Source organism: Latilactobacillus sp. (assembly GCF_033176295.1).
In the GTDB taxonomy this organism is placed as follows: Bacteria; Bacillota; Bacilli; order Lactobacillales; family Lactobacillaceae; genus Latilactobacillus; species Latilactobacillus sakei.
The window spans coordinates 1-57,671 of record NZ_JAMQEX010000011.1 but is presented as its reverse complement, the minus strand read 5'-3'; the positions used below and the strand labels follow the sequence as shown (position 1 = coordinate 57,671).

General features: G+C 40.9%; 52 protein-coding genes and 1 pseudogene. 17 read left to right on the top strand and 36 right to left on the bottom strand.

Translation table 11 applies throughout. The annotated features are described in order from the left end of the window. Nucleotides 1–9: 9 nt before the first annotated feature. Complete coding sequence (locus NDN60_RS06700) at nucleotides 10–1,287, bottom strand: hypothetical protein (protein WP_099947189.1); 1,278 nt, start codon at nucleotides 1,285–1,287, stop codon at nucleotides 10–12. Between the two features lie 107 nt (nucleotides 1,288–1,394). Between NDN60_RS06700 and NDN60_RS06695 the strand changes: the two genes are divergently transcribed. Both NDN60_RS06695 and NDN60_RS06690 read left to right on the top strand, forming a co-directional pair. Continuing rightward, nucleotides 1,395–2,165 (top strand): KAP family P-loop NTPase fold protein, encoded by a 771-nt coding sequence (locus tag NDN60_RS06695; protein ID WP_112261004.1) that lies wholly within the window; start codon nucleotides 1,395–1,397, stop codon nucleotides 2,163–2,165. Then, nucleotides 2,048–3,154, top strand: coding sequence for a P-loop NTPase fold protein (locus NDN60_RS06690; RefSeq protein ID WP_099947187.1), 1,107 nt, complete (start codon nucleotides 2,048–2,050; stop codon nucleotides 3,152–3,154). Before NDN60_RS06695 ends, NDN60_RS06690 begins: the two co-directional genes overlap by 118 nt. Before the next feature lie 663 nt (nucleotides 3,155–3,817). Here NDN60_RS06690 and NDN60_RS06685 read toward each other — a convergent pair. From NDN60_RS06685 to crcB, 6 genes are all read right to left on the bottom strand, one after another. Beyond that, the gene (locus NDN60_RS06685) at nucleotides 3,818–4,372 is read right to left on the bottom strand and encodes a hypothetical protein (RefSeq protein WP_099947186.1); all 555 of its coding nucleotides are present in this window, start codon (nucleotides 4,370–4,372) and stop codon (nucleotides 3,818–3,820) included. A gap of 127 nt (nucleotides 4,373–4,499) precedes the next feature. Further along, the gene (gene guaA / locus NDN60_RS06680) at nucleotides 4,500–6,038 is read right to left on the bottom strand and encodes a glutamine-hydrolyzing GMP synthase (RefSeq protein ID WP_172952568.1); all 1,539 of its coding nucleotides are present in this window, start codon (nucleotides 6,036–6,038) and stop codon (nucleotides 4,500–4,502) included. 181 nt (nucleotides 6,039–6,219) lie between these two features. Next, entirely contained in the window at nucleotides 6,220–7,149 is a 930-nt protein-coding gene (gene coaA / locus NDN60_RS06675) for a type I pantothenate kinase (protein ID WP_099947592.1), read from the bottom strand. Between the two features lie 107 nt (nucleotides 7,150–7,256). Next, entirely contained in the window at nucleotides 7,257–9,548 is a 2,292-nt protein-coding gene (helD, locus tag NDN60_RS06670; protein ID WP_011373848.1) for an RNA polymerase recycling motor HelD, read from the bottom strand. Nucleotides 9,549–9,641: 93 nt separating this feature from the next. Further along, nucleotides 9,642–9,989: a fluoride efflux transporter FluC gene (locus tag NDN60_RS06665; protein ID WP_056948605.1), complete on the bottom strand. Its 348-nt coding sequence runs from the start codon at nucleotides 9,987–9,989 to the stop codon at nucleotides 9,642–9,644. Continuing rightward, entirely contained in the window at nucleotides 9,986–10,393 is a 408-nt protein-coding gene (crcB, locus tag NDN60_RS06660) for a fluoride efflux transporter CrcB (RefSeq protein ID WP_011373846.1), read from the bottom strand. The genes NDN60_RS06665 and crcB overlap by 4 nt, the downstream gene beginning before the upstream one ends. Nucleotides 10,394–10,529: 136 nt before the next feature. Between crcB and NDN60_RS06655 the strand changes: the two genes are divergently transcribed. Both NDN60_RS06655 and NDN60_RS06650 read left to right on the top strand, forming a co-directional pair. Next, nucleotides 10,530–12,368, top strand: a complete 1,839-nt coding sequence (locus NDN60_RS06655) for a cation:proton antiporter family protein (RefSeq protein ID WP_056948603.1) — start codon at nucleotides 10,530–10,532, stop codon at nucleotides 12,366–12,368. A gap of 73 nt (nucleotides 12,369–12,441) precedes the next feature. Further along, complete coding sequence (locus NDN60_RS06650) at nucleotides 12,442–13,344, top strand: proline-specific peptidase family protein (RefSeq protein WP_011373844.1); 903 nt, start codon at nucleotides 12,442–12,444, stop codon at nucleotides 13,342–13,344. A gap of 365 nt (nucleotides 13,345–13,709) precedes the next feature. Here NDN60_RS06650 and NDN60_RS06645 read toward each other — a convergent pair whose 3' ends face one another. Further along, nucleotides 13,710–14,168, bottom strand: a complete 459-nt coding sequence (locus NDN60_RS06645; protein WP_099947184.1) for a MarR family winged helix-turn-helix transcriptional regulator — start codon at nucleotides 14,166–14,168, stop codon at nucleotides 13,710–13,712. 215 nt (nucleotides 14,169–14,383) lie between these two features. Here NDN60_RS06645 and NDN60_RS06640 point away from each other — a divergent pair, with 215 nt between their 5' ends. Then, nucleotides 14,384–15,040: a histidine phosphatase family protein gene (locus NDN60_RS06640; RefSeq protein ID WP_011373842.1), complete on the top strand. Its 657-nt coding sequence runs from the start codon at nucleotides 14,384–14,386 to the stop codon at nucleotides 15,038–15,040. 50 nt (nucleotides 15,041–15,090) lie between these two features. Here the strand turns inward: NDN60_RS06640 and NDN60_RS06635 are convergent, their stop codons facing one another. The 4 genes from NDN60_RS06635 to NDN60_RS06620 all read right to left on the bottom strand — a co-directional run bounded on the left by NDN60_RS06635 (nucleotide 15,091) and on the right by NDN60_RS06620 (nucleotide 20,419). Next, nucleotides 15,091–16,116 carry a LacI family DNA-binding transcriptional regulator gene (locus NDN60_RS06635; protein WP_076632329.1) on the bottom strand — a complete coding sequence of 342 codons (1,026 nt, stop codon included), beginning with the start codon at nucleotides 16,114–16,116 and terminating at the stop codon, nucleotides 15,091–15,093. Nucleotides 16,117–16,227: 111 nt separating this feature from the next. Then, nucleotides 16,228–17,643, bottom strand: a complete 1,416-nt coding sequence (uxaC, locus tag NDN60_RS06630) for a glucuronate isomerase (protein ID WP_099947183.1) — start codon at nucleotides 17,641–17,643, stop codon at nucleotides 16,228–16,230. Between the two features lie 182 nt (nucleotides 17,644–17,825). Beyond that, nucleotides 17,826–19,646: an FtsX-like permease family protein gene (locus tag NDN60_RS06625; protein WP_056948599.1), complete on the bottom strand. Its 1,821-nt coding sequence runs from the start codon at nucleotides 19,644–19,646 to the stop codon at nucleotides 17,826–17,828. A 14-nt stretch (nucleotides 19,647–19,660) separates the two neighbouring features. Then, nucleotides 19,661–20,419 carry an ABC transporter ATP-binding protein gene (locus tag NDN60_RS06620; protein ID WP_025016148.1) on the bottom strand — a complete coding sequence of 253 codons (759 nt, stop codon included), beginning with the start codon at nucleotides 20,417–20,419 and terminating at the stop codon, nucleotides 19,661–19,663. 216 nt (nucleotides 20,420–20,635) lie between these two features. On the opposite strand from NDN60_RS06620, the gene NDN60_RS06615 reads away from it, so the two are divergent. Then, on the top strand, nucleotides 20,636–22,072 hold the full coding sequence (locus NDN60_RS06615) for an APC family permease (protein ID WP_076632325.1): 1,437 nt from the start codon (nucleotides 20,636–20,638) through the stop codon (nucleotides 22,070–22,072). Between the two features lie 50 nt (nucleotides 22,073–22,122). Here NDN60_RS06615 and NDN60_RS06610 read toward each other — a convergent pair whose 3' ends face one another. After that, entirely contained in the window at nucleotides 22,123–23,397 is a 1,275-nt protein-coding gene (locus tag NDN60_RS06610; RefSeq protein WP_229295532.1) for an APC family permease, read from the bottom strand. Nucleotides 23,398–23,533: 136 nt separating this feature from the next. Then, nucleotides 23,534–24,421 (bottom strand): ROK family protein, encoded by an 888-nt coding sequence (locus NDN60_RS06605; RefSeq protein WP_076632323.1) that lies wholly within the window; start codon nucleotides 24,419–24,421, stop codon nucleotides 23,534–23,536. 225 nt (nucleotides 24,422–24,646) lie between these two features. On the opposite strand from NDN60_RS06605, the gene NDN60_RS06600 reads away from it, so the two are divergent. After that, nucleotides 24,647–25,816, top strand: a complete 1,170-nt coding sequence (locus tag NDN60_RS06600) for an iron-containing alcohol dehydrogenase (protein ID WP_099947591.1) — start codon at nucleotides 24,647–24,649, stop codon at nucleotides 25,814–25,816. A gap of 314 nt (nucleotides 25,817–26,130) precedes the next feature. After that, the gene (hflX, locus tag NDN60_RS06595) at nucleotides 26,131–27,402 is read left to right on the top strand and encodes a GTPase HflX (RefSeq protein ID WP_016264397.1); all 1,272 of its coding nucleotides are present in this window, start codon (nucleotides 26,131–26,133) and stop codon (nucleotides 27,400–27,402) included. 145 nt (nucleotides 27,403–27,547) lie between these two features. On the opposite strand, the gene NDN60_RS06590 is transcribed toward hflX, so the two are convergent. The 9 genes from NDN60_RS06590 to NDN60_RS06550 form a co-directional block, all read right to left on the bottom strand. Next, on the bottom strand, nucleotides 27,548–27,895 hold the full coding sequence (locus NDN60_RS06590) for a hypothetical protein (protein ID WP_099947181.1): 348 nt from the start codon (nucleotides 27,893–27,895) through the stop codon (nucleotides 27,548–27,550). A 165-nt stretch (nucleotides 27,896–28,060) separates the two neighbouring features. After that, entirely contained in the window at nucleotides 28,061–31,330 is a 3,270-nt protein-coding gene (locus NDN60_RS06585) for a SpaA isopeptide-forming pilin-related protein (RefSeq protein WP_147658287.1), read from the bottom strand. Continuing rightward, nucleotides 31,281–31,502, bottom strand: coding sequence for a hypothetical protein (locus NDN60_RS06580; protein ID WP_128522126.1), 222 nt, complete (start codon nucleotides 31,500–31,502; stop codon nucleotides 31,281–31,283). Before NDN60_RS06580 ends, NDN60_RS06585 begins: the two co-directional genes overlap by 50 nt. Nucleotides 31,503–31,512: 10 nt before the next feature. Further along, nucleotides 31,513–32,274: a hypothetical protein gene (locus NDN60_RS06575; RefSeq protein WP_056948580.1), complete on the bottom strand. Its 762-nt coding sequence runs from the start codon at nucleotides 32,272–32,274 to the stop codon at nucleotides 31,513–31,515. Continuing rightward, nucleotides 32,271–32,681: a hypothetical protein gene (locus tag NDN60_RS06570; RefSeq protein ID WP_056948578.1), complete on the bottom strand. Its 411-nt coding sequence runs from the start codon at nucleotides 32,679–32,681 to the stop codon at nucleotides 32,271–32,273. The genes NDN60_RS06575 and NDN60_RS06570 overlap by 4 nt, the downstream gene beginning before the upstream one ends. A gap of 10 nt (nucleotides 32,682–32,691) precedes the next feature. Then, nucleotides 32,692–33,726 carry a helix-turn-helix domain-containing protein gene (locus NDN60_RS06565; RefSeq protein WP_082267821.1) on the bottom strand — a complete coding sequence of 345 codons (1,035 nt, stop codon included), beginning with the start codon at nucleotides 33,724–33,726 and terminating at the stop codon, nucleotides 32,692–32,694. Nucleotides 33,727–33,747: 21 nt separating this feature from the next. Next, nucleotides 33,748–34,566 (bottom strand): DUF6681 family protein, encoded by an 819-nt coding sequence (locus NDN60_RS06560; RefSeq protein WP_035147527.1) that lies wholly within the window; start codon nucleotides 34,564–34,566, stop codon nucleotides 33,748–33,750. A 35-nt stretch (nucleotides 34,567–34,601) separates the two neighbouring features. Further along, nucleotides 34,602–35,078, bottom strand: a complete 477-nt coding sequence (locus NDN60_RS06555; protein ID WP_056948575.1) for a hypothetical protein — start codon at nucleotides 35,076–35,078, stop codon at nucleotides 34,602–34,604. 18 nt (nucleotides 35,079–35,096) lie between these two features. Further along, the gene (locus NDN60_RS06550) at nucleotides 35,097–35,525 is read right to left on the bottom strand and encodes a Fur family transcriptional regulator (protein ID WP_016264389.1); all 429 of its coding nucleotides are present in this window, start codon (nucleotides 35,523–35,525) and stop codon (nucleotides 35,097–35,099) included. A 289-nt stretch (nucleotides 35,526–35,814) separates the two neighbouring features. On the opposite strand from NDN60_RS06550, the gene NDN60_RS06545 reads away from it, so the two are divergent. Continuing rightward, the gene (locus tag NDN60_RS06545) at nucleotides 35,815–36,003 is read left to right on the top strand and encodes a hypothetical protein (protein WP_056948573.1); all 189 of its coding nucleotides are present in this window, start codon (nucleotides 35,815–35,817) and stop codon (nucleotides 36,001–36,003) included. A gap of 60 nt (nucleotides 36,004–36,063) precedes the next feature. Here NDN60_RS06545 and NDN60_RS06540 read toward each other — a convergent pair whose 3' ends face one another. From NDN60_RS06540 to NDN60_RS06530, 3 genes are all read right to left on the bottom strand, one after another. Further along, nucleotides 36,064–36,624 carry a guanylate kinase gene (locus tag NDN60_RS06540; protein ID WP_011373820.1) on the bottom strand — a complete coding sequence of 187 codons (561 nt, stop codon included), beginning with the start codon at nucleotides 36,622–36,624 and terminating at the stop codon, nucleotides 36,064–36,066. A 95-nt stretch (nucleotides 36,625–36,719) separates the two neighbouring features. After that, nucleotides 36,720–37,994 carry a C40 family peptidase gene (locus NDN60_RS06535; protein ID WP_056948571.1) on the bottom strand — a complete coding sequence of 425 codons (1,275 nt, stop codon included), beginning with the start codon at nucleotides 37,992–37,994 and terminating at the stop codon, nucleotides 36,720–36,722. A 111-nt stretch (nucleotides 37,995–38,105) separates the two neighbouring features. Then, a complete protein-coding gene (locus tag NDN60_RS06530) occupies nucleotides 38,106–38,318 on the bottom strand; it encodes a hypothetical protein (RefSeq protein WP_372786907.1) in 213 nt (70 codons plus the stop codon). A gap of 102 nt (nucleotides 38,319–38,420) precedes the next feature. Here NDN60_RS06530 and NDN60_RS06525 point away from each other — a divergent pair, with 102 nt between their 5' ends. The 3 genes from NDN60_RS06525 (at nucleotide 38,421) to NDN60_RS06515 (ending at nucleotide 40,191) form a co-directional block, all read left to right on the top strand. Beyond that, a complete protein-coding gene (locus NDN60_RS06525; protein ID WP_011373817.1) occupies nucleotides 38,421–38,915 on the top strand; it encodes a thiol peroxidase in 495 nt (164 codons plus the stop codon). A 171-nt stretch (nucleotides 38,916–39,086) separates the two neighbouring features. Beyond that, a complete protein-coding gene (locus NDN60_RS06520; protein ID WP_099947589.1) occupies nucleotides 39,087–39,569 on the top strand; it encodes a MarR family winged helix-turn-helix transcriptional regulator in 483 nt (160 codons plus the stop codon). Between the two features lie 25 nt (nucleotides 39,570–39,594). Continuing rightward, nucleotides 39,595–40,191: a VanZ family protein gene (locus NDN60_RS06515; protein ID WP_011373815.1), complete on the top strand. Its 597-nt coding sequence runs from the start codon at nucleotides 39,595–39,597 to the stop codon at nucleotides 40,189–40,191. Between the two features lie 44 nt (nucleotides 40,192–40,235). Here the strand turns inward: NDN60_RS06515 and NDN60_RS06510 are convergent, their stop codons facing one another. The 4 genes from NDN60_RS06510 to NDN60_RS06495 are packed head-to-tail and all read right to left on the bottom strand — an operon-like array spanning nucleotide 40,236 to nucleotide 44,051. Next, the gene (locus tag NDN60_RS06510) at nucleotides 40,236–41,387 is read right to left on the bottom strand and encodes a serine hydrolase domain-containing protein (RefSeq protein WP_011373814.1); all 1,152 of its coding nucleotides are present in this window, start codon (nucleotides 41,385–41,387) and stop codon (nucleotides 40,236–40,238) included. Continuing rightward, nucleotides 41,368–42,075: a 2,3-bisphosphoglycerate-dependent phosphoglycerate mutase gene (locus tag NDN60_RS06505; protein ID WP_056948569.1), complete on the bottom strand. Its 708-nt coding sequence runs from the start codon at nucleotides 42,073–42,075 to the stop codon at nucleotides 41,368–41,370. Before NDN60_RS06505 ends, NDN60_RS06510 begins: the two co-directional genes overlap by 20 nt. Before the next feature lie 9 nt (nucleotides 42,076–42,084). After that, nucleotides 42,085–42,789 carry an aspartate/glutamate racemase family protein gene (locus NDN60_RS06500; protein ID WP_016264381.1) on the bottom strand — a complete coding sequence of 235 codons (705 nt, stop codon included), beginning with the start codon at nucleotides 42,787–42,789 and terminating at the stop codon, nucleotides 42,085–42,087. 8 nt (nucleotides 42,790–42,797) lie between these two features. Then, nucleotides 42,798–44,051 (bottom strand): carboxylate--amine ligase, encoded by a 1,254-nt coding sequence (locus tag NDN60_RS06495; RefSeq protein WP_056948568.1) that lies wholly within the window; start codon nucleotides 44,049–44,051, stop codon nucleotides 42,798–42,800. Nucleotides 44,052–44,235: 184 nt separating this feature from the next. Here NDN60_RS06495 and NDN60_RS06490 point away from each other — a divergent pair, with 184 nt between their 5' ends. Together NDN60_RS06490 and lepB are read left to right on the top strand one after the other, a co-directional pair. Further along, the gene (locus NDN60_RS06490; RefSeq protein ID WP_011373810.1) at nucleotides 44,236–44,379 is read left to right on the top strand and encodes a hypothetical protein; all 144 of its coding nucleotides are present in this window, start codon (nucleotides 44,236–44,238) and stop codon (nucleotides 44,377–44,379) included. An 84-nt stretch (nucleotides 44,380–44,463) separates the two neighbouring features. Then, nucleotides 44,464–45,075 carry a signal peptidase I gene (gene lepB / locus NDN60_RS06485; RefSeq protein WP_011373809.1) on the top strand — a complete coding sequence of 204 codons (612 nt, stop codon included), beginning with the start codon at nucleotides 44,464–44,466 and terminating at the stop codon, nucleotides 45,073–45,075. Nucleotides 45,076–45,350: 275 nt separating this feature from the next. On the opposite strand, the gene NDN60_RS06480 is transcribed toward lepB, so the two are convergent. Continuing rightward, complete coding sequence (locus tag NDN60_RS06480; protein ID WP_016264379.1) at nucleotides 45,351–46,880, bottom strand: YfcC family protein; 1,530 nt, start codon at nucleotides 46,878–46,880, stop codon at nucleotides 45,351–45,353. A gap of 194 nt (nucleotides 46,881–47,074) precedes the next feature. Between NDN60_RS06480 and NDN60_RS06475 the strand changes: the two genes are divergently transcribed. Beyond that, nucleotides 47,075–48,298, top strand: coding sequence for an MFS transporter (locus NDN60_RS06475; protein WP_056948566.1), 1,224 nt, complete (start codon nucleotides 47,075–47,077; stop codon nucleotides 48,296–48,298). A gap of 217 nt (nucleotides 48,299–48,515) precedes the next feature. On the opposite strand, the gene NDN60_RS06470 is transcribed toward NDN60_RS06475, so the two are convergent. From NDN60_RS06470 to NDN60_RS06460, 3 genes and pseudogenes are all read right to left on the bottom strand, one after another. Further along, a complete protein-coding gene (locus NDN60_RS06470; protein WP_035147113.1) occupies nucleotides 48,516–49,352 on the bottom strand; it encodes a YitT family protein in 837 nt (278 codons plus the stop codon). Between the two features lie 83 nt (nucleotides 49,353–49,435). Beyond that, a complete protein-coding gene (locus NDN60_RS06465; RefSeq protein WP_099947588.1) occupies nucleotides 49,436–49,978 on the bottom strand; it encodes a DUF1697 domain-containing protein in 543 nt (180 codons plus the stop codon). Between the two features lie 33 nt (nucleotides 49,979–50,011). Next, nucleotides 50,012–51,675: pseudogene (locus tag NDN60_RS06460) on the bottom strand (aryl-sulfate sulfotransferase). A gap of 178 nt (nucleotides 51,676–51,853) precedes the next feature. Here NDN60_RS06460 and NDN60_RS06455 point away from each other — a divergent pair. Beyond that, complete coding sequence (locus NDN60_RS06455) at nucleotides 51,854–52,780, top strand: DMT family transporter (RefSeq protein WP_011373802.1); 927 nt, start codon at nucleotides 51,854–51,856, stop codon at nucleotides 52,778–52,780. Between the two features lie 440 nt (nucleotides 52,781–53,220). Here the strand turns inward: NDN60_RS06455 and NDN60_RS06450 are convergent, their stop codons facing one another. Together NDN60_RS06450 and NDN60_RS06445 are read right to left on the bottom strand one after the other, a co-directional pair. Next, a complete protein-coding gene (locus tag NDN60_RS06450; protein ID WP_011373801.1) occupies nucleotides 53,221–55,005 on the bottom strand; it encodes an adenine deaminase C-terminal domain-containing protein in 1,785 nt (594 codons plus the stop codon). Nucleotides 55,006–55,014: 9 nt separating this feature from the next. Further along, nucleotides 55,015–56,358, bottom strand: coding sequence for an NCS2 family permease (locus NDN60_RS06445; RefSeq protein ID WP_011373800.1), 1,344 nt, complete (start codon nucleotides 56,356–56,358; stop codon nucleotides 55,015–55,017). A gap of 169 nt (nucleotides 56,359–56,527) precedes the next feature. On the opposite strand from NDN60_RS06445, the gene add reads away from it, so the two are divergent. Beyond that, nucleotides 56,528–57,553: an adenosine deaminase gene (gene add / locus NDN60_RS06440; protein ID WP_099947587.1), complete on the top strand. Its 1,026-nt coding sequence runs from the start codon at nucleotides 56,528–56,530 to the stop codon at nucleotides 57,551–57,553. Nucleotides 57,554–57,671 lie beyond the last annotated feature (118 nt).

Genomic DNA, 57,671 nt, shown 5'->3' with positions numbered 1-57,671 from the left:
CTTTATATCCTAATTATTCTTTTTTACATCAAGTACTATTAATTTAGCAAGTATTTGCTGATATAGCTTCTTAAATACTATTAAATACGGAACTAATTCTGCTTCTGATACAAATCTATCTGCCTTATCCCCATGAATAAAATAATCCCGACTATCTCTCATTCTTGTTATTAATTCATCCACCGTTAAATTTGGAATCTCCTGTTGTACAATCTCCGATGAATTATCAAGTAACGCTAGAAAACGCTGTAATTTTTTGTGAGCATTACCAATTGTTTTCCCATTCTTATATTTCGTTTGATTATAATAAGTTTCTATCCCTGAAACCAACGTTATAATAGCAGTGGCAATCGGAATTTTGAACTGATCTACTAATAGAAAAGAGTTTACTAAGTTTTGCAGTTTTTCATCCTCTAAATATTGTTTAAGAATAGTATTAAAATTACTTGAAATACTTGCGTACGGTATTCCTATATCACTAATTATCTCTTTACTTTCTTCCGGTAAGTAGGACTGCTCTATAAACCAATTCTCTCTTTCATCACTTTGAATTAATTCATCTCCGTTAATTCTATTTAAAATAATTCGCGATATTCCAATTCTCTTATTAATAATTATCTGAAACATATTTCTCAGAGCTACTGCAATTTGATAAATATACTGTCGATTCTGTGATTCTTCAAAAAGCAGGCACATTGTTAAGTTCACTGTTTTAATTATAGAATGAATTTCCTGTTTTTGGTTGCCTTCTCCACGTACCAAAATTTTTAATTTTTTCTCTTGAAATATTAGATCATTATATTCAATTGAATTAACTTTTGAGAGATCTTGATTCGGATTATAAACTCTAAACCATGAAAATATATGATCCATATATAACTTAGCCTGATAAACTTCATCGGTTAGCATAAACTGAGAGACCATTTCAAAATCAGTTATTAACCATTTTGTTGTTTCTTCAGAAAAATGATTGTATGCAAAATGCATTTTCGAGTCAACATTAAAAAATTTTCTTAAAATAAACAATCGTGATCCATCCCAGGATGTGGCATACCAATTATTAGTATCTCCATTTGAGATTACCTTATCATTGTTATTATAAGTAATACCATTATTATGTTGATACATCTTTTTTTCTGGTGCATCTGCTAAATCTAAATACGTTGCCCCATGGGATCGCGTCAATTGTCCAGCAATTCTCTTATTAGGATCAACTCCTTTAATACCACTCTCTGTATTCATTAATTCATAACCAACAAATACAGGAAATGAAAAATCATCACGCATTGTAAATTCTACAAAACTTTTATCTTCCAGGATAATAACCTCCTACACCTTATTTATTTTACATCCTATACTAGTAACAATAACTTTATTACTTGAAAGGAATAACTATGAGTAAATATACTTCAGATCAACCAATTACCGAACCCACAAACGATGAATTTAATAGAGCTGTATTTGCTACAGACTTTATTAAAATTATTTCTAACTTTAAAGATACTGAGAGTTATGTTATTGGACTATATGGCAAGTGGGGATCAGGTAAAACTTCCACTATTAATTTAATTTTAAAACAATTAGCTTCTAAAAACGACATATATTCTATTTCTATCAATGCTTGGGCTTTAGGGGGTGATCATGAAATAATTTTATGGGATATTCTCAATCAAATTTCAACGAAACTTACTGATAAAAAGGCAAAAACAAAACGGGCACGTTTTGGTCATTTATTAAAAAAAGTATCAAAAGCCGAACTCCCTTTTGATCTAAGCTCTGAAATTCCGTTAGACAGCAGTACTAAAAACAATATGAATTCTAGCTCTGGTAAAATACTCAATACAGTAAGTTATTTAGGGCAAATACTATCCTCAAGTGATAACATCAGTTTAGCCCGTAATCGAATTGAAAGTTATATTAAAAATAAAAAAATAATTGTATTTATCGATGATTTAGATAGACTACCTGGTAAACAAATAATAAATATTCTTCGATCAATAAATACTATAGCTGGATGTAAGCTGATTACGGTGGAATCAGCTATGTATTGCCAATTGATATTCAATATGTATCCTCTGCAGTTGAAGAACAACTTCCATTCGGGCAAAGCGGTTCGGAATATATTGAAAAGATTATTCAACTTCCTATTGATCTTCCAACACTAACACAAGAAAAAATCGATCACGTTCTGTTTGATAAGATAAATATATTATTAATTGAACATAAAATCACTTTATCTGAAGATGAAATACAACGGTTTCAACGTCTATATTTTGAATTAAATAAATATATCAAATCACCTCGAGATATTAATAAAATCATTAATGTTCTAAGATTTAGAATGCCCATTTCCAATACAGAAATCAATATAGTTGACCTAATAATACTAGAAATAATTAGACTTTTTGATAAACGTTTCTACGAAATTATCAAAACACATCGTGATTTACTCATCAATCATATCCACATTCCGTCAGTTAAATATCGTTTAGATAGCCATAACAAGAAAAGAACCATAGATGCTGATAAATTAGATATTAACTCTGATCAAAAGGAAATACTTCAACAACTGTTTCCTGCATTCGATGCACTTTACACAAACACTAACTTTAGTAATAAAGATACGCTCCGTAAATTAAAGCGTATAGCTGATGAAAATTATTTCGACCTCTTTTTTGCATCACTTGATAGTGAAATAAACGTTTCAAATAAACAAATCTTAGAAATTGTTCAATTATCTGATACTCCTGATAAACTAAATAAGGCACTGTTTAGTACAATAAATACAAATAACTTTGACTTTGCACTACGTCTAATTATAGATAATATTTCGCTAGTTAAAGATACGCTTACACTCTCAACCAACTTGTTAGATTTAGTGGATACTTTTCAAACTAAATATGATTCACCAGGTCTCCAACTTTCCCCGTTCTCTACCCTTCTTCTTAGAATTAACGATATCCTAAGAGGTTCTAATACAAAATTAGCAGACTACATCACCTTGTTAGATCATAACTACCATAAAAAGCGTATTGAAACCTTACCACTACTTATTCGTGAAGTTGATGTTTACTCCGAAAAAAAAGATAGTAAATATCATATTAATTTAACAGAGGACGAACTAGCTGAATATAAAAACATGCACTCGAAATAATTATCTCCCTTTCAGTAAATAATGAAATCACGGTTGCTTCTCATGATACTTCTAACTTCCTATACGCATACTGGGTAAAATATGGCGATAAAACCAATAGTGATAAATATATTAAAAGAAGAGTTAAAACTGCTACTGAAGTTCTAGATTTTATTTCCCAATTTTTAGGAAAAGTTACTACACTTGGTACATCCATCTCTCGTCGGACAGATTTAAATTCATCAACGTATGAATCTATAGATTCATACGTTGATGTGAGTTATTTATATCAAATACTTATATCGGATTCAACATATAACCAATTAATGAACATAAAGCAAAATACAGTTGACTATTTCGACGATATGATAGATGAAAATACGCTATCCGTAGTAGGTAATGAACAATCTGCGGAATTTCGTTTAATTATTGCAAAACAATTTATTTATCTCTATGAACAAAACACCAAATAAAAGCCCTCAAATCATATAAATACTAATTTAAGGGCTTTCCTATCTATTTTATTCTTCTTTCACCATACCTGATGTTATCATATTATCTGTGAAATCTGTTTTAAATAATTTTTATTCTGGGTTAGTTTGATAGTGATTTTGATACCACTGAATTTGATTCTGTAGATTGCTTACCGGTAGCATTCTTAAAAATTAAAGTACCTTTGTACAGTTAAACCAGCGGATTTTCATCCATCGCTGGTAAATATCTGCCTGCCAATCCGGCAATCAGCGTTAAGAAGCCAACGCTAATCAGACCAGCCAAGTGAATCAACTGGCTGGTGGTGTCCGACATTGCGACACTGCCACTGATTTGGGCAATCACGGTCGTCATGTCTTGTTGCCGCATTACGGCTAGGCCCATCAAGCCAATAATCAAGATAAATTGCATGAGGATACTACCGAGATACGTATTCCGATATTTAACGATTAAGGTTTGTGCGGGCGTTGTGACGCCGGTGTAATAAGCGCGGTGATTCAAAAGAATGCTGTTGGCACTGCCAAAGAAACTAATCAATAAGATGCCTAATAAAATTAGATGCGGCGTAATCATCAACCAAGCCCCCACCACAAAACCCAACAGTTGGACTTTTAAATCTGATAACTTCGAAAAGTGCCTTTGTACGCTCTTTCGAATAACTTGGGCTAAAATCATCCCCGCACCGTAAGTGACGTAGCCCCCTATCATCAAGGCCTGATTTTGAATCGCGACAAAAATATAGATCATTAAGATTAATTAGATGGTACCTTAATATTACGCCTGATTTCAAAGAACTGACGTTAAAAGACTAAATTGATTGCACAAAAAAACACCGTAAGTCGTTGAAACGACTTGCGGTGTTTTGATTAGGATTTTATTCCCATTCCACCGTTGATGGTGGCTTGCTCGTAATATCGTACACGATACGGTTGACGTGATCGACTTCGTTAACGATTCGCACAGAAACCTTTTGCAAGATATCCCATGGAATCCGTGAGAAATCGGCTGTCATGCCGTCGATTGAGTTAACAGCACGGATACCAACTGTGTAGTCGTATGTCCGGCCATCACCCATGACACCCACACTACGGATGCCTGGTAAGACTGTAAAGTATTGCCATACGGTTTTATCTAAACCAGCGAGTGCAAATTCTTCACGCAGAATTAAATCACTATCGCGGACAATCTTTAATTTGTCTTCAGTGACTTCACCGAGGACCCGAATCCCAAGGCCAGGACCTGGGAATGGTTGGCGCCATACGAGTTCATATGGCATGCCTAATTTTTCGCCAAGGTCACGAACTTCATCTTTAAATAATGTATTTAAAGGTTCAATTAAGCTAAATTGCATGTCTTCTGGTAAACCACCAACGTTATGATGTGATTTGATGGTTGTCGCAGTACTTGTACCACTTTCAATAATGTCAGTGTATAAAGTCCCTTGCGCTAAGAAGTCAATCCCGTTTAACTTAGTTGCTTCTTCGTCAAACACTTGGATAAATTCGTTACCAATAATCTTCCGTTTCTTTTCTGGATCAGAAACGCCAGCGAGTTTGCTCATGAAACGTTCTTTAGCGTCAACTTGGATGATGTTCAAGCCAAATTTTCCGCCAAGACTTTCCATAACTTGTTCAACTTCGCCTTTTCTAAGTAAGCCGTGATCAACAAAGATGCTGACCAATTGGTCGCCAATTGCGCGGTGTAATAACACCCCAACAACAGATGAATCAACGCCACCTGAAAGACCAAGAAGAACTTTCTTATCACCAACTTGTTCGCGAATCTTTTCGATTTGCATGTCGATGAAATCGTTCATTGTCCAGTTGTCTTGGGCCCCACAGACGCCAAATGCAAAGTTCTTCAAGATATCGTTCCCAAATTCAGTGTTTTGCACTTCAGTATGGAATTGAATCCCGTAAATATGTTTGTCGCGGTTTTCAATGGCTGTAAATGGTGTATTATCACTTTCAGCAACTGTCACGTAACCTTCTGGAATTGCAGTCACTTTATCACCATGACTCATCCACACTGTTTGTTTTTCAGGAAGACCTTTGAATAAGTCACTGTCTTTGTCAGTCACTGTAATTTCAGCCTTACCATATTCACGTTCTGTTGATGCTTCAACATTACCGCCATTTTTGAAACTGATCAACTGCATCCCGTAACAAATACCGAGAATTGGAATCCCTAATTCAAAAATTTCGGGGTCAACTGAAAAGGCACCATCATCGTAAACACTCATTGGGCCGCCAGAGAAAATAATTCCTTTAGGGGCGATCTTCTTGATTTCTGCTGCTGTTGTCGTGTTAGGCAACAATTCAGAGAAAATCCCGAATTCACGGATACGACGTGTAATCAATTGATTATACTGACTACCGTAATCTAAAACGATAATCTTATCGAAATCTTGCATGTCCTTTTGGGCCAAACAACTCACTCCTTTTTTATTAAAGCTGAGTAAAACTTAAATGGTCCTCGTTTCACTCAGCTCGATTAGTAACGCTAAAACTTTTTTATAATGTATCTATTCTACTGATTAATCATGAAAACGTCAATGGATGACAGCCATTCCTGTGAAAAAACTCATTCTATTATCAATATTTTCGTAGAAATACCTTATCAATCAGGTGATGTTTGGTTTTATGCAAAATTAAATCGGCGCGGTTTCTTGTTGGTAAAATATAGTCGTTCAAATTACGTAAATCGATGTCACGCCAGACACGCCGGGCCATCTTAAAGGCGCTGGCGCGATCACTAATCGCATAAGGATAATAATAGTTCGTTGGGTCATACTTTGCGAGATCTAATAAGAGGTCAAATCGTTCTAGGAACCACTTCTCAATTAAACTTGGATTGGCATCCACGTAAACTGAAAAGTCGAAGAAATCACTGACGTAAATTTGTTCAGTTGTCGGTAATTGTAAAACGTTGATCCCTTCGACGATTAAAATATCGGGGTCATCGATGATATCAAACTCATCCGGAATAATGTCGTAGATTTGATGCGAATACTTGGGCGCTTTAACCGGCGCCACGTTATTTTTCACAGCATTCAAGAAGCTGATCAACTGCGGCATATCATAACTTTCGGGGAACCCTTTTTTATCGAGAATCCCTTTTTGCTTCAATTCAGAGGTTGAATATAAAAAGCCATCGGTCGTAATCATTTGAACCGTCTTATCTGGATAGACCCGACTCAGTAATAGCTGTAATAGGCGTGCGGTGGTACTCTTACCGACCGCGACACTACCGGCGATACCAATAATGAACGGGGTTTTATGCGGTTTGATTTCTAAAAATTCAGACTGCTTAATTTGATTTTCTTGGAATTGTTCATACTTCATTTGTAATAAATGACGGAGTGGCACGTAAATGTCACTGACATCCGTTAACGAGATGCGGTCGTTTAAGCCGCTGACTTGCTGTAATTCATCGTCCGTAATGGCGGTGTATTTTTCGCCACGGCCGTGAAAATAACGCCATTCTTCTCGCGAGATTTCATAATAGTTCATCTCGTTTTTCATGCTTTAATCCTCCCAGGGCTTAACTAACTGCTAAACGGTTACATTTTACCATAATTAACACAAAAAAAGGCACTCACCAAGCAATTTGATGAGTCCCTCTAGTCGTATTATTTTGTTAATGTATATTTTTCTGGATCGACGTTATCAATCAGTGGTGAGAGTGCGTCAGTGGCTAACAAGGTCAAGCGATGCATTGCTCTTGAACAAATCGTGTAGAGCAATTGCCGTTGATCTTCATGATTGTAGTTGGCGGCACTGATTTGCCAGCCAATAATGGCATCGAATTCCAAACCTTTAGCTAAGAAACTTGGGACCACTAATGTCCCGGCTGCTAAACGTTGGTTTTCGGAACGAATCAAGGTGACTTTGGTTCCCGTTTCCTTGAGCATCTTCGTCAATTCTTGGGCTTGCACCAATGTCTTGGTAATAATCGCCGTCGATAATTCATCCGCTTCATTTGCGGCTAATTGGCGGTTAACATCAGCCACTAACTCAGCTTCTGATTGGCGCACAATCAAGTTTGGTTTATCGCCAACTCGGTTGAAGGCTTCGATGGCTTGGCCACCTTTTAATAAGCCCTTGGTAAAGTCGGTCACTTGTTGCGTTGACCGATATGAACGCGTTAATTGCACCACTTTTGTATTTTGGGCATCAAATAATTGTTGCACTTGTTGCAAGAGATTTGTGCTGTTACCCTTAGTGAAAATCGCTTGGTTCAAATCGCCCAATAATGTGAAGCGCGCCTTAGGGAAGTGGAGCTTCAAGAAGGCCAATTCATAAGGCGTGTAATCTTGAATTTCATCGATGAAGACAAAACGCATATCACGTTCACCTTTTTTACCCGTCATCAAATCGTAGAGGTGAAGATAAGGTGTGACATCTTGCAACGTCATCTGCTTAGCCTTCAATTGTGCGACAAAATGCGTGACGTGGTCTTGCCATTGCTCTTCTGTAATATCAAAATCGGCTAACTTCACAAGTTGTGGCACAACCCGTAAGAAGTGAATATATTGCGCCTGGATGCTTAAGAAGCGATTGCGTTGAATAGACCGGCGAACGGGTTTGAACGCTTCTAGCACGATCTGCTTAGCAATAAACTTGCTTTCAGCATCGCCCGTCTTGAAATCTTTACCAGACATCAATTCGCGAATTTCTTCATCACTCATATTCTCGGCTTGTTCAGTCACCCAGTCGGCCTTGGTTTCGTGATCAACCTTGTGGCTCAATGTCCGCAACAAACTTTCTTTAGTGGCATCTAATCGATTGCCGAGATGGTAGTTTTCATTAAACCGGTAATAAACCTCGCTGATGTGTTCCTTAGTAATTAAGACGCGGCCCTTGACCTTCATATCGCGGAAGCGCATGTCGGCTTTTTCAAGATGTGCAGCGTACTTTTTAACAGCCTTATAAAAGACGAGACTTTCTTTCAAGCGACTAATCCGGCCATCGGTTTCGTTAACTGGTGTTTCGAATTGATCAAAGAGGCTCTGGACCGCCATGTTTGGTAACCGGCGTGCCACATATTGGAAGTAAGTCATTTGAATCATATTTTGTTCGCCCAATTCAGGCAACACATCTGCGATGTAGTCGTTGAATAATTGGTTAGGCGAGAACATGATCACTTGGCTCGAATCTAAATTCCCCCGATAGCGATAGAGTAAAAACGCAATGCGTTGCAAGATAGCTGACGTTTTCCCTGAGCCAGCTGCCCCTTGAACGAATAACAAATCAGCATCGGTATTACGGATAATCTGATTTTGTTCACGTTGAATCGTCGTCACGATACTCTTCATCTGTGTATCAGATTTTTCACCTAACACTTCTAATAACATTTGATCGCCAATCGTTTCTTGCGTATCAAATAAGGCCTTAATTTGGCCATCTTCAATCAAAAATTGACGCTTAAGTGAGATATTCACATCTTGCGGACCGTCTGGTGTTTGGTACGTCACAGCGCCCGTCTTACCTTCATAGTAAATTGATGAAATTGGTGCCCGCCAATCATAAATTAAGAAATGATCGTCGGTATCTGTAAATGAGCCTAACCCGATATAAATTGATTCGGATTTAGGTTCACCCTTTTCTTGAAAATCAACACGGGCAAAGTATGGCGTCTTTTCCATCTTTTGCAAGGTTTCCAATTGCCGTGAAGATTGTTGCCACGAGTGATTGCGTTCTTGTAGCATTTGCCGCTGCTGTTCAATCGAAACGGCGGTTTCAGTCATCGCGGAATCGTTATTGAAGTTAAGGCGAACGTCGTTGAAGAAGTTCTCGTTAATTTCTTTTTCTTCCGATTTTGCGCGCTTAACAGCCCCTTCAAAATGGGTCTCAGCTTTTTTAATTAAACCAATAATTTCTGTTAATCGGCTTTGTTCCAATGATTTCTGTACGTCAGTCAAAGCAAATGCCTCCCTATTTTAAATAAATAGCCCTACCAGTTTAACACTTAATTCACATGAGTGCGAGTCAATCGGCCTACTGGCTATTGTCAGCTATAAACCAGCATAAAAGCCGGCTGCAGCCACCAAAAGCCCCAGGCCATAGGTCAAAAGCCAATAACCAAAGAAGATGTGATACCGGCGTCGGAACCACAATTGGCTCAACTCACTATTTAAGGTTGAAAAGGTCGTATACCCGCCAAGCACACCGACGCCTAAAAAGAGCGTCACCGGCTGACTTAATTGAGATGCGGTCAACCAGCCCAGACAAAAGCTCCCGGTTAGATTGATTAAAAAGGTCATCAGTGGGAATTCACTAGCGATGTGATTCCCAATTCGCGTCAATTGATACCGCAAAATGGCCCCCAGCGCTGCCCCCAAACCAACTAATAAAATAGTCATTGTGAGACCTCCTGTTCTTCAGGGTTGTGTGTCAATTTAACCGCCCAGTAATCCGCTAGTAAACTCAACAAGACGCCCCCGACCATGCTGATCCCGACATACCAAGCAAAGGCTGACCATTGTTGCTGATTTACCAATCGAATGGCATCAACACTAAAGCTCGAAAACGTTGTGAAAGCACCGAAAAAGCCAGTCCCAATTGCCAAGGCTAATTGGTCACTCAAATGTAAGCGTGCCACGATATAGCGCATCAAAAATGGTAGGCAAAACGCCCCAATTAAATTGACGCACAAAGTCCCATACGGAAACCCAGTTGGCTGATTCAATACCAATCCGATTAAATAACGCAAGATACCACCGAAAAAAGCAAAGCTGCCAACGGCTAAACTCTCTTTTATTTTCATAATCGTGACCTGACCTCTTCTTGTTTTTATTCCTTCCATACTAACCAAGTTTAGTCGAATTGTAAATTGACCTTTAATTTTTAAAGTATCTAGTGTATCCTCTTAAACAACTTTGTATTTCGAAAGGATTCAAGTCATGACTAACCTTGCACTTGTCATCGTTTTATTAGCGGCTTTAATGACGCCGCTTCTGATGGCTAAATTTAAAATGTCCTATCTGCCCACCGCCGTCGCCGAAATTATCGTCGGCATTATTTTAGGGACGAGTGGCTTCCATTTAATCGTCTCCACCCCGACTTTAACGGAACTCTCAACGCTGGGCGTGACCGTTTTGATTTTCTTAAGTGGGATGGAAATCGATTTTGACCTCTTTAAAAAACAACCCACACCAACTGATCCCCAACTAAAAGTCCAACCGAGTCCTGTCAGATTAGCGATTACCAGTTTTGCCTTTATCTTACTGATCTCATTTGGTTTAAGTGGCTTGCTCGCTTGGAGTGGCCTCTTTAAAGATATTGGTCTGGCAACCATCCTCTTTTCAACGATTGCCCTCGGTGTCGTAATTGCCGCGCTCAAGGAAAAGGAACTGCTTAGCCAACCACTCGGCCAAACGATTCTCTTGATTGCGGTGTTGGGCGAAATTATTCCGTTGGTCGCATTGACGGTTTATTCATCCCTCAATAACCCCGGTTCGAAAAGTCTCTGGCTCCTATCATTAATTTTCGTTGCTGCGATTTATTTGTTAGTCCGCTTCAAAGGCGTCTATCATTTCTTCGCCCGGATTGATAAATCCACCACGCAACTCGACATCCGTTTGGCTTTCTTCTTAATCATTACACTCGTGTCAATTGCTGAAGAAGTCGGCGCCGAAAGTATTTTAGGGGCCTTCTTAGCCGGAATGGTCATGAAATTATTACGGCCACGCGAAGAAACAACCGATAAGTTAACCTCCATCGGTTACGGCTTTTTCATCCCAATCTTTTTCATCATGACCGGTGCTAAGTTAAATTTACCAGCGCTCTTAGCAGACCGTAAATCGTTGTCGTTAATCCCCTTTTTCTTCATCGGTTTTATGCTCTCCAAAGCAGCTACCTACTGGGTTTTAAAACGGCGCTTTAAACAAACTAATGCGATTGCAGGTACTTTTTTAAGTGCGACAACAATTACGTTGGTCTTGCCCATTTTAACGGTGGGTCTAAACTTAAAAACCATTACCGAACAACAATCCGGGGCCTTCACCTTGGCTGCCATTTTAAGTTGTATCCTCGGTCCAATCCTATTCAATCGCTTCTATCAACCAACACCCGAAGATTTACCGCGCAAACGCGTTAAGTTTATCGGCGCCAACATTATGACGATTCCCATTACCCAACAACTATCAAACGGGCTTTATACCACGCAACTCTTCACTGATAACCAAGGTAATTACGAAATCTACCACAGCGCCGCTGATCTGACCTTACTACCGGATCTCAGCGAGGACAGCCTTGTGACATCCGGTGCTTTTGATGCTGATATTATCATTCTCGGTTATCTAAACCATGAACAAAATTATCGCCTCGCCCAACTAGCACTTGACGCTAAGGTTCCCCGGATTATCGCCCGGTTTGAAGCAAAGGATATCTTAGATGAAAAATACGATCAGCTCAAAGAACAAGGCGTTGAAGTCTTCAATACTTACGAAGCCAATATTAGCCTACTGCGGAGTTTAATTGAAACGCCATCGACACTTCAAATCATCGACAATACCGATGCCGGCCTCTTCGAAGTGACCGTTCAAAACCGACGCTTCACCGGCTTACAGATTTCCAACTTGCCATTTGTGGACCAAGTTACCATTAGCCGAATTTACCGCAATCAGGAACTGATTATGCCACACGGTGACACGCAAATTCACTTGAACGATCACTTGATTTTAACCGGTAACAAAAAAGCTGTACCAGCGATTAGACGGCAATTAGAAACCCGCAACTAATCCTTGTTAACACTCGCACATTTCCTTTAATAGGTTTATAATGAAACTATCATAATTAAAGGATGGTGCAGATATGAAACAAGGAACAACGATCCTCACATTGGATAATGGTTATCATTTGTGGACGAACACGCAAGGAACAGGCGATATTCACTTACTTTGCTTACACGGTGGCCCTGGTGGCAATCACGAATACTGGGAAAACTTCGGTAAGGAATTAGCTGATCTTGGTGTGCAAGTACACATGTACGACCAACTTGGTTCATTTTATTCTGATCAACCTGATTACTCAAAACCAGGCAATGACCAACTATTAACTTACGATTACTTCCTAGACGAAGTTGAAGAAGTCCGTCAAAAACTCGGCATCGATAACTTCTACTTAATCGGCCAATCATGGGGTGGCGCATTAGTTCAAATGTACGCTGCTAAATACGGCCAACACTTGAAGGGTGCCATTATCTCAAGTATGGTCGATGAAATCGACGAATATGTAACCAACATCAACAAAATTCGCGAAGACATCATGACGCCTGAACAATTAAAATTCATGCAAGACTGTGAAGCTAAGAACGATTACGATAACGACGAATACCAAGCACTTGTTGACAAGTTAAACGCTGGTTACGTTGATCGCAAACAACCATTAGCTATCTCACATTTAATCCCAACAATGGCAACAGACGTTTATGGCGTCTTCCAAGGCGACAACGAATTCGTTGTGACTGGTAAATTGAAGGACTGGCACTTCCGTGACCAACTCCACAAGATTACTGTCCCAACATTAATCACATTTGGCGAACACGAAACAATGCCAATCGCAACAGCTAAGATCATGGCTGAAAAGATTCCACATTCACGTTTGGTCACAACACCAAATGGTGGTCATCATCACATGATTGACAACGCCCCAGTATACTTCGACCACTTGAAGACATTCATCAAGGACGTAGAAAGTGGCAACTTCAAAGACTAGAGTGCTGACTGGCGTGCTTAGTAATTGAGCATTAATACAAAAATCCCATTAATCCGGTTTTAGGATTAATGGGATTTTTAGATTAAGCGGAAATTATTACGCCAGGAAGCACGTTTAGAGTGCTAACTCGAACGTTTTGGCTTTGAGGATTAACAGAAAAATGGTAATGATGGTGTTTTTCAACCATCATTATCATTTTTTAGTTAACCGGAAAAGGTAGTTCGAGAAGCACGTTTAAAGTGCGTTTGAAACGGATAGCTTCTGAGCATTAACACCCAAAAAAGCACCTAGGATTTGGTGATAATCCACAGCAGTCATTGCCTAGCGGATTTTCATCATAGCTTAGGTGCTTTTTACTTTTTAAATTAGGCTTGTTGCTGTGCTTTTTTTGAAAGGTAGTTATAAAAACAATCCGTACTTTTGAAAAGCGGCATTAGTTCCTGATTAATTTCGCCAATCATTTCTTTAAATAAAGCTTCAAAATCATCTTCCAGCTCTTCAGTTAACTGTTCACCTAATGGTGTTAGACAAATAAAAACTTTCCGTTGATCTTCAATATCGCTCCGCTTTTTAGTAATCAATTTCTTTTTATAGAGGACATTGACCTTGCGCGAAATCGCCGGACTCGTAATATCAAACATCCGGGACAGCTTTGTCACTTCAATACTAGGGATTCGCTTTAGTTCTCGCATAATCAAATATTGGTCGTAACTAAGATCATGGCTTACCGTAATATGATTAATTTTATGATAGATTTGACCAATTTTAAGGTACCATTCATTAAACTGATCTACACTGATTGCAGTGCTTACTTTGTTTGCCATTCAAAATCATCCCTTTTTATTAATGTTGTTAAAAATATACTTTTGTAAAATACAATATTAGTAATAAGTTATCATATATATTCCAACTTTTAAAGATATACGCTCATTCGTTAAATTAATAATCCTGATATTAGAGATAACTTTGTTTCATGTGAAAATGAAGCGCTATCTATGCTAGAATAGAATTAATTAAAGCTTTCGATGGAGGTCATTACATGAAACGCATTACACTCTACTTAGTTCGTCACGGACAAACTTTCTTCAACCGCTACAACCGGATGCAAGGCTGGTCCGATTCACCCCTTACCGAAAAAGGCATCGCAGACGCTGAACTAGCCGGCAAACAACTTTCAAAGGTTAACTTCGCCCAGGCTTACTCAAGTGATCGCAGTCGCGCGATGGATACGGCTAAGATTATTCTTAAAAAGAGTTTCTACCTCGACACACCCTATACAATCACCCCTCATTTCCGCGAAGAATTCTACGGTTACTATGAAGGTGAAGATTCAGCGAAAGCTTGGTACATGACTGGCGCTAGCCACGACGCTAAAACTTTCAAAGAAATCATTACGAAGTACTCACTCGATGCTTCAAAAGACTTCATGAAAGAAGCTGATCCTTTTAACGACGCTGAAAATGCGGCCGAATATTGGGCCCGCGTTGGTAAAGGCTTCAAACAAATCCGCTCAGAATGTTCAGATGGCGACAATGTCTTGATGGTCAGTCATGGCACAACCATTCGCAGTATCGTCGGTAAATTTGGCAATGGTCAATTTGACGTGACGGTCAGCCCAATGAACGGCAGTATCACAAAAGTGGTCCTCACTGATGAAGGCGTCACTGTTCAAAGTTATAATGAATTAACCCTTTAAAATATCAAAAGAAGCGCTGAAGACCAATTTGGTTTTCAGCGCTTCTTTTATTAGTGTTGATATAAATTAACGACTGATTGTCTGATGACCATTTCTGGATCAACAATTTTTTGTTCAACGTCTGATTGCTCGCCTTCAACAATCGCCATTAATTTAGCGACACCCATTTCGATGATTTGGGCAGTCGGTTTTTTAATTGTCGTCAATGACGGCGTAATAAATTTGGCATATGCCATATCATCAAACCCGATAAATGAGATATCGCGTGGAATCTGATAACCAAGTTCAACACAGGCGCTAATCGCACCAACCGCCATATCATCATTCTCACAAATAACACAGGACGGAATATTACCACTCGCCAGAATCTCCCGCATCAATTCATGGCCACTCTCTGGTCGGTAATCGCCGACTTTAATTAGTGTCGGGTCAACTGCAATGCCATTCGCCTCAACAGCTTGCATGAACCCATTAGTCCGCTGGACGGATGATTCGAACGAATCAACGCCCCGGATCAACGCTAGCTTACGGTGGCCCATTTGAATCGCATAATTAGTGGCCAACTCCCCACCTAATCGATCGCCAATCGCATAATTATTAATATCATTCCGCTCAATCACCCTGTTCAAAACAACTAACGGTAAACCCAGATTATGCACATATTCAATAAAATCATAATCAGATTTAGACTGACTAATAACGATAATCCCGTCGTAGTTATTAATTGAAATATACTGCCCTGCCATCGCTTTGGCGACACTATTAATCGAAAGCGAATAACTCTTGGGCAATACCGCTTGCGCTTGGGCCACAACATCCGTCATAAAGCTATTAGAAGTCCCTGTTTCAAGGTTGGTAAAGAAAATCCCAATCATATAAGACCGATTTGTCACTAGACTCTTCGCGTTAATATTAGGCACATAGCCGATCTCCTTGGCGATCGCTAAAATTTTCTCCTTCGTGGCTGGTTTTACCAGCTCACTATCATTCAGTGCTCGTGAAACCGTCATATGCGAGACGTTTGCAAGTTGTGCAATCGTTCGAATCGTGACGGTTGTCTTATCAGCCTTTTTCACGCCGCATGCTTCCTTTCTGTACGCTCTTAGAACATTGTACCAGAAATCATTGCGCACGCTGAATATAAAAAAGAAGCCGCGATAATTCATCGCAGGCTTCTTCCATTTATTTTAAAAAAAGTCGAAATAATCGTGCGCATTATTATAGGCAATATTTTGAACAACACGCCCTAATTCTGCAGCATCGTTTGGCACACGACCTTGTTCTACCAAGCGGCCATAGAAGCTACATAAAACACGTCTGAAGTATTCGTGGCGTGGATATGATAGGAAACTCCGGGAATCCGTCAACATCCCAACAAAGTGTGGTAGGAGGCTCTGTTGCGCGAAGACTTGTAACTGTTGGGTCATTCCTTCGGCGGTATCATTGAACCACCAGCCGGCACCCAATTGTAATTTTTGCGTTGTCCCACCTTGGAAACAGCCCATCATGGTTGCCAATTCTAACCAATCATTACTGTTTAGTGAGTAGAAAATTGACTTAGGCACGTCTTCAGTTTGTTGCATCTTCGTGTAGAGTGCGCTGATATGTTTAACAATGTCAGGTTGTGTCCCGACAGCATCATAACCCGTGTCAGGACCAATTTTAGCGAACATTGGGCGGTTTAAATCACGATCAGAATTGATATGGAATTGCATCGTCCAGTTGAATTGCGTATTGAGTTTCATCAATGCTTCTAACAACATCGTCAAATATTGGTTAATTTCGTGTTCACTGAGTGCAGCGTTATTAATCCCTTTAGCAACAATCGCATCCAATTCCGCTTGAGTCGCTTCTTCAAAATGGTAAGTCAATAGCGAATGATCCGATAAGCGCCCGCCCATTTCGTTGAAAAATTCGAACCGTTGCGTCAAAGCTGTTACAATCGTTGCAAAATCATGAATCTCAACCCCAGCTACTTTTCCAAGGGTCTTCAAGTAACCACCAAAACCGTCACGATCAATTTGCATCAATTGATCAGGGCGCATTGCTGGTAACGTCTTAAAGCCGTTGGCAGCTTCTTCCGGTTTTAATAACTGATGGTAGTGTAAGTCAGAAGCAGGATCATCAGTTGTGCAGACCACTTGTACATTTGAATTTTTTATCAATTGACGTGGTTTGAAGTCGTCTGTTTGTAAGAGTTGGTTAGCCTTTTCCCAGATACGGGGTGCTGATTCCGCTGTTAAACGTTCATCGATGTGGAAAAAGCGGCGTAATTCCAAATGCGTCCATTCGTAAAGTGGATTACCGTAGGCATTTTCGATTGTCTTAGCCCATTCGATAAATTTTAAATAATCATCGCCATCACCGGTGATATATTTTTCATCAACACCGTTGGCACGCATTAAACGCCACTTGTAGTGATCGCCGTACGTCCCTTCGTTCAACCAGATGCGAGTGATGTTGGTATAGTTCTTATTTTGATAGATTTCTGAAGGGTTCAAATGGCAGTGAAAGTCAATAATCGGCATTTGCGCTGCATAATCGTGGTATAACATCTTGGCCATGTCATTGTCTAAGAGAAAATCATCATCTAATAATTGCATATCTTAACGCTCCTTCATCGTCATGTTATCGTTAACATTTAATGCGAAATAAAAAAGAAAAACCGCGCGTCTTTTCTTCAACATCAACAATATAGCGCTTTCATAAGCGATTGTCAATCCTTCTTCCAATCCAAAAAAGGCCTGTCAAGCGCTTTGAACTGCGCTTAACAGGCCTTTTTTATTTATTCCCCAAATTTAGTTTCTTTTAAAACAATTCCGCGATATAGCCACGTTGTCACCACATAGTACACGGCATATAACACGATGAAAATACCGAACGGAATCCAAATTTGATTATATGGATCGATCATTAATTCTTTGAACATTTGTAAGCCGAACAAGACGTGCACGACACCAACAATCCCTGGTAATAGGAATAATGCGCCGATTTCTTTGGCAATTGATTGCTTCAAAAGGCTTTGACGAACGCCAATTTTAGCCAACATCGTATAGCGTTTCACGTCACTAGCCGCACCCGATAAAATTTTGAACATTAGGCAACTAGCTAACATTGCTAAGAAAGCAATCCCTAAGAAGAAGCCCATGAATTCAAGGCCACTGAAAACGCCGTTAGCCATCTTATAGCTGACATACTTACTACTATCAGCTTCTGGGTTAGCCTTCAACTCTGGATTGGCTTTGAGTTGTTCTTGATATAACTTCTTAATGACAGGTAAGTTAGCGCTAAAGTCTTGCACATCGTAGGTTTTAACAACCTTGGTTGGTGCTACAATTTGTGCAAAGGCCTCATTAGAAATGAGTTTAACTGCTTTAGCCGTTTGACTTGGTACTTGAATTGATCTGAAGAGATAGGTATCCCCTGTTTGAAGTTCGCTCAATGGCACTTTGCGGACCTTCGTTTCAGAAGAAACACTACCTGTCTTACCGTATTCGATAGTTAATAGCGGCGTTTGTTTAAACTGCTCTGTTCGGTAATAAACGGTTTTGCCATCTTCTTTCACTTGATACGTCGCCGTTTGTTTAATCCCCTTGAGATTTTTAGTCAGCGTCAAAGCCTTTTGTGTTGGTTGATTTAAGACCACATCATAGGCAGATGCCGAGTCAGCAATCTTGGGAATTTCATTTTGATAACCAATTCCGACCGTAATCGCCCCTAATGCAAGTGCAAAAAGCATTGCCACTAAAGCCAACATTTTTGTGTAATCCTTAATTCGGAAACTCAATTGCGCTAACGTGAAGTTATTTAAACCCTTATTCCGCAACTTTTCATTGCGTTTTAAGAGCATCAATAACCAACCGAAAAAGGCGTTAAATAGGAAGTACGTACCTAATACAATCGTGATCAGTGCAATCACTAATCCCATAATTTGGAATTTTGCGATTGCAATCATCATGTAATAACCAACTGCTAAGAATACGAGGCCTAAAACGATTTGAATTAAGCGCGTAACTTTATTTTCCTTAATGCGGTTTGGTTGTTGATCATCATGGAGTAATTGTAAGACAGGTGTTTTCAATAATTGATATTGGTTAACAACCGCCGCAATGATGAATAAAACGATGAAGAAAATCAAGGTGGTAATCACCGCTGGTAAGTAGAGTGGTGAGAAATGCTTGATATGCATGTCTAATCGAGAAAGTAAGAATTGGCTCACAACTTGCGTTAACCCAATCCCAATCGCCGTCCCAATTAACGTGGCAGCCGTCCCAATGACGAGCGTTTCAGCTGCAATCAATTGGGCAATCTTGCGCCCTTTGGCACCCAACATCATGAACATCCCGTAATCACGGCGCCGCATACTCATCAAGAAACTATTGGCGTAGATAATGTAGACCAGTGTGATAATGCCGAGTAAGACGGAACCAATTTGGAAGACAATCGCTGCCATGCCAATTGGGGAATTACTCGTCACAAAATCCTTATTAGTCGCTAATGCTTCGAACATGTAAAAAATGGCACTCGACATAATTAGGCCCGAAAAAAGGACTAAATAGTCTTTAAACCGGCCTTTAATGCCGGTTAATGATAATTTCCATAGCATATTTAGTCTTCCTCCTAGTGATTAAATGTTCCTAATGTATCTAAAACTTCTTGGTAAAAGGCTTCACGTGTTTTGTCACCACGCACTAATTCTTGTCCAATTTGACCGTCTTTGATGAAGAGAATCCGTTGGCAATAACTTGCTGAGAATGGATCATGAGTCACCAATAAGATTGAAACGCGTTGTTCTTCGTTTAATTGGGCCATTGTATCCAATAATTCACGGGCGCTCTTAGAATCAAGCGCACCAGTTGGTTCGTCCCCAAAAAGAATGGCTGGATTATGCACTAAAGCCCGGGCAGCAGCCACTCGTTGCTTTTGTCCACCTGATAATTCGGTTGGGTACTTATTCAAAATCGCATCAATTGATAACGTTTTGGCAATTGTTGTAATTTTTTCGCGGACCTTTTTACCAGTCACGTTTTGGAGCGTTAATGGTAATGCCATATTTTCGTAAGCTGTTAAATTTTCAAGTAAGTTAAAATCTTGGAACATAAAGCCGATTTCTTGAGCTCTAAAGTCAGCTAATGCATTGCCTTTTAAGCGGCTAATTTCTTGATCGTTAATCTTCACTTCACCGGCGGTTGGTTTATCTAAAGTTGATAGGATATTTAAAAGCGTTGTTTTCCCTGAACCAGAAGCACCCATAATGCCGACGAATTCGCCACGTTGCACATCAAAGGTCACGCCTTTTAAAGCTGTATATTGTTTTTCGTTAGCTTTACCGTACGTTTTTTGTACATCTTTTACGCTAACAACTGTTGGTGTATCCATAGTTAAATGCCTCCAAATTTCATTAATACAACTAGTATATCGGATTAAATAACTTATCGCCTGTTTTTAAAATGACAATTCGCTAGATTAAAATAACAAGTTTGTAAGGTTCACTTTTTAAAAATTTCATGTGAAACATCAAAAAAATTTTGTCTTCCTAATTATCTTTGACTATAATAGAAACATTGCTATTTTCAGAAAAGGGGTATTTTTGTAATGGATGAAATTGAACCAAAAAAGAAATACATTACCTGGCAAGTCCTCGCTTTAATGGATTTTGTCACGGTAATTGGCTTCGATGATATTATTTATAACTTTCAAAACCAAGGGATGGCGGTTGTCTTCTCATGGATCGTGCTATTATTCGCTTATGTCTTACCTTATGAATTAATGGTTGGCCACTTAGGCTCAGCTTTCAGTAAAGATGGCGGTGGTTTATCCAGTTGGATGCGCCATACCAGTGGGGATGTTTGGGGTTACCTCACTGCTTGGTGTTACTGGGTTGCCAGTTTGCCTTACTTAGTCGATGTTGCCAACTCAATGGTCGTTTCCTTCTTCTGGATTATCATGGGGAACGGTAATATTGAAGATAAGTTGTCACGGGCGACATTTGCACTCTTAACAGCCGCTATCACAATCCTATTCATCTTCTTCCAACATAAATTTACAGCGTCACTGCAAATCCTCAGTATTGTTGGGGGTGGCGCAATGTTTATCATGACGATTTTATTCGTTCTCATGACATTTGCCGGCCTATTTAACGGCGCCCCTATCGCCACACAACCAATGAACTGGCATACTTTTATTCCTAAATTCGATTTACATTACTTCTCAACCATCGGCCTTTTAATTTTCGCCATGAACGGTGCCGAATTAGTCGCACCATATGTCAGCGAAATGAAAGATGGCAAAAAAGATTTCCCTAAAGCCATGATGGCCCTCGCTTTAATGACAGCCTTCTTAACAATCTTCGGTTCATTTGCGATTGGTGTCTTCTTTGATGCCAACCACTTACCTAATGATTTAAAAATGAACGGTTCTTACTACGCGTTCTTAGCGCTAGGTCAACAATTCCATATGGGCAAAGTCTTGCTCTACATCTTCGCCGTTACACAAGCCATCTACATGGGCGCGCAACTCGCGATGTTACTCGATGGTGGGACCCGAATCTTCTTATCTGATACTGCTAAGAAGTTCTTACCTAAAGCCCTCACAAAGACTAACAAACAAGGCTTACCAATCAACGGTTACTGGTTAACCACTGGGATCTGTACTTTCGTGCTGGCTTCAAGTGCCTTCTTACCCGCCATCAACGATATCTTTAATTGGTTGTTGAATATCAACGGTATCGTCTCACCATTTGTTACTTGCTTCATCTTCGTCGCCTTCTTACGGGTCCGCTTCAACAGCAACAAATACCCATCAGAATATACGTACATTAAAAACAAACCTTGGGCGATTATTGTTGGTTTCTGGTGCTTGCTTATCACCGCATTAGGGACAATCTTCAGTATCTTCCCACAGGATGCCACACCAGGCACTTCTAAATACACCCACGAATTGATCTTAAACGTCGTGGTTTCCGTTTCATTAATGGGCTTAGGGGTCATCCTCCCATTAATCGCTAAGTATCAACGAAAAAAAACAGCTTAAATAAAAACGGCTAAGACCTGTGATTTTACAAGGTCTTAGCCGTTTTTTATTTAAGCTTGATGATATTTCTTTTCTAAGTAGTAATAGATTGGTAAGCCAATCAATGTGATTCCCAACCCGATTAAGGCTAAGATCGTTTGCGTGAATAAGGTGTTAATCACAATAAACGTTCCCCCTAAAATCGCGATTAATGGGACTACTGGATATAAAACTGCTTTGTAAGGCCGTTTCATTTCTGGTTCGCGTTTACGCAAGATAATCACTGCGGCAAAGGTCATCACATAGAATATCCAGATGACGAAGATTAACATATCGGTCAATGTGTTAAAACCACCCACAAAAATCATACCGATCGCAATCACTAATTGTAAAATCCCGCATAAAATTGGAATGCCAGCTTTTGATAAGCGGCTAAGTTGTTTGCTAAATGGTAAGTGTTGTTCAGTTGCCATCGCATATGGCACGCGCATCCCGGTCATTGTATAACCGTTAATTGCACCATAAACCGAAACTAAGATCCCGATGGTTACTAGCTTGCCACCGAAACCGCCGAATAAATGACCAGCTACTTCGGCAGCGGCATTTTCGTTACCAGCAATCTGTGAGATTGGTAAGACTAGTAGGAAGACTGCGTTAACTAAGAGGTAAACCACCATTGTTCCAAAAAGACCTAACAAAATTGATTTTGGTAAATCTTTTTCAGGATGGCGCATTTCCCCGGCAATATTCCCAACATGAATCCAGCCATCATAGGCAAATAACGTTGCTAATACCCCATTACCCAATGCTGATAAGACATTATTCGATGTACCCGTTCCTGCTACAGTAAAGAGTGAAACGTGACTTGCGTTAGTCCCCGGGTTAATTAACCCAAAAATAATAATAATAGCTAAAGGAATTAATTTAAAGACAGTCGTAAAGGATTGAACAAAGCCACCCACACGACTTCCAAAGAAGTTCATAATTGTTAAACTCGTTGCGACAATGACTGCAACCGGAATTTGCCAGCTAGGCGCCCATCCAAATAAATTCAAACATTGTGTCGCAAAAATAATTGATAATGCAGCAATATTGGCCGGGAAATAAACCGTTGTTTGCGCCCAACCTAGTAGGAAGGCTGCAACACTGCCATAAGTTTTCTCAATATAGCGCATCATACCGCCGGTTTCTGGAATCGCAGCTGCCAGTTCAGCAGCCGTTAAGCCCGCACAAATCGTGATGATACCACCAAGCAACCAGGCCAACATTGTTAGCCCCGTTGAACCTGTGACTTCTGTTACTGATGATGCTTTAAAAAAGACGCCTGCGCCGATAACAGTCCCCATTACTGTTGATAAGGCGGCCGTAAAGCCGACTGTTCGATTTAATTCTTGAGGTGGTGTTTGCGTTTTGATATCAATCACTCCTTCCTAGGTATAAAAAAACATTAGTTATCATATTTTAAACTAAAATAAATGACAGTTAAAGCATTTTCTGCGGGTAACACTGTTGAAAATCAACCAATGCTCCCATTAGGTTAGCATCGTCTTGATACTGACTCGCTAAAAGTGGTGTCTCAAATGGCGCCAGCTGAACTTGCGTTAATAATTTGCGACGTTCAATTTCAATATGGGGGACTAAAAAATCAATCTTTTCAAGACCGCCCCCTAAAATAATGGCTTCTGGATCAAAACAATATTGTAAATTATAAATAGCTTGCGCTAAATATTGATAAAAGGCCGTAGTCACTTGGTGTGCCAAAGAATTGCCTTGTCTCGCCAAAGCAAAAATTTCCGTTCCCGTCAGTTCAGCATGGGCTTGTTGATTATATTGTTGCGTTAAATAAGTAATGGTTCCCACCTCACTTAGCGGATGACCATCAGACATTAACATCGCACCAAATTCACCACTAAACAGATGCGAGCCATGTTGAATGTGTCCATCAATAATGACCGCACCCCCAACATCTGAGTCAATCGCCAAATATAAAACGTTCTGTAAGCCCTCTGCTGAACCACTGCCTAATTCGGCCAAGGCTGCACAATTAATCTCATTTTCCATAATGACGGGTAATCCAAATCGCATTTCTAATGCACTTTGAATTTCAAAATTATGAATGTACGGGAGGGCACTGGCACCTTCAATAATCCCAGTCGCTTTATTGACTGCCCCGGGTGTGCTCATTCCCACGCCGACGATTTGATCTGACAATTGATATGTCCGAACAATTTTGGTCAACGCTGCATAATAAGCATTTAGCGATTTAGGGGTCGCAACCATTCCCTGCTTTGTTAACTTATGAGCAGTACCATCCCATAAGGCAAATTTAATGGTTGTTCCCCCAACATCAATCAGCGCTAAATTAGCCATTCTCCAATCCCCCCCAATTATTATTTAAGATAACAATTGTTAACTTTTGAACTTAATCAAAAAGTTAACACCTCGCTATTTGTAACGCTTTCATTCTAACATAAAATACCCCATACCGCTATTCTACTTAGAATGGACAATTCTATTGCTTTGTCCGCTGTGTTTCGCTTCGGTAAGCGTTATCATTGAATTGTGAAATAATTCAAAATAAGGAGCCCCATCATTATGAAAACAAACTTTGATTTTTTAATGCCTAGCGTTAACTTTTTTGGCCCTGGCGTCATCGAAAAGATTGGTGATCGCACCAAAATGTTAAATATTACCAAACCTTTAATCGTGACTGATACTTTTTTAGAAGGTGTTCCTGACGGTCCTGTCGCCCAAACACTCGCTTCATTGGATCAAGCCGGTGTTCAATATAGCATCTTTAACGGTGTTGAACCTAATCCTAAAGACCGCAATATTCAAGCCGGCAAGGCGCAATACCTCGCTGATGGTTGTGATGGCCTCATTACTGTCGGGGGTGGTTCCGCTCACGATTGTGGTAAAGGAATTGGTATCTTGCTCACTAACGGTGACGACATTACCAAATTAGCTGGGATTGAAACCTTAGAAAACGCCCTACCACCACTATTAGCGGTTAATACAACTGCCGGAACAGGTTCAGAATTAACCCGCCACTGCGTTATTACAAATGAAGAAACCCATCTTAAATTTGTCGTCGTTTCTTGGCGGAATATTCCGCTCGTTTCATTTAACGATCCAATGTTAATGTTAGATGTTCCCGCTAAATTAACGGCTGCAACCGGGATGGACGCCTTTGTCCAAGCCATCGAACCCTACATTTCAACCAACCGTAATGCGATTACTGATGGCCAATGTCTCCAAGCCATCAAGTTGATTGAAGAAAGCTTGCGCGAAGATGTTGCTAACGGCCATAACATCGAAGCGCGGACCAAGATGTGCGAAGCTGAAATGTTAGCAGGCATGGCTTTCAACAACGCTGATCTTGGTTACGTGCACGCAATGGCCCATCAATTAGGTGGCCAATATGATGCCCCTCATGGTGTTTGTTGTGCCCTCTTATTACCAATCGTTGAAGAATTCAACATCGTCGCTTGTCCCGACCGTTTTGCAGAATTAGCACGCGCGATGGGCGAAAATACGGATGGCCTTTCAACAAGAGATGCCGCTGAACTTGCTATCAAAGGGATGCGCCAAATGGCAGCCGATGTTGGTATTCCAACTAGCATCAAAGCAATCGGTGCTAAACCAGCCGATTTCGAAATGATGGCCGAAAATGCTTTGAAAGACGGCAACGCCTTTTCAAACCCACGTAAGGCAACTAAAGCAGAAATCGTTGCCCTTTTCCAAAAGGCATATGACGCTGAATAATTTAAATAAAGCCAATCGTCTTTTACTGACGATTGGCTTTTTAATTGTTTCATGTTACACTTAACGGGAAAACAGCCGTTAAATCGGCCGTTTTAACCAACTAGATTTTTTAAAGGAGCGTCAACAACATGTCAACTCAATTTGATCGTCCAGGTTTAATAATTGAATAACTGTTTGGTCTTTTTTTAAGGGCGCTTCTATTGACTCTATTTTTATAATACTGCTAATTAACGATAAGAAGCTGCTTACCAGCTTCTTTTTTAATGCAGAAGATTCCCTTAAAGAGGGCCAACTTAACAAAAAAGGAGTCTCATATGCAAGAAACAAAAATGGCACAAAAACGAGTATTAATTACTGGCGTTAGCAATCGCCAAACAAACTTTGACTACACAATGCGTGAATTAGGCGAATTAGCCCGCGCTGATAACTTAGAAGTGGTTGGTGAAGTACGCCAAAACATCGATCAAGCTAGTCACCGAACTTATTTTGGTAAGGGTAAAGTCCAAGAAATCAAGGCTGAAGCCGCTCAAGCTGACGCTGATATCATTGTCGTTAACGATGAACTATCCCCTTCACAAATTAGAAACCTTGAAAAAGAATTAGAAATGAGTATTCTGGATCGCACTCAATTGATTCTAGAAATCTTTGCGAGCCGCGCCAAGACTAAGGAAGCCCAACTACAAGTTGCGATTGCCGAAGCAAAATATCAATTACCACGTTTACACCCTTCAGAAAACAAACTGGATCAACAAGGTGGCGGTGGTTCAACTAACCGTGGGGCCGGTGAAACACAACTTGAATTAGATCGTCGTTTAATTGAAAAACGGATTACTAAATTAAAGGGTGAATTAGCCCAAATTGATCAACAACAAGAAGTCCAACGTCGTCAACGGACTAAAAATGCGGTCCCTGTTGTAGCACTCGTTGGTTATACCAATGCTGGTAAATCAACAACGATGAACCGTATTTTACAACGTTTGAATCCAGACACACCTGAAAAACAAGTTTTTGAAAAGGACATGTTATTTGCAACCCTTGATACAAGTGTTCGCGAAATTGTTCTTCCTAACAAGCAGAAATTCTTATTAAGTGATACGGTTGGTTTCGTTACTAAATTACCTCATCACTTGATCCAGGCTTTCAAATCAACCTTGGCTGAAGCCGCGGGTGCTGATCTATTGATTCACGTTGTCGATTATTCAGATCCTAATTACCTCGATATGATGAAAACAACACAAGAAACGCTCGACTCATTAGGTGTTAAGGATATTCCGGTCATTGAGGCTTACAATAAAGCTGATTTAAAACCTGATACCCGCTACCCAGAAGTCGATGGCACACAAATCGTTTACTCTGCACGTGATGAGGTTGCTATTGATGCTTTAATCGCGCTCATCAACAAGCAACTCTTTGAACAATATCCAACTCTTGATTTTCTCATTCCGTTTACAGAAGGCCAAGCGGTTGCTTACTTAAGCGAACGCGCCAACATTCTGGAACAAAGTTATGAAGAAGAAGGGACTAAAATTCGGGCACAAATCAGCCCTGATTTACTAGGTGCCGTTCAAAAATATGTTCAAGAATAACTAAAAAAACAGCGTCGAAAACAGTAATTGTTTTCGACGCTATTTTTTTAATTATTGATATTTTTGAAAAACTTTATCCGCTGCTTGCATAATCCGTTGCACATCAGCCGAATCAATTTTAGGGGCGATTACTGGGCCATCCTGTTCATAGGCACTTGAAATCGTTTCTAAGGCCTTTTGCGCACGTGGACTTAACATCACGTATTTGTTTTGTCCGTTCGCTATCGCGCATCCCTAAGAGCCAGCCAGCATCCTTTAAACGATAGAGGTCTTCTTCAACCAATCCCGCACTGAATACAATTTGTGCATCAACATATCGACCCGTTGTCATCTCATTAATCCGTTGTAATAAGATAGCATCGTCTAAACTGATATTAACGTCACGGCAAATTTCTTCTAGGTGGTCAAAATAACTAAGACTTGCCATACCGGCTTGAACCGTTTTAATCATTTCGCTTACAGGATCTTTTCTATTTAGGTAATATACTGACATTTTGATAACCCCACTTCGTTCGGTATTAACAACCTTACTTGATTATCTTTATTCTATACCAGCAGGTCGCGAATAAATATCGGGGTTTTTTTAGATTTGAAAAATATCGCGAAACAATCATTAATCATTAGCATCAACAATTTTTGAAAAGTTGTAATAGTTTGATTAGCGATTGGTTATCGTAAAGACAATCGGCTTTTTAAGCGGATCATAGCCCTTAGTTGCCGATACTTGCACCAAACGGTACGTATCAGGATCGAGATGTGTGATGCGAACTTGACCATGTTCATCGCTCTTCAAGTTTTCGACAAGCACTTTACCACTTTGATTTTGTAATTCATATTTCGCTCCAACCAAAGCTTGGTTCGTATTGCCATCTACTTGATTTACAATGACTGTCCCTTGTGACTGATGACTTTCAATCGTCACTTGTTTAAGTTGCGCATCCTGTTTAATCTCGATGATTTGATCGTTAGTTTGTTTTTGATAGCCAGGTGCCGCCGTCAATTGTACGAGTCGATATTGACCAGGTGTGAGGTCGTCAACTACGACTTGACCAGTTGCACCCACTACAATTTCTGGCCGAACCACCTGACCAGCTAACGTTTCCAATCGATAAGTTGCACCAGCAATCGCTAACTGCGTTTTCTGATCCCTATCGATCAATACAAAACTCCCCAATTTAACATCGGGTGCTTGTTGCTCAGCCTTAATGGCGACCGTTGCCGTTTTACGATCCGTAATGGCCACCTTTGTCACTGCCGAATTAATTTCGTACCCAGTTGGTGCCTTGATTTCTTGAACAGTATATTGCCCCACTGCTAGTTGGGTCAATTTAATCTGTCCTTGACTATCAGTTTGATAATAACCGACTTCTCGACCGCTTTGATCCTTAACCTCAAAGTAGGCCTTTGCAATCGGTGCGCCCTTTTTAGTTGTATGCTTAATCAGTAACTGCCCCATTTGTGCTTCATCTGTTACCGTTAGTTGTGTTGCTCGCGGTGATTTTTCAGACAACGCTACAATTCTAGGTTCAGTTGCTAACCGGTAACCAAGTGGTGCTTCCACTTCAGTTACGCGATAGCGCCCTGGTTTTTGGTCCGGCAACTCAGCCCGACCGGTTTGATCCGTTTCAACTTTAGTCATCTGACCAGTTTTCAGTGACTCGACTTTAAAGACAGCACCTGATAAAGGTTGCCCTTTTAAGTTAGTTTTATTAATCGTTAAGGTTTGCAATGGCATCTCAATTCGATTAGCTTGTAATTGTAACTGATTTTCACCATAACGGCTGACATCTAATTGACTTTGATCAAACGACAATTGATACCCGGTCGGTACTTGTAAAACCTCAACCCGATAGTGCCCCGTACTTGCATTGGGGAGTATAGCCTGTCCGAATCGATCAGTTGTCAATTCCCAAACGGTCTGACCTTGGTCATCTGGTTGATCGGCAGTTAGTCGCAGTAAAACACCAGCAACACCTTGAAAGTGATTATCTAAAATCTGAATGCGCAATGGACTGATTGGCGCAGTCACTTCACGTTTATCAGCAAAGCGGACTTGGTATAACCGTTTTTCATGGGCTTTAATCGTCACAAACTGAGGTGTTTGATCCAACTGATAGCCAGTTGGAGCTTTTGTTTCCTGAATCTGATACCGTCCTGGGTTCAACTCAGTAAAGTGTAGTTGCCCGGACACCGTCTTTTGCATTTGTGTCTGACCAGTTGCCAAATTAGTTAATTTAATGGCCGCATCGTCTAGCCCTTGCCCTTGTTGATTGGTTTTATGCACGATAATTTGCTGTTTTTCAGTCACTTTTAGCCGCTGATTATCAACTGTTACTTCAGTGTTTTGTGCCCCATCAGCACCCACAATCGCCGTTTGAATCGCTGCTAGTGGCTCGTAGCCCGCAGCATTGGCAATTTGCTCGTAAGTTATTTCGCCTGTTGGTACTTGCTTAATGGTCACTTCACCATCTTGATTCGTCTTTTGAGAAACAAAAACAGTTTGACCGTTATCAGCCGGCGTTGCTGTCGTTAAAGTAAAAGCAGCATTGGCTAACGGTTGATGCGTTGCGGCATCGCGAACTCTAAAAGTAACATCCGCTACCGTTCGTTGCAATTGCCAATCTACAGTATTCTGATGGTCGTTACTAATTGTTAATGACTGAACAGCAGTGGCTGGCTGATAACCCGCCACCGTTGATTCTTGCGTCACTTGATAGTCGCCTACTGGAACAGCTGCCAAAGTAGCTTTACCTGTTGCCGTTGTCGTAACTGTTCGCTCATAACTTTCTTTAGAACCCATCAGTTTGAGCTTTAGTTGAACGCCAGCTAGCGCTTTTCCTTGCGCATTAGACGCATTCAAAGTAACGTCATGTTTCGCATCCGTTCGTTGTATCTGATGAACAAACGAAACAGCTGTTGTTTCCTGATCAAGGGTTATTTCCTGGGAAATGTTAGCCAATTGATAGCCATCCGGTACTGCAACTTCTCGAATCTGATAACGCCCCGCGGGTAATTGCCCAACTGTTACCTGCCCGTTATCATCAGTTTGAACGGTTCGGTATTGTTCATTAGCCATCGTCGTAACACGATAGCTCACATGTGGTAAAGCTATTCCGGATTCTGAAAGACTGGTAATCTTTAACATTTTAGTCTGGCTAATTGCCGAAAAATTGACCTGCGCCGTTTTATCTTTAGTAACCGTTATAACTTGATCATTAGCGCCTACAACACTGTAATGAGGGATCATCTTTGTAACGGAAACGCGATAATCGCCAGTTGGTAAGCTTGTCCAATTCACCTGTCCATAATTATCAGTCGTTCCAGTCTTCTGATAAGTTGCATCCTTAATTGACTGTAAATGTAGCTGAACACCGACAAGCGGATCACCAGTTGTTTGGTCCGTAACTGTTGTCATCATCTCACCTTTGGTCTTGCCAAAAACAACCGTCGTCGTCAACGATTGATTAGCGCTAACCGTGACAGTCGGAGCCCACTGTGGTTCACTACTATCTGGGTGAAAAATCACTTTCAATTGATAACGTCCCGTTGGTAATGTCAACTTAGTCCAACCCTTGTCATCACTTGCTGGTGCCGTGTAACTTTCATTTGTTTTTTGATTAACCGCCATTAAAACAACACCAGACACCGGTGTGCCGTCTTGTAATTGCGTCTTAACAACTAAGTCACCTCGACTCGCATCAGTGTAGTATAAGTGATAGAAATTAGCTTGATCCGCAGCAATTTCAATTAGTTCATTAGACTTTTCCAATTGATACCCAGTTGGTGCAGCAATTGAGCTAACGTGATATTTCCCAGGCATGATGCCACGAACAGTATGCCCTGTTAGTGTCTCAACAACTATTTTGAAAAAACCACGATTATCTGAACTTAACGTATAGTCGTATTTGCCATTCTCTGATTTTAGCATTGGGAACAGCTTGTTCATTATCATCAAGCCCACGAATTACAAAAGATTCAACTGGTGATTGCTTCTTAGTATCGGTTGCCGCTGCTAATGCGGATATATCAAAAAGGCTCAGCATTAAGCTAACAACCGTCAAAATAACCGTTAGTTTCCGAAAATAATGCTGTTGCTTCAATTCTATCACCTCATTCAATTTCATTTTGAACAGCGTATACCCCTTGTCCTGCTAGTGCACCAAAGACCGCCCCGACTTGAGTTGTTGCGCCGCCAGATGGTGTATTAGGGCTCATACTTTGTTGGAACATCGCGATATCTTTTTCAACTTGAGCGTGATGCTTCAGAAAATCTGCTTGTTGTTGATCTTGGTTTGCATTGTCTTGCCCTTGTTGATTCCCATGTCCTTGGCTGCTTGCCTTAGCATGTTTCTTAATCGTTTTTTTTGCGATTTTATGGGTATTTTTAGCTGTATTAGCGGTTGTTGCCTCAGCAGCTTTAGCTTGATCCTGGGTCGTTTGCGCAACGGATTGCGCCGCTGTTGATTTATCGCTTGCATTAGTCGCTTTTTGAGCTGCACGTTGTTGCTCTTCTGCTACTTCTTGCGTATTTGCTGTCTTAGATTGATCCTGCTGTGCTGCAGGAACTTGTTGGGCCGTTGTTGTCGATTGATTAGTCGTTTGTTGATCAGGTTGCGTCTTTGAAACTGGCTGCTCTGTTTGGGCAGACGAACTTGAAGACTGTGAGTCTGATGATGACTCAATCACCTTTGTCGGATAGTTTTTAACCGTAATATTCAATTCATTACCCGTTAAAGCACCTGAATTTTCTTTTCCAACAGCGGTATCTGCTGCTGATACTTTTTGAACTTGTTGCATCAAAAAAGTTTGTGAAAAACGATAAACGCCTAAACTAAGAATTGTTAAGGCGAGGATCTGCTTGCCTGATTTCATAGTTTCCCCTTTTTAATCGCGACCACTAAATCCCCAAATTGCTGCCAGTTCAAAATAGTAGGCGGATTCTTCCAAATTAATTGTTCACAGGTCAACGTGCTTGAGTAAAAATCAGATAGGTAGAGGTCCGTCCGTTCATCAACGGTCGTTTGCACTTCGATATTCAGATTGTTAAAGTAGTTGACTGTTTTCTTCATATACTGATTATAGAGTCTACCTTGTGAGAAATCCACACAAATATAAACACGATCTTTTAATATTTCGAGCGGAATATCTTCAATACAGGCAAACATGTAATCATAATACAAACTCGCCTGTTTACGCCAATCCAAATCCGTTTCTTGTTTGGTCGTAAACGTCAAAATAATTTGATGAAATAGTGGATTTGCTTCTGCAAAATAGGTCAATTGTTGTTCATCAATAAAGGTTGTTGGTTCTGTGTAAAAAGGTTAAATGCTTTGCATGAATTTGATCTAAATCATGCGCTAAGTTAGCCAGAATATTTTGAGCTTGTTCACTATGCGCTTCATCTTTCATCAAGACGTGCTCAACTTTGCTAACAAATTGGCCGGTCTTTTGCGACACACCATTTTTAAGGTCCGGTGTTAAATAGTCAATTTCAAGTGGTACATAACTTTCGGTAAATAAAAACGTCAGTAGACCTTCTGCTTCCACTTCTAGCGGAATTCGTAATAACTGATAGTTAGTCGTCAGCATGCTCAATACCGGCTGCCATAGTTGCGGTTGTTGCGTCTTAAAATCGGGCGCTAATAAGGGGGCAGTTAACGCGTTTTTCCCCCGTAATCGCAGTGATTGTACCTTGAGATAAGTCTCCAACTTTGTAATTGTCGTTGGTAGTAGATTAATCTGAAACTGATCGCGCATCGTCACTAACATCTGGTCGACAGTTTCTTGGAATAACGCCAATGGTTTTTCAATGCCATTAAAGTAACTATAATAGATTTCAAAAACAAACTGGCGAATCTGCATTTCTGGGCCAATCAACTGATTTTTTTTGAATTGAAGATTAAAATGATCTGCGACTTCTACCATTTCCTTCCGCAATTCATAGAACTTAGTTTTCCCAATGAATAAAGCATCGCAAAAGTCAGTCGTTTCATTTTTGCCTGGATTCAATAAACTAAATTCAAACATCTTGAATAAATTGGATTGTTGTAAGTAGTCTAGTCGAATTTTACGGACGATTGATTCACTGATATGGCCACTTTCAAAGATGCCATCCCCATTAATTCTCAAATAACTCTCAGGGCTCATCATCGCTAAATCCGCATTAACCGTCTCAACATATTGACTAAGTTTGAACTTAGATAAGCCCAATAATTTCATCGCACGATTTACTGTTAGATAGTAATCCCCATGATCAGCGACTAATTCTAATAAATAATATTGATAACGATAATTCAAATCTAGAAATTCATTATGGATTTCCACTCATTTTCCTCCAGATTAGATTTAAGCTCTTTTTTGATAGGCCATTTGAACCATTAATTGATAAGGATCACTGCCTTCAACAACCCCACTACGGCCGGCCATCTTATGTGGTCCACCAGTAATCCACGTGTGGGCAATCGCTAATTGATAACGATCGGTTAATTCCTGGATTGGTGTGAGCCCCACTGATTTGATAACAGCAAGTGGCGCCTTGGCCATCGCGTTAATGCCACCATAAACCACCCACTGACCGTCTTCTTGTTTAAGCTCATAAAACGGTAAGGCCACTCGTTCACCAATTGCATAAATTGGGCGTTGGAAATGTTGTGCTTGCTCGTAAATATCGGCATCTGCCAACCCAGCGTAATTTAAGCTGATATAGCCAGCTTCAATTAATTGTGCGACTAATTGGTCGAGTTGTTGTTGATGCGCACTATCGACTTCTAGTTGTGCTGGTAGCAAATCCTTCTCTTCAAATAAGCCGGTTGCTGGCTGGACTTGTGAGATGATTTTAGGCTTAGCTGTTTGTCCAGCTAAGGGATGTGGCGCAGTTGGATCGCCACCCAGCGCCTTTTCGACGTATGGTGACACATCGACAACCGCGTTGCGACCACGATAATAGAAATAAAGATTCATCACTGCAAAATAGAGTAATACTAAAAAAACAATTAGATTAATCACGCCTCGTCCAATTGCTTGTGCTCTAAAGTAGTAGATGCTCTTATATAGTAAGTAAAAATCACCGATTAGACAGATGATTGAAAAAATTCGGTTTTTAACCCGATTATTAATGTTTAAGTAGCCAAAATAATGATTAATGATATCCAAAAAAGATAACATTGCGCATTCCGCCTTTCAATATTAACAGCAGTTCGTTATTGCGTTGCACTACCGCTAGTGACCTTGGCCACGTTTTGGGATGTCCCTGTTGATGACGCTGCACTACTGCTGTTATTAGTTGTTGTTTGAGTATCACTTGTTGTATCGCTTGAATCAGCTGACTCGTCGTTTTGCGTTGTATCAGTCGTCTCGCTTGAGCTGGTTTCCGTCGTATTATCTGTACTTGATTGTTCTTGATCTGACGGCGTTGATGTTGATTCCGAGCTGCTTGATACTGATTCTTCCAGTTCGCTAGATGATTGGCTGCTAGTCGTCTCATCGCTTTCTGAACGACTCGCTGATTGACTACTGCTTACACTGCTTTGTGAGCTTTCTGAAACGGAAGTCTTTTGCTCCGTCTTAATATTAGCGACCGGTTTAACAGTATTAACAACGACGTTCGTTGCGCTCATTGCAATAATTAATGAAATAATCGCTGCTGGGGGCACGATTGGGGGCGTATGAAATGCCATAACACTCTTCCTTCCTATCTATTCATTTTCTTGACAGTCTTCACAAAGACCGTATAACTCAAATTGATGTCCTTCAACTTGGCAGTTGGGGAGTTGATCACTGAAGAAATCCAGTGGACACATCTTCAACTCAATCACCTTGCCACAGTTACGGCAAATAAAGTGATGATGGTGACGATGTTCAAAATCACACTGATACTTCACATGAGCTTGTTCGCCTTCAGTTTGTTGCTCCACTAAACCGAGCTGCTCAAAGTCTTTAATATTGCGATAAATGGTATCATGACTCATCCCTGGGAAAATCGCCCGCATATGATCGTCAATTTGGGTCACTGGGATGTAATGATTTTCGTACTGCGCTAAATAAGTCAACATTTCGCGACGTTGCTTTGTGATCTTAAATCCGTTTGCTTTTAAAACGGCCAGCGCCGTCGTCATTTCACTCATTTTAATCGGTTCCTTTCTTAATACCTACTATTCAGAATAACTGATTATAGCATTAATCGTCGTCATTTTAGTTTTAAATGGTTTAATTGCTACACACTATTATTATACGCTCTTATAATGGTCCGTGACGAAAAACAATTTCCCCTTTTAACAAATTTTAATCAAACTCGAGTAAAAATAGTTGCAATTAACCCGGTCAAGCGTTATGATAATACTCAGATGGTTTTTAGGAAACCGTCTTCATTGGCCTTCTACCAGTGTTTTAGTTATTTGAAGGGAGATTTTAATTATGCAATTACAAAACAAAACTAATAATTGGTATCATGTTTCACTTGATACGCAAACTCAAAAATTTATCGCAACTGCAACGAACAATGAAAAAATCAGTGCAAGTGGTATTACAATTGAACAAGCTGTCCAAAAATTAACATTTAAAGTGAAACAACCTAACCGTGCAAACAAGCGACAACTTGCTTAAGCACTAATCGTTAAAAGGGAAGCCTGACAAAACAACGTTTTGTCGGACTTCCCTTTTTTGTTATTGACGTAACTGTTCAATAATTGTCGTCAATGTCTTTTGCGTTTCTTGCCAGTCATCATTCACAATAATCTGTGCTTGATCATGTAACGGTCCTGAAACCATTAAATCCCGTTTAAATTCCGCACTCGCAAGACGTTTTTGGATTGCTTCTGGTGAATCATTACGCTTTTCTAAGCGACTAATTAAAGCTGTTGCTTCCGAGACCGTTAAAAATAAGACGGTTACTTGTTTGCCAAAGGTTTCCAGATAGGTCTGAGCCCCTTTGGTATCAACCACTAAACTGATCAATGGGGACTTCGCCCAAGCTAGCTCAAGCGCTTCATGTGAAGAACCATAATGATAGCCTGAATAAGTCACTGATTCGATTAAATGCTTCTGTGCAAGCGATGACTCAGTCTCGAAATAGTAATCCACACCATCGACTTCGTTATGCCGTTTAGGCCGCGTCGTATGGGTTACGACTTGGGGAATCTGATACATTTCGGTTAACCAATGACTAACCGTTGTTTTACCACTACCGGTGGCGCCTGTAATCACTAATAACTGTTTTTCTACCATTTTTATCCCACTTCTCATCTATTTTAACTAAAAAAGTTTGACCCTTCCTTCTCAGGGAGAGCCAAACTTTTTTCTGTTTAATATTAATTGCTTAACTAAATCCGACGACCAAAGTCAGGTTTGTAATATTGCATTGACATGGTTGTTACGCTTTGACCAGGTGCCGGTGCATGAACGTATGAACCGTTACCGATGTAAATTCCAACATGATGTGCTGAACCAACGCCACCCCAGAAAACAAGGTCGCCAGGTTGTAATTCTGATAATGACACTTGTGTCCCAAGCTTGCTTTGTTCTTGTGATGTCCGTGGTAAGCTGATACCAGCCATCTTAGCTGCATACATCACTAAACCTGAACAATCAAAGCCACCAGGTTGTGCACCACCCCATGCATATGGTGTACCAATAAATTGTAGTGCGTTTGACACTAATGAACCTGTGTTAGCAACTGGCTTTGTTGTTGCTTTTGAGGCTGAGTTACTGTTGTTACTTGGTGTTGTTGCACCAGTATTATTGTTTAAAACTGATTCTATCTTAGCTTTGTCTGATGATTCGTTCTTAATATCGCTTGATGTTGATTCTGATTTTGTTGCCGTTTTTGGTGCTTCAGCTTTAGCGGCTTTGTCTGCTTCCGCTTGTTGTTTAGCGGCTTCAACAGCGGCTGCCGTTTGTGAATCCAATTGGCTTTGTAAGTTAGCTAATTGTGTTTTATGACCTTCAACTTCTGTTTCAAAACGCTTTTGTTCTTTTTCAGCGTCATCTTTTAAAGTCACTAATTTAGCTTGATCAGCTTCTAATTGTGATTTAGTTTTAACTAAATCTGCCTTTTTAGTTTCTTGCGTTGTTTTTAAAGTTGCCAATGTACTTTCTGAATCACTAACAGCTGTCATTGCTTCTTTGCTGGCTTGGTTTAACTTACCAACAACTGACGCACGACTCATCATATCTGAGAAGTTATCACTATTGACGATAAAATCAACATAGACGTTCCCTGAGACGCTGTTACCCGCTTCTTTTTGAAGTGAAACAGCTTGCTTCTTCATCACGCTCTTACGGGCTTGCACTTCAGCTTTAGCTTTTTCAATTGATTGATCAAGTGCAACGATTTGTTGATCAGTTGACTTGATATTTGCTTTAGCATCATCAATGGCAATGACCTTGTTAGAAACTTGGCTATTGATTTCTGACACTTTATTTTGAGCATCGTTTAATTTCGTTAACAAAGCGGCATTTTCAGCACTAGTTTTCGTAATGGCAGCCTTTGTATCTGTTACTGAATCGGCACTAACAACACCCACGCTCATCGCAATTGGTGCACTGATTGATAACATCGCTAACGCACTGACCATTAACTTACCTAATTTTTTCACTTTGTCCACTCCTGTTTTTAATATAATTAACTACTTAATACCGTCCATATTTCTTATCCGTTTATCAGTGTATCATCTGACTGTTACAGGACTGTTACAATTAAATTACTATCACGAGTCGATGTCTGCTATATCAATGTTTTTAATCACTAACAATTGCTGAATTTGCGCCCATTGCGTCTGACCAATTAAGACGGCAGTTTCATCTCCGTTTGCGTCAACTACTTCATAGGATAACGGCTTAACATTCACCTCTTTGACAATTTGATTAAACATCTTTTTGGCATAGAGCGCCTGAATTTTTTTAGTTTCCAAAATAACCACCTCATCATTCATTTTAATTAAGCTTATCATAAGCCTGTTTAATTGTGTTTCAATCGCTTTCAGCTTAAAATGAAACCATCTTCTAGGAAATGGGGTTTTAAGATGCAAATTACAAGACATGATCAACCACTCGAGACAATTGGGACACCACCTAAAGTCGGTGAGCAATTACCCGCTTTTGAATTGGTTGATGCAGATCACCAAACACGCACAACCCAACAATTACTGGGCAAACGAACATTGATTAGCATTGTGCCAGATATCAATACACGTGTTTGCAGCATTCAAACAAAACACTTTAATCAAGCAATTGATCAATTTACAGATATCAACTTCTACACCGTTTCAACGAATACCGTTGAACAACAACAAGCCTGGTGTGCCGCTGAAGGTGTTCAACTGATGCAACTCCTCTCCGATGAAGCCTTGAGCTTCGGTAAAGCCCTCAATTTATACGTTCCTAGCAATAATACGTTGCAACGGTCAATTATGATTGTCGAAGCAGATGGCACAATCAGCTACGAAGAATTAATCGTTGAACAAACTGACGAACCAAATTATGCAGCGGCACTCGAATTTTTAAAATCAGCTCACTAATTAAGTGAATCCGCTCAAAGCCACACCAATGTTGGTCGTGGTTTTTTTATTAGCCTGATTGTTCAACCTATCACGTGAGCGATGTGATAGGTTGAACAATATTGCTTTACCTTGATGCTTGGCGTATTATACCTATACCAGTTACTTAAATTTAAACTTGAAGGAGTCGCAATGACGACACTTAGCAACGATCTTTTTCAGACCTTTAATAAAGTCATTCACCACTATCGCCATTATTACGGTATGCAATTTTCATCGCACCATAAATCTGTCAGTCAAATTCGCATTTTAAAACTACTCCATCAACAAAATGGGCAAATGCAAAGCACGCTTGCTCAAACGTTGGCGATTCGGCCCTCTTCGTTGACAGAGTGCCTCAATAAACTGGCTGCTAAAGACTATATTCACCGTCAATCTGATGAACATGACAAGCGTGTGACTCACGTTTTTATCACACCAGCTGGTCGTGCGATTATCCAAGAAGCCTTTGATGGCCGCGATGAGTTTACGGAAACCTTATTTAGCAGCCTTTCAAGTGAAGAACAAGCAACGCTTAATCAGCTGCTCACCAAATTAGAACACACCTTATCAGATACTCAAAATTTCGACTTTATGGCTGAATTCAAAGAACGTTTACACCATACTAAACTTTAAAAAAGCACTATTTTAGGAGGTTCTCATGCGTAAAATATTAGAATATTCTCTGGCGGGGGTTTTATCTTTTCTCTTTAGTAGAGCCTTCATTCATCGCATCGTTTTACCCACACTTTGGGGTTATCCCCGCTTAACCCGTGTGATGGCTAGATTTCCTAAGACGACCGTCCTATTAATTCTCTTTTTGACCCTCGCGCTCTGGTTAGGCTGGATTCAGTGGGACTTAAAGCGCCTTTCACCGATTTACGGATACTTGATTTATAGCGTCTATCTCCTGCTACTCTTCATCGTATTGTTCACAAAAGCCAGTGTTTACCATGCTGTCAGCCTGAATCCATTTGATTTTATTAGTCATGATCGCCGTACAATTCTGGAGGCCCTATTAAATGTCATCTACTTCATCCCACTGGGCGGTCTCTATAGTTTAAAAGCGGATTTCACTGAAACCAACATTATCGCATTGCTTACCATTTTAGGAATTGAAATTCTTCAATACGTCTTTTACTTAGGGACTTTCGCTATCAGCGATATCATTCTCAACTGGGTAGGTTGTCTAATCGGCTTTACTTTATTCACGATTGGCGCCCGCCATTTCAAACAAACGATTAAAACTAACGCATAAAAAGAGCGCAGGACAAAAGTTATTTTTTGTCTCGCGCTCTTTTTTTAGACTAGTAATTGTTGATAAATTTGCTTACTCATCGTGACCAACGATGGTGTTGATTTATATTGGTTGGATAATAAAATAATCCCTGATTCACCATTTTGGGACATCTGAACATGACTTTCAAAGCCTGCTTCAATACCGTGACTAGTGAAATAATCGCGATAATTATAAACACCACCTGAATATTGGCCATTATTGGTGTGCCGTAATTGTTGTAAGTACTTCGACTTAAAGACCTTACCTTGCACAATTGCCTCTTCAACTTGATACAAGCTGCTAGCAGTCGCATAGAGATTACCCGTCCCAAGTTCCCGTGTATAGATATAGGCCGGGTCTTCAATTTCTGCACCGTATGCCCCATTTTTTTGGTAGGCATAAGCCGTCGCATGCTGTGGATCCGAAAAGTTTGGCATGAAGTTAAAGGCCTGAACCCCCAACGGCGTAATAATCTGTTGTTTCATCAAATCATTGTAGCTTTTATGTGTGGCTTGCTCCAAAAGCCCCGCTAACAAGACATAATTGACTGGCGAATAGGCATGTTGGCCAATCTTTTTAACCTGCAAATGTTTGATTGCAAATTGGAGACGTTGTGCATCAGTTTGAACAACTTTAGGCGCGCTCGTTTCAAAAAGCCCTGAACGCATATCCAACATCATTTGTAATGTAATCTGGTTTGCTTTGGGAATTTGTGGATAAAAGCGACTGAGATGATCCGTCAATTTCAACTGACCATTTTCAACAGCCTTCATCACGAGTGCCGCAGTAAGTGACTTTTGCACCGAGCCAATTTGATACGTCGTTTTGGGCGTCGTAAATTGTTCGCTATTCGCGTAACCACGGCCACCTTGATAAATGACATGATTATGGCGAACGATTAAAATGGTGCCACTGAAATTATTATCTAATAATTCTTGTTTTAAATATGCCTGCTCTGGCGTCGTTAATTCATTAACCACCCGATCATCAATATCATTTTTATTGACTTTGGCACGCTGAATATCTAACTGCTTTTTGGTTAACTTCAATTGCATTTGCGTATTAGCCAATGCTTGCCCCTGTCGACCAAATTGTCTTCTAAAATAAAAGGTCAGACTGACACCTAATACTAAAACACAAATCGTCAAGGCAATATTAATTTTCTTTCTCTTCATCCGTTTCACTACCTAGTGCTAGTCTTCCCTTCTTGAGTACTGTTAAATCTGTGCCAAATTGATAATAAAGCGCTTCACCGTTTGCGACTTCCACGCCATCAATGGCCTGATCTGAAATTTGTTCAATAACCTTAATTAAGGCACGCAAAGTCGAGCCATGCGCAACAATTAGCTGATCTTGCCCAGCAAGTAACCCCGGCACCACTTGATCTTGCCAATAAGGTAATAAACGTTGGGTGGCTTGCGCCAAACTTTCGCCGCGTGGTCGACTCTTACGTGGCACTAAGCGATAGCGACGCGCAGTTGATGACCGAATTAAAAGTGGCGGCACCGCTGTATAACTGCGCCGCCAGCGCGCTACTTGGTGGACACCAAAAACGGTTCTCGTCGTGTCTTTGTTCAAGCCACGCAAAGCACCGTAGTGTCGTTCATTCAAGCGCCAACTCTTAGTCATTGGTAGCGCCAATTGATCGAGTTCTTCTAAAACAATGTAACTGGTCAAAATTGCCCGTTTCAATAAAGACGTGTGCACGTGGCTAAATTGAAAGCCAGCGTCTTTTATCTGCCGGCCAACTTGATGGGCTTGCTGTCGCCCTTTTGACGTGAGCGCCACGTCCGACCAACCGGTATAGGTCTTCAGTTGATTGGCGACACTTTCGCCGTGTCTAACAATTACTAAATTCGCCATTTTTCAAACTCACTTTTCACGTAACTTAAGGCCTAATTCAATCGACCGATCCACTAAGACGGATTGTGAATCAACTACTGGAAAATCATGGTCAGGTGCCCATTCTTGTGCCAGTGACAATTCTGTACAACCCAAAATAATCGCGTCGCATTGTGTTTGCATCTCCGCTAGAATAGCATGATATTTCTCAGGTTTCATCTGTGATTGGCCCTTGATATCATTGAAAATCAAATCCATCGTCCGTTCTTGCAAATCAAGACTAGGTTTCACCACTTCATAACCTTCAGCTAACAATGCTTCATCATAAATCCCATCAGTCACAGTCCCTTTAGTACCCAAAATACCGATTCGTTTAGCATCTGGATAGGTTGTTTGAATACTCTTGACCGTTTCCCGAGGCATATGAACAATCGGTGCTGAGGCAGCTGCTTGCAAGTCGTCGTAAAAATAATGCGCTGTGTTGCAGGCAATGACAAAAAAGGCTGGTTTCAAAAGACTTTGTTGTTGAATATCTTCCAATAAATCAGGTTCCGGACTTGGTTGACTGTGGTCCATTAAGTACGTTGACCGATCAGGAATTGTCGCGTGATTAACCACGATATAGTTCAAGAAATCCTGATCTTTAGTCGTTGGTGTCCGTTGATTAAGAAGTCTGATATAACTTTCGGTTGCAGCCGTTCCCATGCCGCCGAGCACTGTAAAAAACTGTTTCATAGTCGCGATCACCCTTTATTTTCTTTAAAATAACGTGCGAAGTTCTTACGATAATTGTGTAACATCCATTGTGTTAATACCCACCGTTTAGGGTTGTTATCTTTTGCATATTGGAAAGTTGTGCCATAACGACCCGCTTTGATTAAGGCTAAAGCCTTTGTCTTATCTTCGTTATCGCGCGCGTATTTTTCAAAAACACCCTTTGAAACACCTAACCAAAGTGCTGCTTGATCATTATCTTTATTGGCATAAACCGTTGCTTGGTCCTTCAATTCGCCAGTCACGTAATCCTTAACAACCCATTGTGCCAAGTTGTAACCATTTAATGTGACGAAGAAGCTACTCCGGCCTTGACGTAAGTTGATTTCAAATAACTTGTAAGTTTGATCGCGTTCATCGTACTTCATATCGAAGTTGGCGTAACCCGTGAACTTGATGGCTTCCAAGAAAGTTTGAATTTGCTTGTAGATTGTTTCGTTGTATTCTGGCATGATCGCCACGTAATTCCCGATTGCTGATGGTGCGGGATCTTCCAATAATGGATGACCTAAACACATCATCTTCACTTGGTGGTTTTGATCAACATAGGCGTTTAAAACACGCATCCGACTGTCATCTCCAGGGATGAAGTCTTGTAAAATCAAGTCTGATGTGTAGCCATTGTCATAGATTTTTTTAATAATCATATCGAATTCAGCTTGTGATTGAATCCGGAATGCTTTTTTACGACCTTCAAAATGAACATCTAACCATTCAACAGAGTTAGCGGGTTTTAACGCCACTGGGTAGCCAAAAGGTTGGTCCACTTGACCATCAAGCACCATTTGTTGCGTAATTGTCTTAGTCTTAGGATAAGGCAAGTCGAATTCTTCACAAACTTGGTAGAAGTTTTCCTTGTTATTCAAACGTTTTAATAAATCATAATCGATGTAAGGACAAACAAAGGCTGCTTCTAATTCTGTTTTATGTTTAGCAATTAATTCAGCGTACCCATCACCACAACCAATTAAAATCACTGGTTCTGTGTGTGTTTGATATTTTAAAATTAAGTCGCGCATCTTTTCAATGAAGACGGGATCTTCACTGAAACCAGGTGTGATATCCACATCCACGATTTTTGTATAGCGCGTTGGGGCAAGCTCAGCACCGGCATAAGCTTGCACGGGTTTTCCTGTTAATTCATAGAATGAGCGTGCCATTCCATAAACATTAAAATCACTACCGAGTAATACGGGTGTAAAATTAGCTTCAATTATTGGCATTACTTTCACCTCTTAGAAATAATGCCTCTAGTATACCACGAACGCCTTGTCGAGAGACATCCTCTTTACCTTTTCATAAATATAACAGAATTGTCACGCTAGCTTCAATTTCGTTAGTTCGTTCGATGGTGAGAACCACTTGTCGATGCTAAACTAAATTTATCATCTACTTGGAGGGATTATTATGTCAAAGAAAGCGCGTCTACTCGCAGTATTAGTTGGAATCGTATGTGTCGGTTACTTAATCGCAAGCCAGTCAATCAACGATCAATCTGCGGCGCAATCTGATCGCCAAGAACGACAAAGCATCCATAAGATGGCCCGTTAATCGTTAAGTAGCTATACGACTTTGTTGTCATCAAGCATTTGATTGTAGTACAATGAAGGTACTGAATTTTAAGGATGTGCCAAAATGTCAAATAAAGCAAAAGAATTTTGGAAATCAACATTACAAATTGTCCTATTAGCCGCTGTCATGGTGGGTATTTCACAGTTATTATTAACCTTCGTGATTTCCAATGAACAAGTTTTTGGACCTTCAATGCAACCGAACTTTACACAAAATGATCGCGTTATCGCGCTTCGCCACGCCAAACTCAAACGGGGCGATGTCGTCATTCTCAAAGCACCTGATGCTAAAGGGGAATTCTATATCAAACGAATCGTCGGAATGCCTGGCGATACCGTTCGATTCGATCGCGACCAGCTATACATCAATGGTAAAAAAGTCAGCGAACCATATCTCAAAGCCTATAAGGCTGATTTTTCAACCTACCTCGCTGGTTCAGATTACTTCACACTTAACCCCAAAACAAACGGTCCCACTTTTGATCTCAAAGATGTTTTAGGTCAAAAGAAGGTCCCAGCGCATCACTACTTCGTCATGGGTGATAACCGGACCGTTTCTAAGGATAGCCGTTACAAAGAAGTCGGCTTCATCAGTGATGATGCCTCAGCTTATAACGGGATTCAAGGGGTCGTTAAGTTACGCTACTGGCCAATTACGAAATTTAAAATCTATTAGAAGTGCGTTGTCAGTGGTTAGCTTTTGAGCATTTGCAGAACTTAGCGAATTGGTGATGGAATCACCGGTTCGATAAGTTTAGCAAAGCACAGAAAGCTACTGACAAAAGCACGTTAAAAAAGAAGTGCGTTTAAAACGGTTTGACTTTGAGCATTAGCACAGCTCGGTGAATAACTGCTGCAGGCAGTTGTTTGACGAGTGACGCTAAGCACAGAAGTCAGTTTCAAATATCAAAAAGAACCCGGACAAATTAATTTGTCCGGGTTCTTTATTTTTTATAGATAAACACTGATGCCGAGTAAAATCATAGCTAACAGACCGATTGCTAACATCAATGGTAGCACAAACTTCAACCATTTATCGAACGTGACATGGACCATCGCTAACGATGCTAAAACCAAGCCAGTTGGTGTGATAAATGACATGATCCCTTGCCCCCAGTTATAGGCACTGATAATCACGTCGCGGTGAACGCCAACCACGTCGGCCAACGGTGCCATGACCGGCATCGAAAGGACGGCCAAGCCGGAACTCGATGGGATAAAGAATCCTAATAGGATGAAGACGAAGAACATCACGGTTGAGAAGATGACCCCGCTCATGTGTGAAACACCATTGCTGAGCCAGAAAAGTAAGGTATCACTAATCTGAGCTTGTTCCATGATAATCGTCACACCCCGTGCAAGGGCGATGACCAAGGCAACCCCTAGTAAATCAGAAGCGCCAGCCACAAATTCACCTACGAAGTCTTTTTCAGACAAGCCAGAAATGAAGGCTAAGATAAAGGTAATCGCTAAGAATAAGGCCGAAATTTCATTGAAGAGCCAGCCCCATTCCTTAACGCCAAAGACCATGATGACAAAACCGGCCGCAAAGATGATTAACATTAATTTCTTCCGGAAATCAAACTTAGGCACGACGTTATTTTCTTGATCACCCAAGAAATGAGCTTCTAATTCTGCTTTTTGACTATAAATTAATGATTTTTCAGGATCCTTCTTCACCTTTTCAGCATAGCGAATGGTATAGAAGATACACATCGCCGTTCCGATGACGAGCATCACTAATCTGAGGCCCATCCCTTCTGTAAAACTAATCCCGGCGGTGTTCGACGCGATAACGACTGAGAACGGGTTCACCGTTGACGCCATTGTCCCGATTGAACTACCTAAATAAATCGCGGCGATTGCGACCAGCGCATCGTAGCCGGCCGCCATGAAAATGGGCACTAAAATGGGATAAAAGGCAATCGTTTCTTCAGCAAGACCAAAAGTGGTCCCCCCGAGTGCGATTAAACTCGTCACAATCACGATCAACCAAGCTTCACGGCCTTTTAACTTCTTAGATAGGGCAGCCATTCCGGCAGCAAATGCCCCGGTTTTATTCACGACGCCCACAATTCCCCCTAAAATAAGGACGAAGGTAATAATATCGATTGTTTCAGCCAAGCCTTGAATAGGCGCATTCAAGAACTGCTTAACCGCGCCAAAAAGGCCGGTATTGGCTTTTTTCAAATGTTGATACGTATTCGGAATCGCTACGGGTTTGTATACGGAGCCATCCTTAAATTTCGCTAAACTCGTATTAACATGGTACTTCTTGAGTGTTGCTTGCGTCCCGGGAGCCGTTGATTCACGGCCGGTCGGGCTAGTAATGGTAAAATTATTGCTTTGGGTATTATATTGTAAACTCGCGTATTTCCCAGACGGCATGAAATAGGTCAAAATCATCACTAATAATAAGACCAATAAGATCACCGTATAGGCGCTTGGAAAAGTAAAATGATGTCGTTTCTTCGTTGCCATTGTCGCTCCTCCTTTATAAATCACTGGTATACCTCTAATACTAGAAGATTATGACAGTGTCGTCAATCAATTACCCGCTTTATTTAAACCGCTTTCTATTTTTTTAACCTTGGGTTTGCGCTTAATCTGTGCTAGAATGACACAAAGCAAAATAAGGGACGACAGAGAGCGTCCTTTTTGGAGGAAAATTGAATATGAAAACTATCACGGCACACAGCCAACATCGATTAACAAGCTACCAGTCTAAGGTGGTCGCCTCAACGACCGCCGGGTTCGGACTCGAAAACATGGACGTTATGTTCTTGTCTTTTGCCTTATCGTCCATTATTGCTGAGTTACACCTCAGTGGCACCCAAGCAGGACTGATCGCAACGATTACTAATATCGGGATGTTGTTAGGTGGCGTTTTTTTTGGCGTTTTAGCCGATCGCGTCGGGCGCATTAAGACGTTCACCTATACGATTTTTATCTTCGCCTTTGCCACTGCAGCAATGTATTTCGCAAATTCACTCACCCTCATCTACCTTTGTCGCTTTTTAGCCGGAATTGGTGCTGGTGGCGAATATGGGATTGGCATGACAGTCCTTGCGGAAAGCTTTCCCAAAAAACAACTCGGGCGCGTTTCATCATATGTCGGTGTTGCCGGCCAATTAGGGGCGATTGCCGCCTCACTTTTAGCCGCTTGGGTATTACCCCAATACGGTTGGCACGCACTATTTTTATTCGGGCTATTCCCAGTGATTATCACCTTCTTCATTCGCCATCACTTAGTCGAAAGTCGCAACTTTGACACCGACCAAGCACGACCTAAAGGCCAAATTAAAGCCCTCTTCAAAACGCGTCAATTAACGCATCAAACGTTAGCTTTAATGGTTATGGCAGTGGTTCAAATCGCTGGGTACTTCGGGTTAATGAACTGGTTACCAACAATGATGCAACAACAGTTACACCTCAGTGTTGCTGGCTCTTCCACCTGGATGCTCGCAACAATTGTCGGGATGTCAGCCGGGATGCTAACCTTTGGTTGGATTCTCGATCGCATCGGACCTCGCGTTGCTTTTAGCAGCTTCTTACTCGCGTCTGCAGCCGGCGTCTATGTGTTGACCTTACCTAAAAATATGACCGGCCTCTTGATTGTCGGCGCACTTGTTGGCTATTTTTCAAACGGGATGTTTGCCGGCTACGGAGCGATTGTTAGTCGCCTCTACCCCGCTGAAGTTCGGGCAACTGCCAATAACGTCATCATGAACGTTGGTCGCTGTGTCGGTGGATTTTCAAGCGTGATTATCGGCTGGTTACTGGATCACTATTCCATTCTAACCGTCATGTTATTCATCTCGACGCTTTATTTAATCAGCTTCGTCGTGATGCTCACCGTTCAAAATTTAAAAGCGGAACGCTATTTTAACCATCTGTAAAAAAAGAAAGTGTTATATAAGTCGGGTATATCCTGAGGATTAACAGAGAGTGGCGAATGATTGCTGTAAGCAATCGTTTGACATTCGGCGTTAACCACAAGGATATGACTTATATAACACGTTTAGACTATAAAAATTCGGGTATCAAAAAAGGGGTTGGGACAAAAATAAATTTTGTCCCAACCCCTTTTTTATTGTTTAAAACGCACGCTTATTTTTATAAACTGCCGCCGCGGACTTCTGCTATGTTGCCGACTATCGTAAACGCTAGCGGGTCCACTTCGTGAATTTTATTAATGATGTGTTGGTAGGCCTGATTTTCGACCACTAACATCAACATTTGCTTGTCTTCGTTAGAGTAACCACCTGTTACGTCAAAGATTGTCACACCGACATCAGCTTCTTCCACCAAATGTTCTTTGATAGTTGCCAACTGTTCGTTACTCATCACGTAGAGCACCTTTTTCCGGTTGAGGCCTGTTTCGATGTAATTCATCGTAATCAATGTCAGAATCGATGAACAGGTTGCTAACATAAAGGTTTCAAAACCAGAAACAAAAACATTGGCAAAACAAACTAATAAATCAACGACCAACAAGCTTAATGCTGGTTTGATATTAAAATACTTCTTAAAAATTAATGGTGGCACGGTTGAACCGCCACTAGATGCATCAATTCGATATAACAAGGCGATTCCGGCAGCATATACCACACTCCCGATAATAATCGCCAACAGTTTATCTTCAACCACCATCGCCTGCGGAGTGATGGCCAAACAAACTGGTAACATAAAACTACCAAAGAGGATTCTTAACGTGGTCTTTTTATCGAGGAGAAAATAAGCTAAGATCAGCATCCCGATGTTGATCACTAAGACCACCGTCGAAATCCGCCAGCCCATTAATTCCTCTAATAAAATTCCCACACCGGTTGCCCCACCGGCTGCTACTTCGTGGGGGGCAAAGAAGAGTTGGATCCCAATTGCAATTATTTCTAACGCAATTAAGATTAAACCCATTTGCAGCATCGTCTGTTTCAAATTTGATAAACGCATCGCTTTACTCATTTCTTTTTTGGATTGTTACCATAAGTATATACGAATATCAAATGATATGCCACTTTGACGCTTTTAAGTAACTAGTCTTGTGCTAAAGCTGCTAATTTCCGAGCGGTGTTGGCATTGCGGATTGTAATCCACTGGTAAAGTGCCTTATTTTTAACAATTGTCGCCCAGCGCGTGTGCCCATGTGTCTTAACAGGTGCACTCCAGAAAACAAACTGCCCCGTAACAGCAACCTGCTCATAATCAGCCTTAACCGGTCCAAGTTGTTCACTCAGCTCAGCCGCTGTCTTAGGGGCAATTGCAACAATTAAATTATGGGAAGTCCCAGCAGCTGCTCCCCACCAATTAGGGGCTTGTTCCACAGCTGCAATTAGAGAATCAGCCGTAACAATTGCAATCCGGACTGAAAAGCCAAACGTCGTGACCATCAATTGATCACAAACCGCCACCAATTCCGCCAGCTCTGTTTCTGGTGTTTCAAATAACACATTACCACTATTAATATAGGTCCGCACATTCGTAAACCCGGCATCTTCAAACGCGATCCGTAACAAGTTCATCTGAACTTTTCGCTTACCGCCAACATTAATTCCCCGTAATAATGCGATATACTGCATCTTCGCGCCTCGTTTCTACTTAGTTACTAATCATCATAACTTAAATTGATAATTCTGACTATATAGTGAGAACCGTTCGGCCCGATAAGCATAACCAATTGTCGTAAAGTTGGTAAACGTCAAATTATAGACCACTTTATTAGTTTTGGGATCGACCTCTACAATACGACTGGTCTTGCCTTGATCGTTAAACCCAAAATCAATCAAGTAATCGCCATTTGTTAATTTACGCGTACAGCCGATTACTTCACTAAAATTCGTTTTACCCAATGTTTTGCCGTAGGACCAGGTTTTCTTAATCGTCTTATCCTGTTCATCAATTAAATAGCTGACACCCTCGGAGTACTTGCCAGACGTCTTCTTATCGCCATTTGAAACGGCCATATCATTGTTGAACAACACTAGTTGCTTCTGGTCCGCTTCGCCGGTCGGCCAAATTGTGGCGGCGTGTTGCCCGTTTGGCTGTCAGCAGCTTTCAACAATAATTTACGGTATTTCAATGGCCACTTGCTAGCCGATTTACTACTGAATAACCACTTAATTTTAGATGTCTTGTAATCTAGTTTCATGACTAAATCCTGATTGCGACTTGAAATGACGATGCTATCATCACTGGTATCATAGTCGATTGAATTTTGGTGGAACCAATCTAACTTGCCATCAGCACGTTTTGTCGCCTTATAGGTTTCATAGAGCTCAGCTGGTAAAAGCTTCTTCAAATCAATCACTTTGACCACTTTGCCGGTTTTACGTGATAACTCGACCATTGTATCCTCCACGTATTTTGAACCCCCATCCGAAACCGTCAGCAATAAATTATGGTTCGGTAATTCAATCGCATCATGGTGGATAATGGTTGTTTCGGTTTTATCATTTGCCGATTCATTGTTACGCGTTTCGGTTGAGAATTGGTATTCGCGATAAACACGTCCCATAAAGTCGGTTTCCAACAAATCATTGTAGACTAAATCTTTATTATCTGGTTTCGTTAAATACAGAAGATGGCCGTTGCTGAGTACTTTAAAAATATGTTGAACATAGTTGGTTGAATACCACCGAATTTCACCATCCGCATCGACCCCAACTGGATATTGTGTTGAACGCACTAAGAACGTTAGGCTACTATTGCCAATTGACATCTTCGTCTTATCCGCTTTTTTGACCTTCAATGACATCGAAGCAATTGCTTTCGGTAAAGCGGCTGTTTTGACAGTAATCGTTTGATACGTCTTATGGCCCGCTTTATCCGTTAATGTTAAGCGCACCTTATTTTGATAGTTCGCATAAAGCCCTAAAACCGAAATGGTATGACTCTTGGTGTAATTTTTGCCAACTTCACTCTTAATGCTGGTCTTAGCGGTTTTCCCCACCACTTCGACCGTGACCTTAGTCGCCGTATTTGTTTTAAACAACACCAGCGCACTCAGAGGTGACGTCCCATAAGGATTGACCTTAACATAGGGCTTAGCGCTCGTATATTGATCAGAGTTAAGTGCTTTTTTATAAGTCGCGGTTAATTTCTCCTGACTCGTCTGCCGCGTCTTGATTGTCTGACTACCAATGTTTTTGATAATCTGAGACGTACTCAATATATCCTTGTTAAATAACGATGAGCTTCCTACTAATTTAAAAAGGAGCAGCCCCGCTAAGATGATTCCTAGGAGAATGATCGTTCCTTGTTTCAGACGTTTTTTCATACACAATACCTCGTAATCTGTTTATTAGTAGTATATTAGCTTTCCTTTGTGAATATTTAATGATTAATTATCGAGATATTTTCGGAAAATTTCGTCTTTGTAAATGGCATATCACGCCCATTTAGCCTATAATAAATAGTTATGGATTTACTAAAAAATAACAAGGATGGCTAAAGCAATGACAAATCAACTAAAGCCGCAAAATATCGCTAAAGGGATGTTTTGGGCAACCATGGCTTCTGCACTTTGGGGCGTCTCTGGGACAATCCTCGAATTTATCTCGCAAGGGCAAAAAGTCCCTGCGACTTGGTTCTTATCTGTTAGAACCTTAGGTGCCGGTCTAATTCTCTTACTAATCGGTGCGATTAAGTTCAAACAAGATATCTTCTCAATCTTTAAATCTAAGCGATTGACAGCCTGGTTAATCGCCTACGCGCTTTTTGGGATTATGGGGAATCAATACACCTTCTTCATGAGTATTCAAACTGGGAACGCCGCAGCGGCTACTATTTTGCAATACTTGAGCCCACTTTTCATCGTAATTGGAACGCTCGCCTTTGTTCGCAAGTGGCCTAACCGAATTGATTTGATTTCATTTGGGATTGCCTTAGTTGGGGTTTTCCTCTCAATTACCAAAGGAAATATTCATACATTGACAATTCCGTTTAATTCATTAATCTGGGGGATTTTATCAGGGGTTACCGCAGCGTTTTACGTTGTTTTACCACGCCCTATCGTCAATGAAAAATCACCGATTTTAGTGCTTGGTTGGGGGATGTTTATCAGTGGGATTTTATTTAACATCAACCGCCCATTCTGGCAAGCACCACCTCATTTAAATGGTTCTGGGATTATTGCAATCTTAGCTGTCATTTTAATCGGGACAGTTTTTGCTTATCTTTGTTTATTACACAGTTTAAATTTCGCACCATCAACCGTAATCAGTATCGTAGATGCCGTGCAACCCGTAATCACCTTCATCCTCAGCATCATTTTCTTCCACTCAAAATTCAGCTGGGTTGAAATGAGCGGGGCGATCTTAGTGATTCTCGCGATTTACATCTTACAACGCTATCAAGAAGCGGACGGCGAACCACTCGCCTAATCAAAAAAGAGTGCGTTTGAAACGGTTTGACTTTGAGCATTAGCACAGCTCGGCGAATAACTGCTGTAAGCAGTTGTTTGACGAGTGACGCTAAGCGCAGAAGTCAGTTTCAAAAAGCACGTTTTCAAAAGAGTGCATTGCCAGTGGTTAGCTTTTGAGCATTTGCAGAGCTTAGCGAATTGGTGATGAAATCACCGGTTTGATAAGTTTAGCAAAGCACAGAAAGTTACTGGCAAAAGCACGTTTAAAATCAGAGTGTGTCGTAACCCTGATTTTATCCCGAGGATTAACACAGAGGGACGAATAATCGCTCGGCGATTATTTGGCGCTCAGGGTTAACCGGAAGGATATGGGTTACAGAACACGTTTAACCAATAAACACCTCAATATTACAAAAAAGGGATCCGACAAAGTTATTTTGTCGGATCCCTTTTTATTACCTATTGAATTGTTAATATCGGGTCAAATAGTCTTAATTCATTACAATCAACGTTTCCTAAATCAGTAATGGCTAAATCGGGAATCGCTGTAATTGGTAAGAACGTCATATAAAACATCGGATCGACCACTTCACTCCCAATAGCTTGGCTGGCTTTTAAAATGCCTTCTTCTTGAACTGCCAATTCAGCCGGCGTTACATCGCTGACAATCCCGGCGATTGGTAGTGGTAAGAAACTTAAAATCTGACCATCAGCAACGACCACTTGGCCACCATCGCGTTCGATCAACGTATTGACCGCCAAAGCCATATCGTCTGGATTAACACCCATCACGATAATGTTGTTATCATCGGGTGCAGCGGTTGAAGCCATCGCACCTTTTTTGAGTGTCCAACCCGAAGTGAACCCTAGTGACTGGTTGCCATTTTTACCAAAACGTTCCAAGACGGAAATCAATGCGACGTCTTTTGCTGGATCGATTTGGACGATGCCGTCTTCAACCGTCAACGTCTTAGTCTTAGCATGGCGGACAAAAGGTCCTTCGCTGGCAATCGTTTGAACAGTGACCTGACTTGCATCTGCTGCCACATGATATTCAAAGTCGCTGGCTTGGACAGCCTCTCTGATAATAGTGTTAGCTAAACTAGCCGGGCGAACCGGGCGTTCAATACTTTGATTGATGTGCCCGTCAGTTGCCACCGGTTGACCTTTAGCCAAGACGCGTTTAATCTCAAAAGCTTCCAAATCAGAAACCAATAAGATATCCGCATTGCGCCCTGGTGCGATTAAGCCGACTTGATCATCAATGCGGTAGGCTTCAGCACTATTGATTGTTGCCATTTGGATGGCCGTCATTGGCGCAACCCCGGCCGCGATTGCCAAGCGCACTAAATGATCGAGATGGCCTTTATTGACGATATCCATTGCGTTAACGTCATCCGTACAAAAGCTGACATGCCGTGCAATCTGACCGTTTGTTTCAGTGATAGCGCGAATATTTTCGGCTAAGAAATGCGTCACTGATGATTCACGAATCACAACGTTGATCCCTTTGCGAACCTTTTCCAATAATTCCTGATGGTCGTAACTCTCGTGATCGACCCGGACGCCACTCATCAAGTATTCGTTCAACTTAGTGCCCGTTGCCATTGGCGCGCAGCCCCAAACGGGTACGTGGTTATCTTGGGCATTCAATAATGTTTTTAAGGTATCTTCATCTAGTGTTTCAACTGCTTCACGCACCGTTTCCCAAACGCCGTAAACGTCAGACCGTTTTTGCAGTTGCGCTTGGACCGTTGAATCAATATTATCAGCGATGGTAGAAGCTGGAATCGTGTAAGGGGTCTTGAATGGCGCGCCCCAGAAAACGCGCATTGGTAATTGATCAACTTCTTTAAAGATTTCTGATAAACCGTCGACACCAATCACTGAAATATATTCGTCTAATCCTGAAATAATGCTGGTTGTGCCGTGTGGAACAACGGCTTCAGCAAAACTAGTCATACTTAACTTACTACATTCCACATGAATGTGACCGTCAATTAATCCCGGTACAATGTATTGTTGCTTAGCATCAATCACACGCGTTTCAGTCCCTTGATAAGCTGAAACATCGGGATCCACCGCTACAATTTTACCTTGATAAATAGCGACTTCTGCCGGATAAATTTCGGCAGTCATCACATTGACTAACTGACCATTTTTAATAATGAGGTCTGCGGGCCGTTTAGCACCTCCAGCTTGAATTAATTCTTTAAAAGCCGTTAAGCGATCTGACATAATCATCGTTCTCCTTTATTTCGGTAAGATATTAATGACGTACAACAAGATAACAAAAACAACGAATAAAGCGTACATGGCCGGATGAATTTCCTTGCGCCGACCCGCAGCAAGCATTGTCACAGGGTAAACTAAGAAGCCAAAAGCAATCCCGTAAGCAATGTTGTAAGTCAATGGCATTGCAATAATCGTTAAGAAACTTGGTAACGCCACTTCAAAGCGACTCCAATCAATTTTACTTAATGAGCTCGCCATTAAAACACCAACGATAATTAAAACTGGCGCGGTCACTTGTGATGTAACGACTGTTAATAATGGTGAGAATAACATCGAAAACCCGAACAATATACTAACCACCAAACTAGTTAAACCCGTCTTACCACCCATGGCAATCCCAGCAGATGATTCAACATACGCGGCTGTTGGGGTCGTGCCCATAACTGAACCGGCCATCATTGAAACAGAATCAGCCATTAACGCTTGGCCAATGCGGGGCATTTTACCATTTTTCATGAAGCCAGCTTGTTCTGCCAAACCGATTAAAGTCCCGGCAGTATCAAAGAAAGCTACCAATAAGAAGATTAAAACGACTGCCCATAATTGTGGTTGATTGATATCACCTAAGTGTTGGATCCCTACGCCAAACGTGGGTTTCATACTTGGTGCAACTGACATCAATTGTGCTGGTAATGGAATTAATTTTGTCACTAAGCCTAAAATAGTGGTCGCAATCATCCCAATAAAGATGGCACCATTTACCTTTTTAGCCATCAATACACCGGTCACGACTAAACCGAAAATCGTGAGCCAAGTTGTTGGCACCGTGAATGAACCCATTTGAACGAGGGTTGATTTGCTGGCAACGACTAAACCGCCACCTTGTAACCCGACAAACGCGATGAACAGACCAATTCCGGCGGCCATCGCTAGTTTCAAATCATGTGGAATCGCGTCAATAATGTATTCACGAACCTTGAATAAGGTAATCACCATAAAAATCAATGATGCGACCACGACACCCGCCATAGCGGTCTGCCAAGAAATGCCCATCGCAATGACGACTGAATATGTGAAAAACGCGTTATCGCCAAGTCCTGGGGCAATCGCGATTGGATAATTGGCTAAAAAGGCCATTAATAACGAACCAACAATTGCGGAAAGAGCGGTCGCTGTGAAGACTGCGCCTTTATCCATGCCGGCTTCGCCTAAAATCTGTGGATTAACGAATAGAATATAAGCCATCGAGACAAACGTTGTCAGTCCCGCGAAAATTTCGCGTTTCATTGTTGTGCCAGATTCTTGTAACTTAAACATGCGATCTGCGCTTGCTTGAATCCCTGATTGCTTCATTGGTGCCATTTCCCAATCACTCCCGTTTATCATTAATAACACTAGTATGCCAAAATGCATTTGATTATTCAAGAACAATTTTATTTTATTTAATTAAATAGTTCGTGTTTAACTTGAAATTGCGAATTTTCTAAATTATGCTAGTGCCAAGTTATTAATCCATTAAGAGGCAGATTTTATGACACAATTGGCAACACGTGACTTTATTGATGGTTTACCTAAAGCAGAATTACATCTTCACTTGGAAGGCACATTGGAACCCGAATTGAAATTAGCCCTTGCGCAAAAAAATGGCGTTGATATCGGCCAAAGTACGATTGAAGAAGTTCAAGCAAGCTATAACTTCAACTCACTTGCATCATTTCTCGCGGTTTATTACCCCGCAATGAATGTTTTACAAACTGAAGATGACTTCTACCAATTGGCATTAACTTATTTAAAAAAGGCCCACCAAGAAAATGTCCGTTACGCCGAATTATTTTTCGATCCCCAAGCTCATATGACACGTGGTGTGGCTTTTGAAGCTGTTGTGAATGGCTTTTATCGCGCTTGTGTCGATGCCCGTGCCTTCAACGTCGACGCCCACTTAATCATGTGTTTCCTCCGCGATCTTTCCGCAGAGTCAGCGCGCCAACTACTAGAAATCGCCAAACCCTACCAAGCTAAGATTCTCGGTATCGGTTTAGACTCCGATGAACATCACAATCCACCATTGAAGTTCCTTAGAGAATACGGCGATGCGGTTGCTCAAGGTTATCGGATTACGATGCATGCCGATATCGATCAAGTGGACTCAATCCAACACATTCAACAAGCCCTCGAAATCATTCGCGTTGAACGCCTCGATCACGGTACCAATATCGTTGAAAATCCGGACTTGGTTGACTGGGTCGAACAACTTAAAATCGGCTTAACCTCTTGCCCTCTTTCTAACCGCCTCGTTGCCGATGATATGAAGGATCGAGAAGTTCTCGAGTTGATTGATCACAATGTTAAAGTCTCAATTAATTCTGACGATCCAGCTTATTTTGGCGGCTATATCAACGATAATTACGAAGCCATCGCTACTAAAAATGATTTAACTATTGACCAAGTCGTTCAGTTTGCAAAGAACTCATTTGAAACAGCGTGGATTAGTGATTTCCAAAAACAAACCTACCTCGCAGAAATCGACGCTTATGTCGCAGATTACTTGCAAAAATAAGATATTCAAAAAGCGCGTTTGAAGTGAACCCCCGATATTGGACCAAAATCCAATACCGGGGGTTTTTATATTGACCAAATATTCTAAAGAGTTAAAAATGAAAGTTGTTCAGGATTAT

Excerpts from the sequence above, each read along its gene's own strand:
- NDN60_RS06700 (WP_099947189.1), bottom strand. The coding sequence starts at position 1,287 with ATGCGTGATGATTTTTCATTTCCTGTATTTGTTGGTTATGAATTAATG.
- NDN60_RS06695 (WP_112261004.1), top strand. The coding sequence starts at position 1,395 with ATGAGTAAATATACTTCAGATCAACCAATTACCGAACCCACAAACGAT.
- NDN60_RS06685 (WP_099947186.1), bottom strand. The coding sequence starts at position 4,372 with ATGATCTATATTTTTGTCGCGATTCAAAATCAGGCCTTGATGATAGGG.
- guaA (WP_172952568.1), bottom strand. The coding sequence starts at position 6,038 with ATGCAAGATTTCGATAAGATTATCGTTTTAGATTACGGTAGTCAGTAT.
- coaA (WP_099947592.1), bottom strand. The coding sequence starts at position 7,149 with ATGAAAAACGAGATGAACTATTATGAAATCTCGCGAGAAGAATGGCGT.
- NDN60_RS06665 (WP_056948605.1), bottom strand. The coding sequence starts at position 9,989 with ATGACTATTTTATTAGTTGGTTTGGGGGCAGCGCTGGGGGCCATTTTG.
- crcB (WP_011373846.1), bottom strand. The coding sequence starts at position 10,393 with ATGAAAATAAAAGAGAGTTTAGCCGTTGGCAGCTTTGCTTTTTTCGGT.
- NDN60_RS06655 (WP_056948603.1), top strand. The coding sequence starts at position 10,530 with ATGACTAACCTTGCACTTGTCATCGTTTTATTAGCGGCTTTAATGACG.
- NDN60_RS06650 (WP_011373844.1), top strand. The coding sequence starts at position 12,442 with ATGAAACAAGGAACAACGATCCTCACATTGGATAATGGTTATCATTTG.
- NDN60_RS06645 (WP_099947184.1), bottom strand. The coding sequence starts at position 14,168 with ATGGCAAACAAAGTAAGCACTGCAATCAGTGTAGATCAGTTTAATGAA.
- NDN60_RS06640 (WP_011373842.1), top strand. The coding sequence starts at position 14,384 with ATGAAACGCATTACACTCTACTTAGTTCGTCACGGACAAACTTTCTTC.
- uxaC (WP_099947183.1), bottom strand. The coding sequence starts at position 17,643 with ATGCAATTATTAGATGATGATTTTCTCTTAGACAATGACATGGCCAAG.
- NDN60_RS06625 (WP_056948599.1), bottom strand. The coding sequence starts at position 19,646 with ATGCTATGGAAATTATCATTAACCGGCATTAAAGGCCGGTTTAAAGAC.
- NDN60_RS06620 (WP_025016148.1), bottom strand. The coding sequence starts at position 20,419 with ATGGATACACCAACAGTTGTTAGCGTAAAAGATGTACAAAAAACGTAC.
- NDN60_RS06615 (WP_076632325.1), top strand. The coding sequence starts at position 20,636 with ATGGATGAAATTGAACCAAAAAAGAAATACATTACCTGGCAAGTCCTC.
- NDN60_RS06610 (WP_229295532.1), bottom strand. The coding sequence starts at position 23,397 with ATGGGGACTGTTATCGGCGCAGGCGTCTTTTTTAAAGCATCATCAGTA.
- NDN60_RS06605 (WP_076632323.1), bottom strand. The coding sequence starts at position 24,421 with ATGGCTAATTTAGCGCTGATTGATGTTGGGGGAACAACCATTAAATTT.
- NDN60_RS06600 (WP_099947591.1), top strand. The coding sequence starts at position 24,647 with ATGAAAACAAACTTTGATTTTTTAATGCCTAGCGTTAACTTTTTTGGC.
- hflX (WP_016264397.1), top strand. The coding sequence starts at position 26,131 with ATGCAAGAAACAAAAATGGCACAAAAACGAGTATTAATTACTGGCGTT.
- NDN60_RS06590 (WP_099947181.1), bottom strand. The coding sequence starts at position 27,895 with ATGTCAGTATATTACCTAAATAGAAAAGATCCTGTAAGCGAAATGATT.
- NDN60_RS06585 (WP_147658287.1), bottom strand. The coding sequence starts at position 31,330 with ATGCTAAAATCAGAGAATGGCAAATACGACTATACGTTAAGTTCAGAT.
- NDN60_RS06575 (WP_056948580.1), bottom strand. The coding sequence starts at position 32,274 with ATGAAATCAGGCAAGCAGATCCTCGCCTTAACAATTCTTAGTTTAGGC.
- NDN60_RS06560 (WP_035147527.1), bottom strand. The coding sequence starts at position 34,566 with ATGTTATCTTTTTTGGATATCATTAATCATTATTTTGGCTACTTAAAC.
- NDN60_RS06555 (WP_056948575.1), bottom strand. The coding sequence starts at position 35,078 with ATGGCATTTCATACGCCCCCAATCGTGCCCCCAGCAGCGATTATTTCA.
- NDN60_RS06550 (WP_016264389.1), bottom strand. The coding sequence starts at position 35,525 with ATGAGTGAAATGACGACGGCGCTGGCCGTTTTAAAAGCAAACGGATTT.
- NDN60_RS06545 (WP_056948573.1), top strand. The coding sequence starts at position 35,815 with ATGCAATTACAAAACAAAACTAATAATTGGTATCATGTTTCACTTGAT.
- NDN60_RS06540 (WP_011373820.1), bottom strand. The coding sequence starts at position 36,624 with ATGGTAGAAAAACAGTTATTAGTGATTACAGGCGCCACCGGTAGTGGT.
- NDN60_RS06525 (WP_011373817.1), top strand. The coding sequence starts at position 38,421 with ATGCAAATTACAAGACATGATCAACCACTCGAGACAATTGGGACACCA.
- NDN60_RS06520 (WP_099947589.1), top strand. The coding sequence starts at position 39,087 with ATGACGACACTTAGCAACGATCTTTTTCAGACCTTTAATAAAGTCATT.
- NDN60_RS06515 (WP_011373815.1), top strand. The coding sequence starts at position 39,595 with ATGCGTAAAATATTAGAATATTCTCTGGCGGGGGTTTTATCTTTTCTC.
- NDN60_RS06510 (WP_011373814.1), bottom strand. The coding sequence starts at position 41,387 with ATGAAGAGAAAGAAAATTAATATTGCCTTGACGATTTGTGTTTTAGTA.
- NDN60_RS06505 (WP_056948569.1), bottom strand. The coding sequence starts at position 42,075 with ATGGCGAATTTAGTAATTGTTAGACACGGCGAAAGTGTCGCCAATCAA.
- NDN60_RS06500 (WP_016264381.1), bottom strand. The coding sequence starts at position 42,789 with ATGAAACAGTTTTTTACAGTGCTCGGCGGCATGGGAACGGCTGCAACC.
- NDN60_RS06495 (WP_056948568.1), bottom strand. The coding sequence starts at position 44,051 with ATGCCAATAATTGAAGCTAATTTTACACCCGTATTACTCGGTAGTGAT.
- NDN60_RS06490 (WP_011373810.1), top strand. The coding sequence starts at position 44,236 with ATGTCAAAGAAAGCGCGTCTACTCGCAGTATTAGTTGGAATCGTATGT.
- lepB (WP_011373809.1), top strand. The coding sequence starts at position 44,464 with ATGTCAAATAAAGCAAAAGAATTTTGGAAATCAACATTACAAATTGTC.
- NDN60_RS06480 (WP_016264379.1), bottom strand. The coding sequence starts at position 46,880 with ATGGCAACGAAGAAACGACATCATTTTACTTTTCCAAGCGCCTATACG.
- NDN60_RS06475 (WP_056948566.1), top strand. The coding sequence starts at position 47,075 with ATGAAAACTATCACGGCACACAGCCAACATCGATTAACAAGCTACCAG.
- NDN60_RS06470 (WP_035147113.1), bottom strand. The coding sequence starts at position 49,352 with ATGCGTTTATCAAATTTGAAACAGACGATGCTGCAAATGGGTTTAATC.
- NDN60_RS06465 (WP_099947588.1), bottom strand. The coding sequence starts at position 49,978 with ATGCAGTATATCGCATTATTACGGGGAATTAATGTTGGCGGTAAGCGA.
- NDN60_RS06455 (WP_011373802.1), top strand. The coding sequence starts at position 51,854 with ATGACAAATCAACTAAAGCCGCAAAATATCGCTAAAGGGATGTTTTGG.
- NDN60_RS06450 (WP_011373801.1), bottom strand. The coding sequence starts at position 55,005 with ATGATTATGTCAGATCGCTTAACGGCTTTTAAAGAATTAATTCAAGCT.
- NDN60_RS06445 (WP_011373800.1), bottom strand. The coding sequence starts at position 56,358 with ATGGCACCAATGAAGCAATCAGGGATTCAAGCAAGCGCAGATCGCATG.
- add (WP_099947587.1), top strand. The coding sequence starts at position 56,528 with ATGACACAATTGGCAACACGTGACTTTATTGATGGTTTACCTAAAGCA.